The sequence below is a fragment of the Paenibacillus sp. 7523-1 genome (genome assembly GCF_002276415.1).
In the GTDB taxonomy this organism is placed as follows: domain Bacteria; phylum Bacillota; class Bacilli; order Paenibacillales; family Paenibacillaceae; genus Paenibacillus; species Paenibacillus illinoisensis_A.
Window position 1 is genome coordinate 1 of record NZ_NPBR01000022.1, and the last position, 57,671, is coordinate 57,671.

Consider the following 57,671-nt stretch of genomic DNA (forward strand, 5'->3'; position numbering starts at 1 on the left):
GTATAACCCTGTGGATTGCTTAGACAATTCACAGGGTTATTTTTATTACTTTAGTTTTCGCAATTGATGAAATTAGTTCAATAATTGAGGTTGACGTTTAAATGAATTAAATATATTGTAGATAAATAAAATCTGTGATATGAGCCATTGTGATATTGGCTACACGGTATTGAGATACTTTTGTTGGTTTAAAAAGAGAAGATCCTTTCTGGTGAACTTTTGATTTTATTACATAGAACGGAGTGAAACGTAATGCTTGAGCAAAAAGTGTCTGAGGAAAACAATTCAGTTAATTATTCAGAATTATTATTTGATCTATCGATCTGGGAAGAGGCGTGGAAGCAGCGGCCGAGGAATCCAAGATATAAGAAAAAGAGTGCGCCATTCGAAACGGAAGAAGCATTTGAACGCTGGGCACGAGACTATCACCATCAATCTTTCACAGAAGAAGGTAAGCAGCGTTCCGATCGCATCATGAGCTGGATTGAGAATCAAGGTGTAGACTTTAGTGAGTTATCCATATTGGACATTGGTGCGGCTTCGGGCATTTTTACAATTCCTTTTGCAGAAAAGGGGGCAACTGTCACTGCAGTCGAACCTTCTGAACTGCTTTTATCTTTGATGAAAGATACAATCCCGAATAGATTAGCATCTAAAATCGAGATTGTTCCTGAACGGTTTGAAGAAATATCGATTCAGGAGAAAGGCTGGGAACAGAAATATGATTTTGCCTTTGCTTCCATGTGCCCCGCAATGTCTGATTGGGAAACCGTTGAACAGGCAATTCAAAGTGCCCGTAAATACGTCTATATCAGTGCCATGGCCGGTCCGAGAGTGCATACGTTAATAGACGAGTTAAAAGAGGTACTTCATGTTAATCCGCCTTACCGTTCGGGAGATATGGGATACATACAACAGCTGCTATTCTTGAAAGGTTACGCGTATACGTCGTTAATTACAAATGAAGTCAACACCATTGAGATGCCTGTTCAGCAAGTTGTAGATCATTTACACGAATGGTTAAACACCTATGGATTGCCTACGGACACAGACTCAGTATACAAGGCTGAGCACTATATCCGAAGTACCTATCCAGATGGCGTGGTTAACTTCCTACGTGGCGGCAGGTTCGGAAAAATACTAATTCAGCTGGACCAACAGAATATGAAGATTGTTCGTAAGAATGAAGCTAAGAAATAAAATAAGAGATAAAATAAGAAATTAAACCATGCGTGAATCATTAAAAGGAGCAGATCATCTGCTCCTTTTTCATTCGTCATTACAAACAATTATTTCATGGAAGAGCGAAGAGGCTTTTCTCTACGTTCCCGGTACTGACCTGGAGTAATTCCCTCCCATTTTCGAAACGAACGGATAAAGTTCTGCGGGTTATTGTAACGAAGCCGAGCAGCAATATCCTTAATGGTTAGCTCGGTTTCATCCAACCACTTTCGGGCCATCTTGAACCGATACTGTGACAAATATTCACTGAATGCGTAGCCTGTTTCTTTGCTGAACACAGTACTCAAATAGCTTGCATTATAATGGAGCCTACAAGCACACTCTTCGAGTGTCAGATCGGTATCGTATTCCTGATGGATGATGGCAATCATTTTTTCCGAGATCTGCTGATGCTGTGCATATTGCCTTTCTCTGAAAATGCCAATAACTGGCCTAATGATACGGTAAATAAACCATTGTTCGATATCGGTAGCCGTTTGCAGAGCGAGCATTTCGTTGATCATTGGGCTGTGTCCTGAAGAGATCTGTGCAAGTCGTATACCAGACTCCTGCATTATTTGTAATATATGCATTAATAATCGAGTTAAAGCAACCTGGTATTCTTCCTTGGTCCATTCCATATGGTACATACGCTGGAGCAACTGTTGTAATAGTACGGAAGCTTCTGCCTCATCTGCAGATTGAATGGATTGCATAAGACGATATTCGAGGGACTCAGGGTAAGGTATCGTCCACAAGGAAGAGCAATTTGACTCATCCTCATTTTGTTTGACGTTAGCTCCTGGTATGGTCTGCTGCTGCAACAGCTTCATGGCTTCAATATACGCCAGGTGTATTTCTGAAAAGGAAGTGTATGGTTGACTGAAGCGGATATTCAGCTGAAGATTTAAGACTTCACTCACTCGATGGTGTATTAGCCCAGTTATTTCGTAAAGTTCTTTTGAAAACACGGAGTTGTCCATTTCTACTGTACCTATTACGGTTACTACAGTCTGTTCCACAATAAGCGGAAGGAGTTGTCGATCCTTATCGATGGATTCCTCCACTATATTCTGAACGGCAAATAACAGGAGATCGAGATCGTGATGATCATATTTCATTTGACTTGCCAAATCGATCTGTAGGGTCAATACGGCCATTTGTTGCCACTGAATACAATGATCTCTGTAGCCTAGTTCGCTCAAGTTTTGGTGCAGCATGCCGGGCAAGCACTTACCTTGCAGCATACTTATCATATACTGAGTGCGTGTCTGCAAAACGTATTGATTTAATTTATACTCCATCTGGGATCGTGAAGCTGACAGCTGAGTAATATGGGTCTTGATCTGCTCGAATTCATCCTGAGGTGGTAAAAAGGATTGTTGTAGTTTCTGATTCGATAAAACTCTGTCAGTGATTCCTAGCTGTGATAGCAGATTACGTATAGGGACATGCAAACGCTTTGAACCTAACCATACGAATAATAAGGAGAGTAGAAGGAGTATTACGCCGACAGACAAGGTATACAGTCCAATCTCAACATACTCTTGGGATAGGACATTCATGGGTGTAATTAAAATATAAGTCCATCCCTTTAACGGTGTCTTAGCGAAGGTTAATGAATATTCCGTATCAGCAATTCGAACTTCACGGTATTCCTTTGAAGCAGCAGACGTATTCGGAGAGAGCAATTCGCTCATGTCCATTTTAGATTCAATATCTTCCATGTTCAATGCCGATACGGGTTGTCCAATAAACATAGGATCGGGGTGAACAAGAATGCGCTGTTCCCGGTTCACAATAATCAACTCTGAAGCAGACATATCCATGTCTACGGATTCAGATACAATAGAATGATGCAATGAGCATGCAGGAATCCCGCCAATTAAAGCCGAGTCAGCGGATGCATTCATAAGCGAGATGGATCTGCCGAGCACGATATGATAGTTACATCCGGCCGGGAAATCCTGTTCATTATGCTTAAACACAGATGATGGAATCAGCTGCCAGCCAGAGGTCAGGGTTTTGGACAACAAATCTCGCATGGGAAGAGCCAAAGGGAAGTCCGTGTTAAGATATAACCCCGCATGATCGACCAGCCAATCCTGAGCTTCGTTAACTAGCGTAATATCCATTAAGGGCTCCCAGGATCGCATATGTTGAAATTCGGATTGAAGCTGGTTTGCTGTCGTTAATGTACCGGGAAGTGTGGCTGAAAGGGACTGAAGTGTAATAGGAGAGCGAGTCGCCTGATCCAGCATATAACTGATGGTGTTAAGCTTATGCTCGACGCTCGTCTGCATGTGTAAAAGAAGTTGTTTATTCGTTTGCATGCGATGCAGCTCCGTTTGATTCATGGAATACAGAATTGCCGCTATTCCGGCCAGCAGAATAGGCAGGGTACTGAGCAGAATGCCAAACAAGATCATTTTATGAAGATAACTAATGGACCGCACAGCTCCCACTCCTAACTTAAGAATTAGGATCAATACTTCTTCTATTTTAGTAAACGCTTACATTAATAACAACATAAATTTGTTTATATGGATAAAAAAGTATTTAGATTTTGGGTTAAGAAGAGCTTTTCATTCAACCGCACATCATTTGGGGGAAACGAAATCCTTTTGCAAACGTACATAAGGCTTAAGGGCAGATCATATCAATGGCGCTTGCAAGCTCCGATGAGGTTAAGTCCCCTAGTCTGATAAGAGGATTTGGAGCAACCAATTACAGCCTCATTATATAACGCCAGAGGTCTGATGCAAGGACAGACGGAGGTCCAACACCATCCCCGACCTGAGTCTAGGATGAAAAACCGTCCACGGTCTGTTTTGAAAAGTCCCCGTTTCCCCTAGAATAAAGACATAAGGTTGAACAAGAAACAACAAACACAAACGAGCAAATAAACAAATCAAAATACAAACCGAAAGGGTGGTGAAAAAATTATGAGATGGAATAAGGGAAATGGTTGGGCGATTGTCCTGATTGCGCTGGGAGCTCTCATCCTTTTCGGAAAGTTAACTCCGCTTCTTGGACACCTGATGGGGTATCTGATTCCGATTCTAATGATTGCACTTGGTTACTACGGGGTTAAACGAGGAAATGTGATGCTGGGTTGGATCGTCTTGATCATCGGTATCCTGTCACTGATGGGTAAACTGGCTTGGTTGATCGGACCAATCATCGCCATCGGATTAATCATCTTCGGTGTCTCGATGCTCAGCAACAATCGTAGTCGTCGTGGCCGCTACTAAATTATCACGATCTTGAAAAGGAGGACAGAACATAATGAGTGTATTTCGTCGAATGCGGGATATTACCGTAGCTACATTAAATGAACATCTGGAGCAAAGTCAGGATCCAGTCAAACTGATTGATCAGTTTCTGGTCTCGACCCGCCAAGACATTGGCGAAGCCGAAAAGCTTCGTCATCAATATGCAAGCCATACAAGACAGATGAAGCAGCAAGCCGACCAGGCAGCAAGTATGGTGCACAAACGGGAAGAGCAGGCTTCAATGGCTCTGAAAGCAGGAGAAGAGCATCTTGCAAAACTGGCCCTGCAGGAGAAAATTCTCCATGAAGAAAAAATGGAACAATACAATGAACTGTATGCCCAGAGCAAAGCAGCATTACAGGAACTTGATGAACAGATTGATCAACTGAAAGTGGAGTATCAGAATGTGTACAGCAAACGTCAATACTACTACGCTCGTATGCAAACCATTCAGTTGCAGCAACGAATGAATCAAAGAGGTCACTACAAAAATCAGAATGTACCTCGAATGTTCAATCGCCTGGACGACCAAGTCTCTGATCTTGAATATGAGGCACAGAGTCTGAGAGACATTCGCCGCATGAGCCAGGATGGTTCAGGAACAGCAGGCAGCATGTCCTCCTCTACCTTGGATAAAGAGCTGGAGCGCCTGAAACAGAAGCTGAATAATGAAAGGAAGGAGTAGTCACATGAATAGATTATACCGCTCGACGCGTAACCGAAGGCTGACAGGTTTGATCGGCGGCATCTCTGAGAATCTTGGATTTAGTTCGATGCTGCTGCGTCTCATCTTCTTCATCAGTATTTTCGCTACGGGGGGTACATCATTGCTGATCTACTTCATCGCTGCATTAGTGGTGCCGAAGGAACCCTATCCTGCAGATCCATACGGATATGATTCCGTAACAGGATATAAGTAAACGAAAGGAGTAAGCACATGAGCAAATTATACCGCTCAACGCGTGACCGGATGCTAACAGGTTTGATCGGCGGGATATCCGAATCCATTGGAATGGACTCCACGCTGCTGCGGATCATCTTCGTCATCAGTATCTTTGTAACAGGCGGCACAGCGTTGTTAATCTACTTTATCGCAGCCCTGGTGGTACCGAAAGAACCGTTTCCACCCTATGACCCGTACGGTTACGGTCCAGGTCCTGGTCCCGGCCCTGGCAGAGGATACAACAGCTATGATCACGACCCGAACAGAGGCCCTTTCCGGGGCAACAATCAAGGTCAAGGTGGCTTCGGTCCCGGCCCAGGATACAATAACAGACCGCATTCGGGCCCACGTTCTTACGATAATAACAGCTATGGAGCAGGTGCACCTCAAGAGAGTGAACTGGATTCCATGATGAAAGATATTGAGAAAAAAGCATTGAAAAAAGAAGTTGAAGAGCTTCGCCAAAAATTATCTCGTTACGAGAAGGGAGAAAAGTAAAATGGGAGTATTTAAACGGATTAAGGATATGACTAAAGCGTCGGTAAATGATATGTTGGATAAAGTGGAAGACCCGATTGTAATGTTGAACCAGTACTTGCGTGACATGGAGGCCGAGATTCATGAGGCTGAAGTAACAGTAGCCAAACAAATGGCAAATGAGCGTCGCATGAAGCAGCGTCTGGACGAAGCGGAGCGTACTTCGGTCCAACGCGAGTCCCAAGCTGAAGCTGCGCTAGCTAATGGTCAGGAAGAAGTAGCTCGCAAATTGCTGGAAGAAAAAATCTACTTTGATCAAAAAATTACGGAGTACAGTGAACTGCACGCACAATCTGAAGCACAAGCCAAAGACCTGCTGCAACAGCTTCATGACATGAAAGACGAGTTCTACAAAATGCGTAACAAACGCAATGAGCTTGTATCCCGTGCCCAAATGGCGAAAGCCAAAAAGCAAATGTCTTCCATCAACAGCCTGCATTCGATCGAAAGTGGTAGTGCATCGCTTGGATTCCATCGTATGGAAGAGAAAATCATGCAGCTGGAAGCCGAAGCAGACGTATCCCGTGCTCCTTACCGGAACACACAATCTACGTATACCAATCCTGTAGATGTTGAAAAACAATTCAAGGTAGATCAACAATTGCAAGCCCTGAAGAACAAACTGGGCAACGGATCTAAAAATGAAACAGACGGCACTTCTAAAGAATAACTGTTCGCTCAGCAGACAATATGATATTCTATAAATCGTGAATAAAGAACGGTTTGTAGAACAAAGGTTAAGCCATACAGGTCATTATCGCCTGGTATGGCTTTTCCAACGAATAGGGAAAATCAACTTGCAGAGGAGGTGCGGCAGAGATGAACAAAAAAGAACAATGGCTTGCATTTGCGATTATTATTATCGGTATAATCATGCTATTGAATCAGCATATTAATCTGCTGACAGCTGCCGCACTGATCCTGTTAACGATTGGAATGGTCCAGGTTCGTAAAGGAGATGCGCACAAAGGTCACCGCTACTTGGCGATTGGTGGATGTCTTCTGCTGCTTGGGAACCTGATGATTGTATTTTTAATTGTACTGGCTTCACTAGCCTATTTTTATTCCAAAAACAAAAAGATGCATCTGCATGGCGATGTCATGCGCAAACAGAATTTTTTGGCCCGTTATTACTGGGACCAGGTGCCTTGGACGTTACGAAGCATGAGCTTATGGCACGCTATTGGTGAAGTTAATGCAGATCTGTCTCTCTCCATTCCGGAAGAAAAACAGACCATTGTATTGCTGCAAGGGGTTATGGGAAATGTTCGGTTGACACTGCCTGAGGATTACGGAGTAGAGATTGAGGCTTCGGTCATGTTTGGACGAATTAGTCTGAATGGGGAAAAAGACAGTGGCATGATGAACAAGTTAATATGGAGAACGCCTGGTTATGAAACCAGTGAACATAAAGCAAAATTTGTTATTTCTTATATTGTTGGCGACCTAAGCATTCGTAATCCGTAATAAATCAATAAGTGAAGAAAAGGAGGAGACCCGGTTGAAGACAAAACGACATACCGACATGGTAACCCGAAGTATGGGTGAAGGGATCCTCCTTGTTTTCATTGTGCTCGCTGTTATCTTATATGTGCTGTATACATATGGTTATCTTGCTCCGTTTGCTGGATGGAGGCATCTGATTCAGTCTGGCTTAGCGCTGCTTCTATTGCTGATAGGCATCGGAGCTGCTTTTGGCTTCTATCAGAGTTACCGGGTCAAACGCAGGCTTGAATTGCTGCGGGAAACCCTTCTACAATGGGAAAAGGGATCTCTATCGCGCACCGTACCCGATCTGGGGATCGACGATGTAGGCCGTTTAAGCGAACAGCTCGGGCGGATCGGCAAGAAGTGGGAAGATCAGGTTACCTCGCTGCAACGATTATCGACCAATAATGCACAGCTTGCAGAGCAAGCCAGAATAACGGCAATTGTGGAAGAGCGGCAGCGATTGGCACGAGAGCTGCATGATGCCGTTTCCCAGCAGTTGTTTGCCATTTCGATGACTGCCACAGCGGTTGGACGAAAGATGGAAAAGGACTTTGCACGTGCCCAGCGGCAGGTGGCGTTAATTGAGGAGATGGCTTCGGTAGCCCAATCCGAGATGCGGGCTTTGCTTCTGCATTTGCGGCCGGTGTATCTGGAAGGCAAACATTTGGAACAGGGCCTGAAAGATCTTGTCATGGAATTAAAAACCAAAGTACCCATGGACATTGTCCTTGAGATGGATGAAGATATCGATTTGGTCAAAGGCATTGAGAATCATCTGTTCCGTATTATTCAGGAAGCGATGTCCAATACATTGCGCCATGCTAAGGCAGAAAAAATGGAGATTCGGCTGCAGCGCCGGACCGATGCGATTCGTGTACTTATTCGTGATGATGGTCAGGGCTTCGATCTGGATGACCAGAAGCAGGCTTCTTATGGTCTGGCCAACATGCGGGAACGTGTTACGGAGATCGGGGGAGCCATTCAATTTGTAACGGCACCAGGTAAGGGAACACGAATTGAGATAACGATACCTTTGATGAGCGATGAAAGTGAGGAAGAACATGTCAATGGAACCGGAAGTAGAAACGGAGACGGAAACGTCGATCAAAGTGTTGCTCGTGGATGACCATGAAATGGTACGGATCGGCCTCGCGGCCGTGCTCGATACGGAGGACGGGATCGAGGTTGTGGGTGAAGCGGGAAGTGGCGAGGAAGGCATTCGACTCGCACAGGAATATAAGCCCGACGTTGTTCTGATGGATCTAGTCATGGAAGGCATGGACGGGATCGAGGCTACACGGCAGCTGCTCAAAATGTATCCGGAATGCAAAGTCATCGTGCTAACCAGTTACCTGGATGATGAAAAAATGTATCCTGTTATTGAGGCAGGCGCCTTCAGCTATCTGTTAAAGACATCAAGAGCCAATGAAGTGGCAGATGCGATTCGTGCTGCGGCACGTGGACAATCGGTTCTGGAATCGCAGGTGGCCTCCAAAATGATGAATCGATTCCGGCAGCCACAGGCAGCAGCCCCGGCTCATGAAGAGCTTACTGACCGGGAGATGGATGTACTCCGTTTACTCGCGAAGGGCAAGTCCAATCAGGATATAGCCGATGATCTGATTATCGGGATCAAAACAGTCAAATTCCATGTAACGAATATCCTGGCCAAACTTGGTGTGGACGACCGGACACAGGCAGCCATCTATGCCTATAAAAATGGTCTAGCAGAGTAAGAAGAACTGTACTGAAAACGACTTTATTTAGCAAACTTCATTGAGCAAGAAAACGTACTTAACGAATTTGAATAGCATAGATAGGCAAAAGAAAGGTCTGCTCTACCATGCACATGGTGGAACAGGCCTTTTTTTGTGATGTCCTAAGAAGTTTAGCAAATGGGGAAAGGGGGCATGCTGTTGATAGATTCATAGAATGAAAGAGAGAGCGGAGGTTAACCATGTTAAATCGTTGGATGTCTGCAGGTATAGTGGCTTTGGCACTTATTATTGTTATAGGTATGACGACGGCGTATGCAGAGAGAAGCGAGTCAGAAGGCGAGAAGCTGGAACAGTTGATACATACTTCGAACGCAGCGATGGATCAGGTGGAACGCATGATTATCAAATGGCAGGGACAAGGGACAGGGAGTGCAGAGGAACAAGCAGCACGTTTGTCGGAGCAATTGGGACTGCCGCGACCGGTTTTGGGAAGCCAGACAGGTCATGATGTGTATCGCAGTGAGATTCAGGCTGAAGGAAGTCGTGTAGGCATATTGGTAAATGCCGTCGTGACTGGAGAGAACGGATACTATGTTATTGTACAGTTGGCGGGGAATCGTTCCACTGAATTAAGCGAACTTGTTTTTTTGCATGAACAGGTAGATCAACTGCTTGCAAATTCTGAGGTGGAAGCGACATGGAACCTTGCAGTTCAGGGGACAGGAACAACCGATGCATCGGTTAGCAATCAACTAGAAGTTACAGAGGCTAAGCTGTCTGGCCAGTTGGGTATGCATGCAGCTGAGCGTTATACGGATGACAATACAGCAAGCGTGTCCTACCGTGTCCCTGAGCTGCCGACTGCGATCCAGAGTGGCTCGGATGTTCTGAACATGCAGATTGCTGTGCATCAGGACCACGATAAGGGAAGCAATCGTATTACGTTAGGATTTCCGGTAATTACTATAGAATATTGAAATGATATTAGGTGAATTTATAGGCTTGATCATGAATATTTATAGATGAATTTTCAGAGAATGTTTGGAGGAATAAGGGGCTCCTTTATCAGGAAAATTAGTGCAACCCTTCAGGCAATATGCTAAAATGGCATCACATCCAAGAGGAAGCTACTGGTAATTGTCGGTTGTATGTTGTGCATATATAACACCATTACATAGCTCGGGAAGAGCAGAGAAAGAGTCTTCCCGGAAGGAAGAGGAGCCCATGGTCGAAAAACAAATGCGAGATGAAGTGCAGACGCCAGGCGCAGTATTTTTCATTTTTGGAGCAACGGGTGATTTGGCCCGCCGGAAGCTGTTTCCGGCAATCTATAGTCTTTACCGCGAAGGCAAGCTAGCCGAAGACTTTGCGGTTATTGGTGTAGCCAGACGTCCGAGGACACCAGAACAATTCCGGGAAGACATTCATGAATCCATTAAGGAGTTCTGCCGTTATCCGGCAGGTGAACCTGATGAGTGGAATGCGTTTGTCGAACATTTTGAGTATAAATCTCTTGATATTAATAACGTGGATGGCTTCAGAGAGTTACGGGATCAAACAGAAGGCCTGGAAGCGAAGTTTAACACGCCAGGCAACCGGCTGTTTTATCTGGCACTGGCTCCAGAGCTGTTCGGCAGTGTCTCTTATAGTTTACGTGATGGCGGAATGCTGGAGAGCCGAGGCTGGAACCGGCTTGTCATTGAGAAACCGTTCGGGTATGATCTGCAGTCTGCTGAGCAGTTGAATGAGCAGATCCGTGAGGTGTTCCGTGAAGAGGAAATCTATCGGATTGACCATTATCTGGGCAAGGAAATGGTGCAGAATATTGAAGTGATTCGCTTTGGTAATGCATTTTTTGAGCCACTCTGGAATAACAAACATATTGCGAATGTTCAAATCACGCTTGGTGAGACCGTTGGTGTGGAGGAACGTGGTGGTTACTACGATCATTCCGGTGCCCTGCGGGATATGGGGCAGAATCATATGCTTCAGATGCTGACGATGATTGCCATGGAGCCGCCAAGCCGTCTATATCCCGAGGATATCCGGGATGAGAAGGTCAAGGTGCTGCGTTCCTTGCGACCATTTACGTCCGATGAAGAAGTGAACAATAACGTTGTCCGTGGACAGTATACGGAAGGGGAGTACCGGGGCAAACAGCTTCCGGGATATCGTCAGGAGGACAAGGTTGATCCCGAGTCGAATACCGAGACTTATTTTGCTGCACGTGTATTCGTGGATAACTTCCGCTGGGCGGGTGTACCTTTTTACATTCGGACAGGCAAGCGTCTACCGGTGAAAACGACCGAGATCGTGGTTGAATTCAAGTCCATGCCGAACAATGTATATTTGGGCAAAAAATATAAACTGGAACCGAATCTGCTCGTCATTCGGGTGAATCCGATGGAAGGCATCTATATTAAAATCAATGCCAAGAAACCGGGCTCGGACTCCGAAATTCAGCCGCTCGCAATGGACTTCTGTCAGAGCTGCATGATCGGAATCAACTCGCCAGAAGCATACGAGCGTCTGCTGCATGATGCAGCAGAAGGGGATTCCACGTACTTCACCCGCTGGGATGAAGTGGCGACCGCATGGTCTTTTGTCGACCGTATTGCTTCCGCATGGGCGGGGAATCATGGAGAACTGCATACGTATCCTGCAGGTACATGGGGACCGGAAGCGACAGGGAAGCTGCTGGAGCAGGATGGTTTCCACTGGTGGCCGGTGAATGGGCAGGACGAAGACAGTGTTATTTGGCAAGTGAACAACTAATCCAGTAAATCATGTGTAAAGAAGCCTTGGATAGGACGTGAGTGCGCGTTCTTCCGGGCTTTTTTTTGCGTAGAGGGAGAACAGAATAATAAGGAAATTAATAAATAAAAATAAGTTGTTGACAAAAAGTAAGTGAATAACTTATACTCAACTCAAGAGTTAAAGAAATTACGCAAAAAGAAAAACGGACGAAGGAGTTCTAAGGAGTTCTTCGAACCTATAGATTATTCATGAGATGAAATTTAAACCAGGTGAAGGGGTTACGAGGACATTCATGAAGGAACATTTTAGCATAATATCTTTAATCTAAGAATACTATTTTGCAACTATTTGAATGGAGGAAAAGGACATGTTGGATGTAGGACTTTTGTTGATTCGTTTGGTGATCGGTTTGTCGTTTATGGCTCATGGTGCACAGAAATTGTTTGGTTGGTTCGGGGGTTATGGGATCAAGGGTACAGGCGGATGGTTTGAGTCCATGGGGATGAAGCCTGGCGCACTCGTTGCACTGCTGGCAGGTTTGGCGGAATTCGGTGGCGGCTTGCTGCTGGCTCTGGGTCTGCTGACTCCAGTAGGTGGCATTCTGATTGCACTGACCATGGTGATAGCGATTGTGAAAGTTCATGGTGCGAATGGATACTGGTCTACACAAAACGGTTTTGAGTATAATCTCGCGATCCTGGTGATCGGTGTGGCATTGGCTCTGACTGGTGGAGGACAATACGCGCTGGATGCATTGATTTTCTAAGTAAGCTAGGAACGTGAATTAGGAGTACCTGGATGCCAATCTATTGGCTGAAAGGTGCTCTTTTTTTGCGATTGGAAAAGTGAAGAATCCGTTGCAGGTAATCGGTTATTTTCGGTAAAGATTATGGTACAATAGGAGAGTTGGGTAAGAAGCAGGTTAACGGTCTGTTAAAGCAGCACAGGAATAGGGAGGATGAACTCCGTTGTAAATGTGTAAAATTAAACCTAATGAGCAAAAATCGAAGGAAACAATCAACCGGTATCGCCGGATTGCATAAAAGATTGAGATTAGACCGGCCAGGCCGGTAATTAACGTTGAATGAACGGACGAAAGGGATAGAACCTATGAGCAAAGCAGATAACATTCTTCAACAGGAAGTGGACAAACGCCGGACGTTTGCCATTATCTCTCACCCGGATGCGGGTAAAACCACATTGACCGAGAAGCTGTTGCTGTTCGGGGGCGCGATTCGTCTCGCCGGTACGGTAAAAGCGCGGAAAGCAAGCAAGCACGCTACAAGTGACTGGATGGAAATTGAGAAACAGCGGGGGATTTCGGTTACATCTTCCGTCATGCAGTTCGATTATCTGGGTCATCGTGTAAACATTCTGGATACTCCGGGTCACCAGGACTTCAGTGAAGATACCTATCGTACACTGACTGCTGCAGATAGTGCAGTCATGTTGATTGACGTGGCCAAAGGTGTCGAGGCACAAACCATCAAGCTGTTCCAGGTTTGTGCGAAGCGCGGCATTCCGATTTTCACATTCATCAACAAGCTGGACCGTGAAGGACAAAGCCCGTTTGATCTGATGGAAGAGCTCGAAAACGTACTGGGTATTCGCTCCGTACCGATGAACTGGCCGATTGGTACAGGACGCGATCTATGCGGCGTGTATGACCGGATGAAAAACCAGGTGGAATTGTTCCAAGGGGACGACCACTCCACAATTAAAGTGCAAAAAGTAGACGGCTACGAAGATCCGATTATCCGCGAGATGGCGGGAGAATATCTTCATGACCAGCTGTGTCAGGATTTGGAGCTTCTGGATGTAGCAGGAGATCAGTTCGATATGGAGAAGGTACAACGTGGAGAGCTGACACCGGTATTCTTCGGCAGTGCCATCAACAACTTCGGTGTGCAGACATTCCTGGAGAACTTCCTGCAGCTGGCTCCTAAGCCTGAGCCGCGTCACAGTACCGCGGGTGAGATCGAGCCGACGAATGAGAAGTTCAGCGGATATGTATTCAAAATCCAGGCAAACATGAACCCGGCACACCGTGACCGTATCGCGTTCCTGCGGATCGTGTCTGGTAAATTCCAACGGGGGATGAGCGTTAAGCATAACCGTGTGGGGAAAGAGATTAAGCTGTCCCAACCACAGCAATTCCTGGCTCAGGACCGGGATATCGTAGAAGAGGCATATGCTGGCGATATCATCGGATTATTTGACCCGGGTATTTTCCGGATTGGCGATTCGCTTAGTCAGGGAAGTGAGGTTATATTTGATGAAATGCCAACCTTCTCGCCAGAGATTTTTGCCAAAGTAACCGTCAAAAATGCATTGAAACATAAACAGTACCAAAAGGGTATCGACCAGTTGACGGAAGAAGGAACGATTCAGGTCTTTAACACCGTGAGTTTCGATGAAACACTGCTTGGTGTTGTAGGTCAGCTCCAGTTCGAGGTATTCGAATACCGGATGAAAGGCGAGTATGGGGTAGATGTACAGTTGCAGCGCATGCCTTATCAGTTTGCTCGCTGGATCGTGGATGAGAATCTGGATCCGAGCAAATTCCGGATTAACTCTGCCCTGGTGAAGGATAAAAAGGGGAATTACGTTGTCCTGTTCGAGAATGAGTATGCGATGAGAACAGCAATAGACAAAAACCCGACTGCTCAATTCCTTGAGACTGCTCCATAAGTTTAGCTTAATATGAAGCCTTTATAATAATGGCAGTAATGCAGCAATGTTAAAGATCCCTCCGCCTTCTGGCGGGGGGATCTGTTGCTTTGCACCCTACTTAGATGGCAGGTATGATCCAGCCGGATAAGGGAAAGCTTTCTTTTGCAGGCAGAACAAACGTGATGATGGTTACCGATCCCTTTCAATACCTCGATTAGCGAAGCGGTTGAACGGGGATGGTGTGCAGATGCTCCTGCGCGACTTGAATCAACTCATCCTGCTTCGCAGAATCAGTGTTCTTCCAGATCATTTCGAAAATGGCGCCAAGTCCGGGCAATGCGGCTTCCGGTCCATCGACAGAACCTTCAATCATCTCCCGGAGCTGATCATCACTCTTGTCATGAACTTTATGAACAATCGCTTCACGCAGACTTAATGTAATTGGCATCGCAATTCCCTCCTCGTATATTCGGCTGCTCCTATACTGTTCCCTGGGAAGCGTGAGCGCATTCAAGTTTATCCGGCTTTGTGGTATACTACGAAGGATATTTAAGTAAGCATTGACATCTGAAAGGATGCGCAAGAGCTGAAGTGCAGCGGGAGGTTAAGACCCTAATGGCTAAGAAACAATATGCCGTAATTGGCATGGGGCGGTTCGGATCAAGTGTGGCCAATGCGCTGAGCGGTATGGGATTCGACGTACTGGCAATTGATACGGACGAGCAGCGGACCCAGGAAATGTCCAATGTGGTGACTCATGCTGTATCGGCAGATTCAACAGATGAAGAAGCGCTGCGAGCGCTGGGCATACGAAATTTCGACGTTGTCGTTGTGGCAATCGGTGAAGATATTCAGGCGAGCATTTTGACGACCCTGATTTTGAAAGATATGGGTGTACCGGTTCTGATCGTCAAGGCACAGAATGAGCTGCATGGTAAAGTGCTGCAAAAGATTGGAGCAGACAAGGTCATTTACCCTGAACGGGATATGGGGCTGCGTGTAGCCCATCATTTGACCTCTCCGAACATACTGGATTACATTGAGCTGTCTGAAGATTACAGCATATTAGAGATGAGAGCCTCCGAGCAGATGATCGGCAAAAACCTGTTGGAGCTCAACATTCGTGCACGCTTCGGTTGTAACGTCATGGCGATTCGCAGCGGGAATTCCATGAATATCTCTCCGTATGCCGAGGATCGGATAGAAGCTGGGGATGTGTTGATCATTGTGGGCCACAAAGACCATTTGACGAAAATGGAGCTCGCCTATCCGAAGTGATCTCTCGGAGTCACCCGGAGTAAATTGAACGGCAGACGGGAAGGATGGAAAGATGGATATCGTATCACCGCAAAATTCACGTGTGAAGGAATGGGCACAGCTGCTGGAGAAAAAGCACCGTACCCGTCAGCATAAATACATCATTGAAGGCATTCACCTGGTACAGGAAGCGCTACGTGCACAGGCTGATCTGGAATGCATCGTTTACGATGGTGAGCAGGGAGTACCTACTGAACTGGCTGGCCTCGAAGGACCACTGCAACGTATAGAATGGATCAGCGTATCGCCGGCTGTGATTGCCAAATGTACGGATACGATGACACCGCAGCCTGTTTTTGCCATTGTTCGTAAAGGTCGTGAGCCGCTGGAAAGCCTGCTCTCTGAAGAGCGTGGGCTTGTTGTGGTGCTGGATGGGGTGCAGGACCCAGGTAATGTGGGGACAATCATTCGCAGTGCTGACGCAGCTGGAGCCGTCGGTGTGGTGCTTGGTGCAGGCTCTGCTGACGTGTATAATCCGAAGACGATTCGTTCAACGATGGGATCATTGTTTCATTTGCCCATTGTGGAAGGGCAGCTGGAATCTATGCTTCCGGAAGCGAAAGCAGCGGGTGTGAAGCTCGTAAGTACCTCTTTGCAGGCAGAGTACTCATGTTATAGCTATGATTTTACTCAATCCGTTTGGCTTGTAATCGGCAATGAAGGCAAGGGGATATCCGAGTCTACGGCAAGGCTTGTGGATGATGCAATTACGATACCGATGCAGGGACAAGCAGAATCGTTGAATGCCGCAATGGCGGCGACGATTTTGATGTTCGAAGCGATGAGACAGCGGATGGTTTAGTTTATAGATCGGTAAATAGTAAGTATGATATAGGACAAGGATTTTAGAAAAACAAATTAAGCTTATTCCTACTTTTGTGAGAGATAGGGATGAGCTTTTTTCTTTTGAAATAGAAAGGTTATCGACCAATCAGAAAAATGAACTGGATCAGAGAGAAACTCTACAGCTATCTGGAGAAGCTCGGACTTGAAATCAGGGAATCCAGCAAAAGTGAATAGTGGGAAGAATCTGAACACTGCTTGTAACCTTCATCTGACATTCAAATATGATGTGGATACAATAGTTCCGAAAATGAATGAGTGAAGGCGAAGGGCATGTCCCTTCGCTTCTTTGTTATGTGGATTCTGAATTCATGCTCTCCTTTGCGCGTTCAGCCGATATTGATGTGGAGTTGTACCCGTAACGGAACGGAATACTTTGCAGAAGTAGGAAGGCGTGGACAAGCCTACACGGTGACCGATTTCCGGGACGCTGTATGAATAGCGGGCAAGTAGTACGCAAGCATGACGAATACGTGTAGCTTGAGTATAGGCGACAATGGTCGTTCCAGTGGCCTTTTTGAATACATGAGACAGATGATAAAGAGACATGTGCAGTTCTGCAGCGAGATCCTTGAGTTGAAAGGGTTCATGGTAATGTTCCTCAATCCACTTCATGATAGCTTCAGCGTGAGGATGAAGAAGACTGTTGAAGGTTGGACGCACGGATTGGGAGAGGGCATGCTTGTCTTCTTCCCAGATGTATTGAATCTGTACGAGCAGGTTCAGTAAAAAGAGCTGGGCAGCCTCCTCTTCTCCTTCTCCATGAAGTCCGTTGAGATGAATCTGCGCGAACTGTTCCATGAATTGCACCAGCATGGAAGAAGAAGGAAGAATGAAAGGTGCAATAGGTGAAGGTTGTCCCAGAAGCTCCTGTACAAAATGATGAGTAGCCGTAAAATGCCGCCAGGTTTCCTTCAGCACATCCAAATCATACATAAGTACACTACGGACAAAAGGATGCTCATCCGTAACCTGAATCTGTACCTGATGCAGCTGAAAAGGACGGAAAATCATCAGTGTACCTGGTTTAAGCGGAAAAGCTTGGCCTTCCGTAATTAACTGACCATATCCATCATGAATGTAGGTAACTTCCATTTGGGAATGGGCATGAAATATTTCACGAAAAGTCGTGGTGGATGTACGTCGGCAAGCCAGATCGAATTGCTCCTTGTCTAACATGGACAATGCCTATTCCTCCCTCAACATGAGCACAAGATCCTTTTATTTTAACACAAGATACACGCATAAAAGCGCTTAATAATTGTGTATTGTGAAAGGAACAAGGGAGGTATGTTTAGATGTTAAAAGTAGCGATTATTGGTGCTGGTGCAATCAGTGGAGCGCATATCTCAGCATATTTGGCCTTTCCCGATCGATGTCAGATTGTAGCTGTGGTCGATATGTACCCTGAAAAAGCACAGAAACGAATGAATGAACATGGACTGAAAAATGCACAGGCAGTAGCGGATTATAAAGAATTGCTGAGCCAGAATATTGATGTGGTCTCTATCTGTACTCCGCCGTATACACATGCTCCCATTGCATGTGACTTTTTGCATGCAGGTACTAACGTGCTGGTTGAAAAACCGATGGCTTCCTCTCTGGAAGAAGCGGATCAGATGCTAAAAGCAGCCGAACAGAGCGGAAAATTTCTGTCGGTCGTGGCACAGAATCGGTTCACTACACCGATGATGAAGCTTAAGGGCGTACTGGATAGTAAGCTGATGGGCCCGATTGTGCATGTTCAGGTGGATTCATTCTGGTGGCGGGGTCATAACTATTATGATCTTTGGTGGCGTGGGACTTGGGAAAAAGAAGGCGGTGGTTGTACGCTTAACCATGCCGTGCATCATATTGATGCCATGCTCTGGATGATGGGTCCACCCGTGGAACTGCAGGCCATGATGGCCAACACGTCGCATGATAATGCGGAAGTGGAAGATGTATCGATGGCCATGCTCCGATTCCCTGGAGGGGCACTTGGCATGATCACGAGTTCCGTCGTGCATCACGGAGAGGAACAGCAGTTAATTTTTCAGGGAAAAGAGGCCCGGGTATCTGCACCGTGGAAAGTGGTTGCCTCAACTTCACGTAGTAACGGATTTCCGGAGCCAAATCCGGAACTGGAGCAACAGATACAGCAGAAAGCAGACACATTGCCGGATGTCATTCACGTTGGTCACGCGGGTCAGGTTGAGAATGTGTTAAACGCCATTGAGACCGGATCACCACTTCTGGTGGATGGACGGAGTGGGCGGAATACACTTGAACTGATTGTAGGCATATATAAGTCCGCGAGTACGGGGGAGAAAGTTACCTTTCCTCTGGAAGCAGGCGATGCGTTCTACACACGTGAGGGTATAATGCAGCATGCGGTGCACTTTTACGAAAAGAAGACAGCAGTGGAGAACTTCGAGGATCTGAGCATAACGCTGGGGACCCAGTTGGAGTCAAAATGAATAAAGGATTAAATAGCAAAAAGATGCCAATGTCTCATGATAAAAGTGAGGCGGCATCTTTTTTTGCTGGATCAGAATCTCACTCATATATGTCATCAAATTTATCATATAAATGGACGATAGTTAGACTATCAAGACTCCCTGGGACTATTCGATCCTACTTATTGGAACAACCTAAATGACACGTGATGTAACTTTGTTACAACATCTACTGTGCTTTTGTAGAGAATTAATCCAAAATACCCCGGTTACCTGCCACTGTCCACTTAAACAAAGGAAACGCTATTTGTGGAATCAAAGGGAACGTTATTGAGTGGTTGAAACTAATTGTGTAATTGCATTACAGCCACTTATCCGCCCATCGCTCCACGGCACTTAATGCTCTTCCCAGCTCCGTCCCTTTGCGGGACAACATATATTCTGTCCGAACTGGTCGCTCTGTAACCACATGGCGCACGACTAGACCTTCTTCCTCCAGTTCTTTCATTCGTTCATTCAGTACGCGTTTGCTCAAGTCAGGGATATAAGCGTGAATTTCACTGAATCGTTTGGGCTCTTCCATCAATGCATGAATAATGAGGGCAACCCACTTCCGGCCAATGATCTGATAAGACTGTTCCACCTTTTCGCATATTTGCTTGGCATTCTCATCATCGCTCATAATAGTACTCCTTTGAATTAGTTATGCTTATTATAGCACTAGTATACTTATTGTAACCTGGATGTCTACAATCATTATGTATAAAATATCACATACCAATTGTTTATAATCTTACCACATAAAGCGTTAACAATAAATAAAAACCCTGTAAACACTGGTGTTCACACGTTAGACATGATTGTTGACGAATTGTGACGACAGGTGTAATATGGGTAACGTTAATTCAAATGGTTACAATTTATAACCTTGGTTTAAGGTTGTGGAGAGAAGGAATGTTCCATGGTTAAATTCGGGTATGTTATATAAACGGAGGCAAGGCGGGTCACGCACCCACTTATTCCGTCTTTTGTCATGCTTGGATTTGAACATTTTGCACCATCATATACTATACTGCACAGATCACAGGAGGCACTCCAATGGACGCAATGACATTTGTCCTGTTCGGGGCAACAGGCGATTTAGCCAAACGCAAGATTTACCCTGCATTATATAACTTGTACATTGATCAAAAAATGCCAAAATCCTTCTCCGTTATCGGTCTTGGACGGCGTGAATTGTCGGATGCTGACTTCCAGGCGAATGTCGAAAAGTCACTGCATGAATTCTCACGGCAAACGCCTGAAGAAGAATCCCAGGTACGTGATTTCATTGGAGCTTTCCGTTATTGTTCCCTGAACAATACGAAGCTTGAGGATTACACGAAATTGCTGAAAATTGTCGAGCAGCGTGAACAGGAACTGAGCATTCCGGAAAATCGCATGTTCTACATGTCGGTTGCGCCAGAATTCTTTGAGCCAATCGCACTGAATATTCAGGAAAGCGGTCTGGGTAACACCAAAGGCTGGAAGAAACTGATTATTGAAAAACCATTCGGACACGATCTGCAATCTGCACGTGAACTGAATGAGAAACTCAGCAATACCTTTGCAGAGGAAGAAATTTATCGCATTGACCATTTCCTGGGCAAACCGATGGTTCAAAATATTGAAACCCTGACGTATGCGAATCCGGTCATTCAGGCATTGTGGTCCAACCGTTACATTGCCAATGTACAAATCACGGCTAGTGAAACTGTTGGTGTTGAAGAACGCGCTGCGTATTACGACCAAAGTGGTGCCGTTCGCGACATGTTCCAGAATCATATGCTTCAATTGCTGATGATGATTGCCCTGCATTTGCCAAAACGCTGCACTCCGCAAGAAATTCAGTTTAAAAAGCAAAAGATTGCTGAAGCCCTTCGACCACTGACCAAAGAAAACATCGCTTCTGAAGTGGTACGTGCTCAATATGGCGCAGGCGAACTGCAAGGGAAATCCGTTGTAGGTTATCTGGACGAGCCTGGTATCCCGGCTGGTTCCCAAAACGATACGTATGTAGCGGCGAGATTGTGGATCGATGATCCATTCTGGAGTGAGGTTCCTTTCTACATTCGTACAGGTAAACGCCTGGCAGAGAAATCCACACGCATCGTAGTTGAGTTCAAGGCGCCGCTCAAAACAGGTCATGAATCTGAAAATACGACCGAGCCTAACCTGCTGACGATTGAAATTGGTCCAGGGGAAAGCATCTCGCTTCAATTGAATGCGAAGAACCCATTGAACCATGGTGAAGTGGAGCCAATTAATATGACATTTGCTTCAGGCAAACGCAATATTCCGGAAGCTTACGAAAACCTGATCTTTGACGCTATGCGTGGAGATTCCACCTTCTTCGCTCACTGGAACGAAGTGGAGCTGGCATGGCAGTGGGTACAACCGATTCTGGAAGCCTTCCAAGATGGCAGTGTACCGCTGGATACCTACAGCGCAGGATCGCAAGGACCTGATTCCGCAGATCGTCTGATTGCAGAGAATGGCTACCGTTGGTGGTAAGCACATCTAAGGCTAACTGAATTTACCGTTCCAATTTTGCATAAGTCCTTCCGGCAAATGGCCGGAAGGCCGTAAAAATTTTTGATATAGATAAACTTATAATTGTTCATAACAGGAGGATTTATCATGAAACTTGGACTTATTGGATTGGGCAAAATGGGATTGAACCTGGGCAGAAACCTGATTGACCACAAACATGAAGTGGTTGCTTTTGACTTGAACACTGAAGCTGTTAACGAAATGAAAGAATACGGAGCACAAGGCGTTTCTTCTTATAAAGAAATGGTTGAGTCTTTGGAATCTCCACGTGTACTGTGGATCATGGTTCCTCACAATGTGGTTGATGCTGTACTGGCTGAAGTAAGCCCGCTGCTCTCTAAAGGCGATATCATTATTGAAGCAGGTAACTCCCACTACAAAGAGTCAATCCGTCGTTATGAGGAATTGAAACCATCCGGTATCCACTACATGGATGCAGGTACTTCCGGTGGTATGGAAGGCGCACGTAACGGTGCTTGTTACATGATCGGTGGAGACCCTGAAGCTTGGGCAATCGTTGAGCCGGCATTCAAAGACACTGCAGTAGAGAACGGTTATCTGTATGCAGGTAAAGCAGGCAGCGGTCACTTCCTCAAAATGGTGCACAACGGTATTGAGTACGGTATGATGGCATCCATCGGTGAAGGTTTTGACGTACTCGAGAAAAGCGACTTCGACTTCGACTTCGAAAAAGTGGCTCGCGTATGGAACAACGGTTCCGTTATTCGTTCTTGGCTGATGGAGCTGACTGAGCGTGCGTTCTCCAAAGATGCGAACCTCGATGAAATCAAAGGTGTAATGCACTCTTCCGGTGAAGGACGCTGGACTGTGGAAACAGCATTTGACCTGCAAACTGCTACACCAGTTATCGCATTGTCCTTGCTGATGCGTTATCGTTCCCTGGAGACAGATACATTCACAGGAAAAGTGGTAGCAGCGCTGCGTAACGAATTTGGCGGCCACGCTGTAGAAAAAAAATAAGTTAATATATAACTGTTAACATATAAGGTTATTCGGGTAATGAATATCATCGTGTTTATAAATTCATCAAGTGGAGGGAACATATCATGAAATTTTTCTTGGATACAGGGAATGTTGAGGAAATCAAACGGATTGAACGTCTTGGTCTGGTGGATGGAGTCACGACCAACCCGTCTTTGATTGCCAAAGAAGGCCGAGTATTTAAAGAAGTGATTCAGGAGATCTGTGGCGTTGTCAAAGGCCCGGTCAGTGCTGAAGTCATCGGTCTCAAAGCCGAAGATATGTTGAAGGAAGCTTATGAAATTGCTGAATGGGCACCGAATGTAGTCATTAAACTACCGATGACCGAAGATGGGCTGTATGCTTGTCATGAGCTCACGCAAAAAGGAATTAAGACCAATGTAACGCTGATCTTCTCGGCAGCACAAGGCCTGATGGCGGCGAAAGCCGGAGCGACTTACATCAGCCCGTTCGTTGGCCGTCTGGATGATATTGCGGTGGATGGCATGAAGCTGATTCGTGACCTGCGTCTTATCCTGGATACGTACGATATGCCGTCCGAGATCATTGCTGCAAGCATCCGCAATATCAAACATGTTGAAGATGCTGCCCTTTCCGGTGCGCACATTGCGACGATTCCTGGATCGCTCCTGCCGACTTTGTGGAAACATCCACTGACAGACAGTGGCATCGAGCGCTTCCTGAAGGACTGGGAAACTGTTCCTAAATAATGTTGCGAAAGATTTATACCTTGTTATAAAGCATATGGCATAAATGAATCAAAGCCTTCACCTTGCAGAGCAATCTGCAGGTGAGGGCTTTTTTTTATTATGAAGAAAAAAGGCTAGGCTATCTGAGTGCACCTCCAATGGTTCAAATAAATGGGGCGATGTTTTGCTACACGGGGTGCTGTCCTTCTTTTTCGGGACAACGGTGCATAAGGATAACATATAACCCTAGAGCTCATCCCGCAGGGAGAGGGGGACACCCGATGATGAGAAAAAGATGGCGGAGCCGAAGACGACGGAAGCCGCCAAGCGGCAAACGCAAGATGTGGCTGATTATTTTACTGGTAGCGGTATTTTGCCTGATGCAGGGCTTTGCGTATGTGGATAAAAAAATGAAGCCTCCAATTATGCATTTGGCCAAAATACGGGTGAAGCAGATTGCTACAGAAGCGATCAACAAGGCCATAACGGCCCAGGTGGCGGAAGGCAAATCGACCGAAGGGCTGATTGACTGGAAAACCGATACTGCCGGTAAAGTGTCCGGTTTCATGCTGAACTATGATGAGCATATGCGTATTACCGCAAGCACGATGAATATTGTGCAGTCCACGTTACAGAACGTGCATATGTTAAAAGAGAAAATCCCCCTTGGTCAGGCACTGGGTAGCCCGGTCCTGGCATCCTTTGGCCCGAATATTCCCGTTCGTATCGAGCCACAGGGGGCTGTGAAGGTCGATCTGAACACCAGGCAGCAGAATGCCGGGATCAACATGATCCTGGTCGAGGTGTACATTCATATCATTGCCGAAGTGGCCGTGGTGGTTCCCTTTGATATGGAGCCAGAGACGGTAGATACCGAAATACCAATATCCTACCTGCTCGTGGTCGGGGATGTGCCCATGTATTACTACGATAATCAGGGCAAGCCGGTGGGCAGTAACGGCAGCAGTGCGCCATCCATTGCATTACCATCAGGCCAGGCCGGGGTATCCGGTGGTACTGGCGTGACACCGAACCCTTCCGGTCAGAACCAGCAGCAGACACCAGGCGGTAATATGCAGGGAGATGAGCTGGAGCTTGAACCTGATCTTACAGGAGAAAATGGTGGTCTACCGCTCGATACAGACGTAAATCATTGAAGTGATTTGAATTGAATCGAACTAAAGAAGTTCAATCAATAAAAAAACGGGATCCTCTTCTAAGAGGTCCCGTTTCTTTATTTGCTTTTCGCCTTAGCCTTCTTCTGCTCACGTTCTTCCCGTTCCCAATGCTTCAAAAGCGGATAAGGGTCAAACGACCATTCCGTCAGTCCGGTATCCCGGTAGATTCCGTAATGCAAATGGGGGGGGAATTTCCCCTGGGTACCTGGTTTACCATAACCAGAGCTGCCGACCCAGCCCACAACTTGACCGGGGGTAACGACCTCGCCAATATGGGCATTCTTATCAAAACCGGATAGATGAGCGTAGTAGTGATAGTGGTTATTCAAATCACGGATACCAATCCGCCAGCCGCCGAAGGGATTCCAGCCCTTGATCTCCACGACACCGTAACAGGTGCTGCGCACGGGAAGTCCGTGGGGAGCGAAAATATCTGTTCCCTCATGGATACGATAACCACCCCAACTGCGTTTGGTCCCCCATGTGCTACGATAGGAATAATTCGTGCCGAGCGGAACGGGAAATGCATGGCTAAACAAATCGATGCTGTCAAAATGCTCATATAATTTCGCAAACTGCTGAATGCGCTGCACAGCTCGAGTATTATGATAATACTCCCACAGAGCAATGCTGAAGTCCTCCTGACGGGCTCCGAATCTCTGAATGGCGTTCGCCATACTGTACAGCACATCCAGATCGTTGTTGGCATCCGCCAGTCCATCTCCCGATCCATCCCGGCCGTATCCATTAAAAAAAACGATGGAGCCCGGCTGTTGATCCGTCTCATCCGGGTTAAGCCAGCCTCTCCAGGCGGGAGATGTCATGAAAATCCCGGTTAGTCGCTCCGCGTGCTTGCGGTCTTTGGGATGAGCACGCGTCAGAGTTCGTTCATACTGGTCGATGGCTGCGAGTCTGAACCAGGGAATGCCGGTTATTTGTTCAATGCTCTCATATAAACTTCGGCGTGCTTTTAAAATCTCCGCTGGTTTCATTTCGGAAAGTTCGGTTTTGGACGACACAGCGGAGGATTCACCATGAACATCAACAGGCAAGAATGGGAGAAGCAATGTGCCTGCAAGTAGGGTTTTAATCCAAAAAGAGTGAGTGAAGCGCATTTTGATGCGATTTTGCACAGGGAAGCAGCCCCCTTTCCATTGAGATGATGCACAGGCGTGCCCGGTAAACCAAGCTATAACCTAGCGTTCTTCAAAAGTCCTTATTTTATCCGTGTAAGGGTGGATTGCACAAGATGTGACAAATGGGGGTTTTTCCAACGCTTTCATGGTATAATATGTTCCGAGCAACAGCCTAACTTCATTAGAAAGAGGGTTTACGCATTGGCTAAACGTGTTAAGGAACCGAAACCGGACTGGATTCGGATTAAATTGACAACCGGCGATAACTATCAGGAAATGAAAACGATGATGCGTTCGAAAACGCTGCATACAGTATGTGAGGAAGCACGATGCCCGAATATTTATGAATGCTGGGCCAATCGAACAGCTACTTTTATGATTTTGGGCGACATTTGCACACGGGCATGCCGCTTTTGCGCGGTGAATACCGGCTTGCCGACGGAACTTGATTTGCAGGAGCCAGAACGCGTCGCAGAAGCTGCGGAGCAAATGAACCTGCAGCACTGTGTTATTACAAGCGTCGCTCGTGATGATTTGAAGGATGGCGGAGCGACTATTTTTGCCGAGACGGTAAAGGCAGTTCGACGCCGCTTGCCTTTATGTAGTGTAGAAGTATTGATTCCAGACTTCCTGGGTGATCGGGATTCCCTGAAAATTGTCATGGATGCCAAACCTGACATTCTTAATCACAACATTGAGACGGTAGAACGGCTATCAGACAAAGTCAGAGCTAAGGCCAAATACAAGCGTTCACTTGAATTGCTTGCTCGTGCCAAAGAAATGCAGCCCAACATTCCAACCAAATCCAGCATCATGCTGGGTTTAGGTGAGGAATACCAGGAAATTTTGCAAACCATGGATGATCTGCGTGCTGTGGATTGTGATATCATGACGATTGGTCAGTACCTGCAGCCATCCGAGAAACATCTGTTTGTTGAGAAGTATTATCCGCCAGAAGAGTTCGCAGCATTGAAGCAGGAAGGACTGAAACGTGGATTCAGCCACGTTGAATCCGGACCGATGGTACGCAGTTCCTACCATGCACATGAACAGGTTAAATCTGCTGCAAAACATGCGGAACAGGCGGCAACACACGCATAATGGAGGACACTGGATTGGAAGAAGAAAAAAGCACTGAGCAGGTTCAGGACACGGCCCAGGATCAGCCTCAGGATAAACCACAAGAAAAAGTACAGGAAAAGATCATCGTTCAGGTGAACGGTAAAAATTATGAGATTGTGCAGAACTATAAAGAAGGCTGGAACCCGGAAGTTTTCCGCGACCGGTACAGTGAAGTTCTGGAGCGCTACGATTACATTATCGGAGACTGGGGCTACAGTCAGCTGCGGCTCAAAGGCTTTTATCGTGATAATCATCCCAAAGCCACGAAAGATTCCACCATCTCAAGCATGGTGGATTATATTAATGAATATTGTAACTTTGGCTGTGCTTACTTTGTTCTTCAGAAGAGCAAAGAACAGCCTCAAGCCAAAGCAAAAAGCGGCTCCTGAGAAGGGCCGCTTTTTTTGTGCATGTTATTATATCCGGGAGTGTTCTTTGTGAACACCAATCAGCATGATTCGGAACCAGGCTAGTCCAAAAAGGCAGTGCGAACCCGGTTCCAAAACGGATAGGGGCGATAACGGGCAAAGCTTACCTTGTGACTTGCAACCTGACAACGTACGGAGATCAGATCCTCCACCATGACATTGACATGATCGATTGTCAGCAGCAGCCTTTGGTCCTTACGCGAGAAGATGTCACAGTGATGGTGCTTGGGCAAAATAACCGGTGAACCCAGCGTCCGATAGACACGGTTATTGATCGAAGCAATTTCGGCAATCTGAATTGCCTCAATAGTCGGATGTACCATGGCACCACCCAGGGCCTTATTATAGGCTGTACTGCCTGAAGGCGTGGATACGCAGATCCCGTCCCCCCGGAACATCTCGAAGGTCACGTCATTAATGTCGACTTGGGCTACGACCGTACCATCCACACCTTTTAACGTAAATTCATTTAAGGCAATATAGGAGGTGTTACCCGATTTTTTACGAATCTCAAGCTCAAGCAGCGGGTATTCTACAATTCGGGGTTTGAGTCGTTCGGGATCCCCTTTTCCGCTCATCAATCGTACCAGTTCCTGTAATTCGTCTTTCTTCCAGTCGGCATAAAAACCGAGATGGCCTGTATGAACCCCAACAAAAGCAATGTCCGGGATCCGGTCGATGAAATTGTGAAATGCTTGCAGCATTGTTCCATCGCCTCCGATGGAGATAACAATCTCCGGCGACTCTGCATCCAGCTTGAACCCTTCTTCTTTTGCCAGCGCATGAAACTGCTGACTCAGATCAATCGATAACTGGTCTCCGCGGTCTTGAACATAGTATCTCAAGATGAAAGCTCCTTTGTGGTCATTATATTACCGATGATAATCAATTCCAGAGCAGAACACAACGTTGGATTGATATTCATTCGAAATATAGGTGCGCAAGCAGGGCTTATTTTTGGAACCTTCTCGGGAAGAGCAGGGCACGAAGCAGAGAAAAGAACAGCAGCAAAAGCAGCACGCCGCCAAGGATCACGAATCCGAACAATATAATTTGTCCCGCGTCTGGTGAGTATATAACTGTAGCTACAGGTGAAGAGCTGGTCTCACTTATGGCGGGCCATGCGGTTGGACCCATTATGGGTACCCACAGTAGTAAAACAAGTATAGGTGCAATCACAGCATGTATGGCTCTGGCAAACAGAAACGGCCCATATCGCATCGGCGTGTTGCTGAGTATGCTCATGATCTGGGCATGTACCGACAATCCTCCCCAGGACAACACAAATGCAGCAGCGGCAGCCTTATAAACAAGGGGGACGGCTGAACCTGCTCCTCCGGCTTCCTTGGCTCCAAGAGTCACTTCAAACAAACCACCTACAAGACTCTGTGATAAGGCAGGCGGCAAGTTCATGAAGGTGAGCAGCTGCTCTGTCATTTGATACAGCACGCCAAGTGATCCGGTCTGTACAAGTAACTCCATCATGACAGAGAAGAATACAACAAGCCCACCTACGATAATAATAAGGCGAAGGGATGAGGAGACAGCCTGGCGCAGTAGTTCTCCAAATGCGCGCCCATCTGCCAATCGTGCCTCATGCATGGCATGGATAGCCTGTATGAATCTGCTGCCCTTTTGCTTCACGGTTGAGGTTGAAGGCGTAGGGGATGGAGAAGATGAGCTAGCTGCTCTTCCATGGAATCGCATGAGCAGACCAACGATGAAGGCAGCGGCATAGTGAGAAGCGACCAGAATCGGAGCAACGGCTACATTGTGAAAAAAACCGACGGATACCGCACCGATCATGAAGATGGGATCGGATGAAGTAGTGAAGGCCACGAGCCGCTCACCCTCTTCCCGCGTGACCAGCTTTTGATCCCATAATTGCGCAGTTAATTTTGCTCCTGTCGGATAGCCGGAAGCGCAGCTAACCGCAAATACAAAACCTCCGCTTCCTGGAACACGAAACAGGGGGCGCATGAGTGGATTTAACAGGGTCCCGAGAAAATGGACAATGCCGAAACCGAGCAGCAGCTCAGAAAGAACCAGAAAGGGAAAAAGCGACGGGAATAACACATCCCACCATATGGAGAGCCCTCTCACACTTGCATGCCAGGTCTCTGCAGGGAACAAGACCATAAGAAAACAGAGAACGAGGAGAGCGAGTGTAATCAGAACATGGGTAAGTTTGTGTGAAGCTGCCATGAATACCTCTCCTTTATATGATAATGGTCGATAAGCCTGCTGCAGTGAGTGTCGCTTGTGCCATCAATATATGAACCAAAGCGGACAAACAGTACAAATTAATATCCGGAAAGCGCTTGCAAAAATGGCTGTATTTTTAAACGATGTATGCTAAAATGATAAAAAACGCCTGAACGTCACCTATTTGTCCAATAAAGGTGAAATTCAATTCGGATGGAGTGATGATTATGAGTCTTGTCACCGGAATCCTGGTCTGTGCTTTTGTCTATGTAATACGTGCCTCGCTTGTACGCTCTGAAGAAGAGGATTGGCGAAGTTATTAATGGAATATATGGTGCGCCAATCTTGCGATTGGTGCTTTTTTTGTGTCTTCTGAAGTGAACAGGCTCTAGAGAAAAAGGATCGAAGACATCTTGACTTGCTGATGTTAGATAGGACTTTTGGGATTTTTTTGATAGAATGATGATAAAGGTGATGGCAACCTGATCTCAATTTTGTTTTCACATTTAAGCATTGATGTGTAAGATATGCCAAAATTCGACACGACTAGTGAGGGTTAGATGAATGAATCCCAATCTGAGTATTTATGAAAATCTGGGCGGAGAACAGGGTGTTCGGGCATTAGTTGAAGCCTTTTACCCTATAGTCCAGCAAAACGAACAACTAGCTCCTCTATTTCCGGAAGATATACAGCCGGTTATGGACAAGCAATACATGTTTTTGTCTCAGTTTTTCGGTGGACCTGCGTTGTTCTCTGAAGCGTATGGTCACCCAATGATGCGTGCCCGCCATATGCATTTTGAAGTGACCGTTGAACGGGCACACGCCTGGCTGGCATGCATGGATCAAGCGTTGACACAGATCGGTGTGGAAGAGCCGTTGCATTCTTTTGTCCTGCAGCGTTTGTCGGGGCCGGCACATCATTTTGTGAATACGCCGTAACTCCGAATACAGGTAAAACGGGAGAGGGATGGAAACAAGTGGAATTAGAGCCTCTATATAAGGTGAAGGTCACATGTCATTATTGTGAAACCGAGTTTGAAACCTCCAGAGTCAGACCGAGCTTGAAGCGGCCCTATCGGACTGATTCCGATTTTTGTGCCTACTATAAGCTGGAGAACCCGGATTTCTATGTTGTGCGTATCTGCCCTGAATGCGGGTTTGCATCGACAGAGAACTCGACAGATAAATTGACTGACAAGCAGCGACTTGCGTTCAAGGAACAGATCGGTAATCGTTGGGAGAAACGGGATTACAGCGGATCACGGACACTAGATCAGGCACTGGCCACATACAAGCTCGGTCTATTTTGTGCTCAGGTAATCCAGGAGAAGGATCGCATTGTAGCAGGACTGCTGCACCATATCGCCTGGCTGTATCGTTACCGGGAAGATCATGAGCAGGAACGGCGCTTTCTGGAGTTTAGTCTGGAAGCTTATGTTAGAGTGTTCGAGCGGGAAGGTGCGGGCAGTAATGAAGCAAGGCTGCTGTACCTGCTTGGTGAGCTGAATCGCAGAGCAGGCCACTTCCACGAGGCCGTCAAATGGTTTGGGCGTGTCATTCACGATAAACGGATCACGGATGCGGCCATGATTCGGGCTTCCAGAGAGCAGTGGGCCCTGCTGAGGGAACAGATGATATCTGGCAGGATGGAACTGCCTGAAGAAATGATTGAAGCAGATAAAGAGGCTGCTAAGCGCAGCCCCATCTAATTAAACTTTGATTATTTGCGGACCGGTTTACTGGAGAGCAGATAATCACTATCGTTATCAATAACGGTCATGCTTCCATTGCAACAAGGAAAGACCAGCAATTTCTTTTTGCCTTCACGAATGCGTACAAGCTCTCTCGGTTTGAGGGGCAGCAGCACATTGCTCGCTTGGCAGAACGGGCATTGCTGTACATAGATGTCCCCCATGACAATATCATAGGGCCAGCTGTTTTCAAAAGGGATCATTCCTGCTCGCCTTCCGAAGGGGCTGGTTTGGATGCTTCTTCTTTGGCCAATTCGGCAATCTTCTGCAACAGGATGTGCTGGGGCATGTGCATCAGATGCTCAAGCGGTACGCCAAGGGATTCTGCTAATTTGACGGCTGTGTCAGCCGATATTTGTAAAGGTTTCATCACATTTACCTCCTGAAAAAGTGGCTTAAACTATTTCTCTAGTATAGAGATAGAGCACTCATAAAACCAGTTTTTAATTGAAGTATTTTAGTTCAAATCCTTGAATTCCAAAAAGAGAGGTGCCTTATTAAATGAAAACACCACTAAAACCTGTATGGGATCTGGAGTCCATTTTTAGTGGAGGTTCTTCCTCCGAATCGTTCGCTGCGTACTTGGCCCGGCTGGAACAGGATGTACGCAAACTTCAAACCCTGTTGATTGAAACCGCTGCACCAAAGACGCTTGAAGAAACTCATGCATTCGACGACATTCTTGAATTACTGCAGAGCTGTTACATTCGTATTTCGGAAGGTTCTGCATTTGTGTCCTGCTTATCATCGCAAAATCAGCAGGATAAGAAGGCTACTCAGCTGCAAGGCACCGTTAGTACTCTTGGAGCCATGCTGAACAGCAGCAAGTCCCGTTTTGACAACCTCCTTAGTCAGACAGCAGATGACGTATGGGAGAAGTGGATTGCTCGCGAAGATATCGAGCCCTTGGCTTTTGTACTGAATGAGAGCCGGACACAGGCTCGTGAGAAGCTGTCCCCTGAACTTGAAGGACTTGCGCTGGATCTGGGCGTGGATGGTTATCATGGTTGGGGCAAGTTCTATAATACGATCGTAAGTAAAGTGAACATTCCGTTTGAACAAAACGGTGAGACGATCATGCTCTCCGCCGGACAGGCTGCCAACAAGCTGAGTGACAGTGATCGCAACGTGCGTGAAACGGTATTTGCGAGCTGGGAGAAGGCTTGGACGGATGTAGAAGACTTCTGCGCCGATACATTAAACCATCTAGCCGGATTCCGTCTTAAGTTATATGAGAACCGCGGCTGGGACGATATTCTCAAAGAACCACTAGCCATCAACCGGATGTCTCGCCAAACGCTCGATACGATGTGGGACGTTATCAACGGAGCCAAACCGGCACTCGTGAAGTATCTGGAACGTAAGGCGGAGCTGCTTGGTGTGGATAAACTCAGCTGGAGCGATATTGATGCACCTGTAGGCAAGTCGGGTGGCAAAGTGACTTATGATGAGGCGGCAATCAATATCGTTGAACAATTTGCCAAATTCAGCCCTAAGCTCTCGAAGTTTGCAGAGATGGCGTTTGAGAAACGCTGGATTGAAGCGGAAGATCGCCCAGGCAAACGTCCTGGCGGATTCTGTACTTCTTTGCCGCTGAGCAAAGCTACCCGCATATTCATGACGTTCTCCGGAACGCCATCCAACGTTTCTACACTTGCGCATGAACTAGGACATGGATACCATCAGCATATTATGGAAGAACTTCCTGCATTGAATCAACGATATGCCATGAATGTGGCAGAGACTGCATCCACTTTTGCCGAACTGATTGTTGCTGATGCACTGGTACAGTCAGCGACGGATGAACAGGAGAAGCTGGCTCTGCTGGAAGATAAGATTCAGCGCAGCGTTGCCTTCTTCATGAATATTCATGCCCGTTTCCTGTTTGAGAATCGCTTCTATGAACAGCGCAAAAAAGGCTTGGTTAATGCAGATGAGTTATCCAAGTTGATGGTGGAGGCTCAGCACGAAGCCTTCTGTGGTGTTCTTGCATCGGATCATCCTCACTTCTGGGCATCCAAGCTGCATTTCTATCTGACAGGTGTACCGTTCTATAACTTCCCTTATACCTTTGGCTACATGTTCAGTGCGGGAATCTACGCCAGAGCACAGCAGGAAGGTACAGCCTTTGCAGACAAATATGATGATTTGCTGCGGGATACCGGGCGAATGACGGTGGAAGAACTTGCACAGAAACATCTGGGTACAGATCTGACACAGCCTGACTTCTGGCAAAATGCTGCGAATCTGGTGATTGCCGATATTGAGCAATTTCTTGAAATGACGGCAACCGCGAAGTGACAAATACAGGGAGTGGTACCCAAGCATTTTGAATGAAATGCTTCGTATACTCGTATGTGAAAAAGAGAGCTGCACCACATGTTAACCAGCATGTGGTTGCAGCTCTCTTTGGTTATTTTAGTCGTGGGCCTGATTCGTATAATTTGTCGGATTATCAAGAATTAACTCGTTTTAAAGCATTGGATTGGCAATTAATTGTGCAACTTATAGTTATAATTACCCAAGTTTGTTTCATTTTGTTGAATGAGTATATTTGTTGTCATATAATGAGTCGTAAGTCCTTGTTTTGAAGGATGAAGTGCATAAAGGAGGAGCAATAATGGTAAATATTGACCAGCTTTCATTAGCAAGACAGTTGGATTTGGTGTTTAAAGAACTTGATAAGGAACTGTCAGGGTTAGACTCGGGTGTAGTTTTTGTGCAAATACGCAATAATGTAATTGGAAAGTTCGGTATTCGACATAATCCGATTTCTGGACGGAATGGACAAATGGAAACAGAGGATCAGGGGTTAACTGGAAGTCAGCGCTCCTCATTCCGCGCTATGGCACTTGAGACTTTAAAGTTTAAGCAGAACTGGACGCATGGAGAAATTTCGTATGACTTTACCGTAAGACAAGGCGTGATTTTGGTGGACGCCACGATGGAATCCAATTACAACATGGCTAACCTTATGATTCGCTACCCTAGAACAAATACATACAAGGATTCAGGAATGGAGTCGACATCTTAATGGTGTAGACATGCACAAAAGCGGCGCTTCCGGAGAAGGCCGCTTTTTGGCTCTAAATCATCCAAGCATTAGTCCGAACTTAAGAACGACCAGACAATTGTTGCTCAGCGATTTGTACCAGACGTTTAGTAATGTATCCACCCAGAGAACCTGTCTCACGGGAAGTGTAGTTACCGTAGTAACCGTCTTGTGGAATTGTTACACCCAGCTCTTGCGCAGCTTCCATTTTCAATTGTTGCAATGCTGCGTTTGCTTGAGGAACAACCAGATTGTTGGAACGGCTTCCGCTACCTCTGTTTTGACCTCCGTACATGTGTGTCACCTCCTTATGGCTTGGTGATGTTAGTATGGTTAGAGAATGAGGAAATATACGTGATATGGCGTAAGGAAATAATTGGGATTTAATTGTGGAGAAACACATGAAAAAAGCCGATCCAGACAGGATCGGCCTCTTTGTTAATAAGGTAAATATTATAGGTGTGTTGTACTACCTGTACAAGATTGAAAGGGACTACTCCTTGGTAGGAGCAACAACCTCAATCCGGGTGAGAAGTTCAACGGGTTGTTCAGGTTCCAAACGAATTAACCCGGTTTGTTCATCCGTCAGAGGGAGGTTCGGGGCATCGGAGAGCCAGGTGTAGGGCTCAATGCACAGAAACTGATCGGATTCACCCTTGGTAAAGAGCACCCAGTGTTTAAAATACTGTTCATCTGCTGAGTACTTCAGCAGATATCCATCCTGACGACGGAGCTGTGCAGTCGCTGCCTGACCTTCCGTAGCTTTGAGAATGGTATCCCAGTTGCGTCCCTGCATATTTACACCTTGATTTAAGGCGTCCCAATCTCCAAGAGGCTCAAGCTCACCCGTAGGCAGCTGTTCCTCGTTCTGAGCATAAACGCCAGAGACAGGTAGTTGAAGTGTCCAATCGGCAGGCTTGCCGTCTAGCAGGAACCATGTATGATATCCCATTCCAAACGGAGCGGGAGTCGAACCCAGGTTGGTAACACGAAGACGCTGGCTCAGCACGGAGTTTTGCAGCCTGAACGTCATTTCGAGCTTCAGAGGCACCGGAAATTGTTCCATCCAATGCTCTTCATTTGCAGTCAGCAATTCGGTTGTAATGGCACAGCCTTCTTCATCTTCTTCAATGTCGCTGACACACCAGGATTGGGTGCGATGGAGACCGTGAATATGGTTGTCATTTGCCGTATTCTGATCGAACTGGTATTTAACCCCTTCGTATTCGAAACGCCCACGATGTATGCGTCCTGGCGGAACCAAAAGAGGTACACCGAAGTGATAAGGTTTCTGCAAATAAAATGCTAAATCATCTTCTTCTGGACTGCGGACGACATCACGATCCTGCACCAGATCACGAATCGAGATGATATTGTTTCCTAGACGCGGCAGCAGGGTGATCTCCAATTCACGGCTATGTAGGATATACGTGTCGTAACCATTCCATTGGCCTTTGGTCACTTGTTTCATATCGATGCTCCTTTTCCCACTTGAAATCTGTCTGCAAGCGGCTTATCATGCTCCGCTGCAGGCGTGTCATTGAGTACATGCCAGCAATCCCATACAGCCTTCCGAGGTAGGGCTAATACAGGATAAGCAATTCCATCATAACAGATTTCGGCTTGGCGGGTAAAAAAAGCTGATTCCATTTTTGACAATCTGCGTGAAGCGGATTAAGATGGAATGCAGAAGGAAATAACATATGAATTGAATCAAAGCGATGACAGGGACAAGTAAGTTAGGAGAAAACTCTTCAGAAAGCCGGTGGGTGATGCGAACCGGTGTGAACTCTTTACCGAATGGACCCTTGAGTGCCGATTGGAACAGGTGCCTTGCAGAAATGCAAAACTTACCTCAGTAGAATTGGACGTCTATTCCACGTTACGGGAAAATGAAGGTGTTTTTCGCATGATTGAAAAACACGAATAAGGGTGGCACCACGGTCTCACGTCCCTTGCGGATGTGAGGCTTTTTTGCGTCCGCGGAGAAGAAACAGGCGAACAAAACATGAGGAGGCGCGAGTGACTTATGAAAACTGTATTATCTGGAATCCAGCCGAGCGGTAAACTTACCCTGGGCAACTATATTGGTGCAATCAAGAATTTTGTGAAGCTGCAGCATGATTACCAATGCCATTTTATGGTGGTAGATCTCCACGCAGTAACCGTGGCTCAGGAGCCAGCTGCACTGCGTGAACAGTCCGAAGCCGTGGCTGCACTGTTTCTAGCAGCGGGGATCGATCCAACAAAATCAAATGTGTTCCTGCAATCCCATGTTCCTCAGCACGCTGAGCTTGGATGGTTGATGACGACACTGACATCGATGGGTGAACTGGAGCGGATGACCCAGTTCAAAGATAAATCTTCAGGCAAGGACTCGGTTGGGGCGGGCTTGTTTGTATATCCTTCATTGATGGCAGCAGACATTTTGCTGTACAATGCGGACCTCGTTCCTGTAGGGGAGGATCAAAAACAGCATTTGGAACTCACCCGTGATCTGGCAGGCCGTTTCAATCATCGTTATGGAGAATACTTTACGATTCCGGATCCATATATTCCGCAGGTGGGCGCACGCGTGATGTCCCTGGACGATGCTTCCTCTAAAATGAGTAAAAGTAATCCAAATGCGGGCAGCTACATTGCCCTGCTGGACCCGCCGGATGTAATCCGCAAAAAAATTAGCCGTGCCACGACGGACTCCGGACGTGAAGTGGTTTACGACCCAGCCAACAAGCCAGAGGTCAGCAATCTGATGAGCATCTATGCAGAGTGTGCAGGCATTACGCTGAATGAAGTAGCAGAACGTTACGAGGGTAAAATGTATGGTCCGTTCAAAAAAGAGTTGGCCGAAGTGGTTGTCTCTGTTATTGAACCGTTACAGGAACGATATCGGGAAATTCGTGAATCTGGCGAATTGGCCGAGATTTTGGAGACTTCAGCACGTCGTGCTGAAACAGTCGCTGCCAAAACGCTTCATGATGTGAAAGAACGCATGGGGTTTGTTCCTAGACGTACAGTATAGGCCATCACGGACATCGTTCAACAATGTTAAAACTTCACGATATAAAGTGATGAAAAAAGAGAGGAGCCAACTGCTCCTCTCTTTTTTTGTTCAAATAGAAATTTGAAACCTTCTAGGTCAGGATGTCGATTCGGTTGTAGAACGCAATTCCTGGCGCTCTTTCTTGGCACGAATGACGAAACCCCAGCCGATATTGGCAATGGATAGGATGAACAGCAGCGAGGCTAACCAGCCGTTATAAGAAATCGATATGGCTGAAACCGTTAACAAAACAATCGATGAGAATGCGAACCATAAGGACAAACCTTTACTCATTGGGAAAAACCTCCATCACAAAATTAATGAATCTCCGTATAACTTGAAGCGTGCGAGCCATAATAATCTTGCAAGCTTGCAATACATTACAGACACAGATTGAAAGGAGATTTTAAATATGGCTCAAGGATCTCGTTCTAACAACTTGGTGGTACCTCAAGCAACTGCAGCACTGCAACAATTGAAAATGGAAGCTGCACAGGAACTGGGTGTAACAATCCCGCAAGACGGTTACTACGGTAACTACACTTCCCGTGAGACAGGATCTCTTGGTGGTTACATCACCAAACGTCTGGTACAAATCGCTGAGCAACAATTGTCTGGGTCTGGCAAATAATTTATCATAAAAGCAAGCAACAAAACAAAGGCCCGGAGCGGAAACGCTCCGGGCTTTTCATCGCGCAACAGTTCCTTACTTGATTGTGCCTTTCCCGGTCCTTCTCGTCAAGACCGGGCGGATAAAAGTTTTTTATCCATTTTCTCATCGCTTAACCAGCCGACATACGTATCAATCGTTTCAAAATTACGGTCCATCACGACCACGGCGACAAACGGATACTGCTTGCGGTGTCGATACCGCACATCCGCCCAGCGGACCTTGTATCCTGCAGGCAGCTCCTCTACCTCGGCAACCGCATAGGAGGTGAAGTAGAGAAAAGCATTTACCTCTGGTGATTTCCGTGAGGCGGCGACAGCCGCATGAGTGGAAGACGAGGCATGCAGATGCCAGGTCAGCTCTGCTCCATCCATTTTTCCGATTTCGTAACTGTTATCCGCAAAATGCTTCACCACATGCCAGCGGTTCCAGGATATCGTTGGAATGACGATATAGCGAAGCGCCGGTTTGTTGTTATCCAGCCCTTTCACTTTGGCTACAGCTTGGGCATGGGCAATGATTCGCCATACATAATAGAGGGCTATAACGATATACAGTGTGACAAACAACGGGGCAGGGGCGATCAGATCAAAGGCCCACAGCAGGATTGCCACCACGTGCGAAGCGAACAGAAACGGATCGAAAATATGAATGATATTCCAGGCAATCCATCGTTCCGAGAACGGCCTTGCTGCCTGGGTTCCATAGGTGTTGAACAGATCGGTAAAAACGTGAAAGCCCACGGCGACAGCTGTCCAGGCAGCGACGTGTCCAATGGGAACATCAGGGAAAATCAGTGCAATGACGCCCGTGATGAGCAGAACCCATAATAGAAGAAAGGGCGGCGAGTGGGACATACCCCGATGATTTCGAATGTACAATGAGTTGCTTTTGAGACGCAGCGCCGTATCAATGTCAGGGGCCTGGGAGCCAGCAATGGTACCCACCATCACCGCAGCCGCGAGCATGGGACTGGAAGCCACGACAGGATCGACATAAGCCAGACCTGCCAAACCAATACCCATGACAAAATGTGTAGAAGTATCCATAAACGTCTCCTTTGTGGTGTAGCTCAATTTCATCATATTAATGATTCTATATCTAGGTGATACCCATATATAGTGTATATTATCCGCCTGTCTTGACGCAAAACAGCCAAAACCCGAAAAAGTTGTCATAAGAAGTTCATTTCACCCAACATTTGTACGAGCATTGTCATACTCTTGGCCATTTACCTATGATAAACTTTATATCGGAGACAAAGAGAAAAACCTCCAAACCGAGAATTAAGGGGGATTAACCAAGCGTGGACAATCAGTTGGGATACCAGGCTTCTTCCGATTCTGCAACATTGACCTCGCCTCCGACCAAGTCGGGATCGTGGAAAGACTTTATTCATATCACCAAACCGGGAATACTTCGAACCAATCTTATTGCCGTTTTTGGAGGGTTTTGGCTGGCATCCCAGTGGGATATCAACTTGGTAAAGATGCTGCTGACCTTACTTGGGACTGCGCTAGTTATGGCTTCTTCCTGCGTATTTAACAATTATTTTGATCGTGAACTTGATTTGAAAATGGAACGTACCCGCAACCGCTCCTTACCGACGGGAAGGTTAACACCGAAGGTGGTTTTGTCGTATGCGATTATTTTAGGCGTGCTAGGCTTAACTGTTCTTTTTGCTTTTTCGGGTATACTTGCCGGATTATGCGGCATTTTTGGCATGTTTGTCTATGTTGTTATTTACACGCTTTGGTTAAAACGATCCTCAACATGGAGCACATCCATCGGAGGTTTGTCAGGTGCCATGCCGCCAGTTATCGGCTATGTCGCTGTAACGGGACGTTTGGACCTGGGTGCATGGCTGCTTCTTGCCATGTTGTTCCTGTGGCAGCCTCCGCATTTCTGGGCGCTCGCCATCCGTCGGGTAGAGGATTATCGGGCCGGTGGATTTCCGCTGCTGCCCGTAGTGAAGGGCATTGAACGGACCAAGATTCAAATGATTCCTTATCTGGTGCTGCAGATTTTTGTTCCCATTCTAATGTATGCATACGGGTATGCCGGTATTTTTTATCTGACGGTGTCACTGGTGCTGTCGGTACTGTGGCTATATTATGCCCTCAAAGGATTTCGTGCACAGGATACGGACGCCTGGGCCAAAAAGGTGTTTATTTATTCCATTAATTATCTGTCTCTAAGCTTCATACTGATGATTCTGGATACGGTTCATAAATAATGGATTGGAGTACTGTGAAGGTGCAAAATAAATGCTTGGGCATCTGCATCAAGAACGGTTACAATAAGGAAGGGTCCCATCCAGAGTGGGGTTCTTCGTATACATATGCAATTTTTAGCAAAAGAAGTTACTTATTTCTTCATAACGTGACATCCCGGGCAAGAAACGATAGCCGTGTAATTCAAAGTAAGATATGTATGCGCATTCATATCGAGAGTACAAGAAAGGACGAGGATGATGCTGAAAAAGTACAAATGGACCTGGATGCTGCTGGGTCTCGCACTGATTATGGCAGTATACCTTATGTGGGGCACCGTCTTTGCCAGCAAGGAGAAATTACCCGAGATTCGGGAGATCCAATCTTTCTCCATGGAAAATGTGGATGGGACAACCGTTTCGCTCGATGATACCAAAGGCAAGGTGCGGCTGTTCTATTTTTATTTCACCAGTTGTCCTGATGTATGCCCAATTACGACGTTTACGTTGTCCCAGGTGCAGGATTTGTTGAAGGAAGATGGCACATTCGGCAAGGATGCTTCCTTTGTTTCGATTTCATTTGATCCGGAAGTCGATACCAAGGAGAAAATTAAGGAATTCGCGGACCGTTTCCATGCGGATTATGACGGGTGGTATTTCCTGCGAGGGGATATGGATAAAACAAAGCAGCTCGCCAAGGATTCATTTCAGATTCTGATTGAAGGCGAGAGCAAGGATGATTTTGCACATATGAACATGATTGGTCTCGTAGATCAGAACAATCAGCTGCGCAAGGTGTATAACGCATTTAATACAGAAGATGTCGAGCCTGCAGTAATCGCAGAGGATATCCGCAATCTGATCAATGAATAATCTGTTCTAATTATATTAGAATCATATTAGTATCCATAAAAAAAGGCTGCTAGCGGGTTGGTAAATAACCGCTAAGCAGCCTTTTGCAATTGTTTTACGTTTAGAATGATGGGTACTCGGGGTATTGAATATACTCTTCCAATCCGGCCTTCTCCAACTGGGCAATGATGTATTCATCAGGGGTTCCTTCCACACCCGCATAACCACGTCTGGTATACATCTGCACTGCATCGGGGAAGGCGTCCCGCAGCACACTTCTGATTTTTTTGCCTGAACTGTCATTATCCATAAACAGATATACTTCATCGTAACCAACCTGTTTGCGCAGGGACTCCAGCTTGAGCGAATTCAGAGTGCCGAATGTACATAAAATGTTGATTTCCGGTCCAACGAGACGTTTCAGCTTGCTGCGATCATTCTTACCTTCCACAATGACATGAATAGGCATGATATTCACCTCTTGTTCGAGAGCTAGTGTCGACATTCCCCGGGAAATGTTGCAGCGAAAATCGACTGGATTATATATAGTTTAGCTGTAAATGGGGGAATGATGCAAAGCAAAGGTAAATACAAGCCATTTTAATAAAAAATGGACTTACATCATGGATCACGTCTATCCCAGTACGCTATTTGGATCTGTTGAAGACAGGGATGCCTCACGTCTGCTGGTGAAGTAAGGAAGGAGCAGAATGCCGACCATTAATAGAATAAACGCGATAAAATACGGCGAGACACCTACACGCAGCTGACCTGCGGCGATGGGACCAATGAAGGACCCGATGGAGGTAGCAATGGATTGCAGTGAAAAAATACGTCCCAGCTTGCTTCCGCCGCTTAAACGGATAAACAGGGTCGCCATGGCTGGAAAAGTAATCCCTTTGGACATGCCCAGTACAAAGAGCACAGCAGCGAGAGGGATGTCCGGGAAGGCTGCTAACGTGAAGAAACAGAGAGACATCAGCAGGACCCCTGCAGTTAAACGCAGCTTGGGCGAATAGCGATTAAGAAAAAGCATGCTGAGCGTAAGCAGTGCCCCGATACTAATGACCGAAAACAATAGCCCCGTAGACATCATGGACGAGTGTCCTCCGCCCCGGAGAGGTAATTCAAAAAACAGGATCCCCTGTGCACACGCAATGACCAGCGGCAATGCAAAATAACGCCAGGAGACAGGTATGAAGGTATTCGTACTTCCTCCGAGGTTAGCAGGCTTGGGAGGTACGGTTTCTTTCTCTCGCTGAACATCGACAAGCCCCTTCGGCATGGACAACCAGGCAATCATGCCTGACAGAATGAGCAGGTATCCAAGACTCGCAAAGGTAGCAGAGAATCCCAAAGCGCCAACAATCAGTGCTCCGGCAGCCGGGGATACAACAGACGCCAGCGTATGCACAACACCATGTCCGGACATATACTTGCCCTGAGTGACCGGGTTGGTCGACAGCTGTGCAAGCAGGGCAAGACAGGCCGGAGACAGAAAAGCGAGCACAAAGCCGCTGATGGAACGAAGTGCAAGCAGCTGCCATGGCGTGTGAATGTGGGCTTGCAGCAGCAGAATAATGCCTGCTCCAAGCAGACTAAACACGATATAACGCCGACTGCCATGTTTATCGATTTGTGTGCCGGCAATTAAATTGCCGGGAAGATGAGTCAAGGAGTAGATACCCATCATCCACCCGATGAAGGTGGGTGCAGCCCCGAGCGAGATGGCAAAGGGGGTCAGGATGGGATATTGGGCGTGCAGGTCAAAAACAGCAAGAAACAAAAATAGATAGAGCCAGATGGCCGTTTTCACAAAAGCCCCTCCTTGTTAAACGATGCATGTTCATGCCAGGTCGTCAAAATGCGTTCCCGATTTTTCATGCAAAACCTCATGGTACTACTTGTACGTTCAACTGGACGAACTTAGACCTTTATTTTTACGGGAGAGTGCTTAGCTGACAGCGGGTTCGGAAATCATGTATAATATTCGGGAAGTGTGATTTCTTAACTCTAATACGGAAGGTGTAATCATGAACATAGAAGTGATCAAAGAGTTTGTGATACAGAACTGGCTGGTGATCGTCGTTGCACTGATCATTTTGTTCTTTGTTCTGAATGTGGTCAAAACCGTATTGAAATGGGCGATTGCCATCATCATTATTGCGGCTCTGTTGATATACAGCGGCATCTCCATCGATCAGATTAAACAGACGGTTTCGGATGTGCAGTCCAGTACGATGGACACATTGAAAAAGGAAGCCACCAATATGATGGTGAAAGAAGCTTCCAAGGCCACCTACGCCAAAGGACAGGATGGACAATTTACCATTACTAGTCCCAATGTGGAAATTAAGGGGACAGCTGGATCGAACAAGGTCAATGTGACCTTGCGCGGAATTTCACTTGGCGAATGGAATCTCGACAATGAAACGATACGTACGTTTGTCGAACAGGCCAGAGGAAATGGAACTGTACCAGCTTCTTAGCAAAGGGGGAATGAATACGTGTTGCAGAGTTGGCTGGACAGCCTGAAGGAATTCAATGGCATCACGATTATGCTGTTATTGATTGTGGCAGCTTCATTGCTTCAGGGATGGTCCAGAGGGGCTTCGCGTTCTGCAGGAAGACTATTTGGATTCCTGATGGATGGCATTATGGCGGTCATTGGCATTCTGTTGTCCATTGGTTTGACCCTTTGGCTGGCGCCGTATGTGCAGCAGTGGTTGTCTGCACATGCTTCAGCCATGCCGAATCGGGATCTGAACCGATGGGAGCAGATGTATTATACGTTGGTTACGGCGATTGCTGATTTTCCATTGATGCGTTTTGCCGTGTTGTTTGTGCTTAGCTATGGATTTATTCGTTTAATTCTTGGCTTGTTCTCTTCCCTTTTCTTCAGAAGGAGATACCATTCGGCAGAACAAGAGAGTAGTCCTAAGGGGATTATTAGCCGCTTCATGGGTGCGATCATAGGAGCAGTCATTGGGTCTGCCCGCGGGATGATTGTCATTGCCGTTCTTTTCATGATTGTCAGCCTGTATCCCGGAAGCATGTTTAGCCGATATGTAGAGGCTTCGCCGATCTACATGCAGGGAGCAAAGTCCGTTATTGAACCGTTATCCGGTAACCTGATCAAGGACAAGCTTCCGGTATTTACCCAAGCAGTTCAAAAGGAACTGGGCGGGATTTTGCAGCGGAAGTATGAGGTCATTGACCACAATATTCCGGCAGATATTGAATCTGCAGCTAGTGAGATTGTGAAAGGTCAAAACACGGAAGAAGCAAAAGCACGCGCCCTGTATGATTGGGTAGGTTCCCGCATTCAATATGATTACGGGAAAGTGGATGATTATGAGCAAAAAGGCATATGGCATGAACAGACACCGCAGAACACGTTTGATACGCGTAAAGGGGTATGCATTGATTACGCGCGTCTGTATGCGGTCATGGCCCGTTCACAAGGACTGGATGTTAAGGTCGTTACAGGACTTGGATACAACGGCCAGGGCGGATATGGCCCACATGCATGGAATGAAATTTATTTGAGTGATTCCCAGAGCTGGATTCCGCTTGATCCGACATGGGCGGTGAGTGGTGACTGGTTCAATCCTCCGAATTTTGCCGATACCCATCTGAAAGATCAGACAGCATAACATTACACCGGACAGGGTTCCGGATTATGACGACGTTGCCAGGTTATCATGCCGCGGCTGGACTTCTAAGAGCGGTATGCATCAAGTCATGAAAGAGGTAGGATGAATGAACAATCATTCAAAAGAGAAGGATGAACTTACTGACAAACGGCGCTTCAGTTACCGGATGAACGTATTTTTCTTCGCTTCCTTTGTTATTTTTAGCGTTATTATCGTACGGCTGGCGTTTCTGCAATTCGTTGAAGGGCCTGAGCTCAGTCAGGAAGAGGCCAGCAACATTACCAAGGATGTGCCGCTCGCTCCGGTGAGAGGAACCATCTATGATTCAACCGGTGAGGTGAAGCTGGCGTATTCCAAGCCGATTCAGTCTCTATACCTGACGCTCTATAAAAACTATGGTGATGTAAACGGACAACCAAGTCCAAACTTCCCGGAAGCTCAGGATATTGCAACAAGGCTGCATGATGTGTTTGAACAGTACAAAACCAAGGAGTCGGAGTCCCTTACCGTTGAGCAGATCATTGAAGCGATGGACCTCAACTCCCGCAAGGCGAATGGCTTCATGCCACGACTTATCAAGAGCGATCTGTCTGAGGAAGAAGTGGCTTATTTCCTTCAGCACAAGGATGAATTCACGGGAATTCAGATTGTTGAAGAAAGTGTGCGTTACTATGATCCGGACACGGTGGCTGTTCAGACGATCGGATATTTGAAAAAGTTTAAAAGTTCCAAAACGTTGAACAAATACAAAGAGGTTGATGAGGCCAACAAAACGCAAACTGATCCTGGGCTGGTATATACGGAAAATGAGTTTGTTGGATTTGATGGACTTGAATTGCAATATCAGGATGTGCTGCGCGGTAAAAGCGGTTATAACTCTGTGGATGTGGATTTGCGGAATTTGCCTGAGGGCGTTGCAGGGTCTACTCCACCTGAGAAGGGCTATGACCTGATTACGAGCATCAACAAAAACGTGCAGGTGAAGACAGAGCAGGCGATCCTGGATCAACTGAGCTGGCTGCATACACACCCGGTTTCTGGTAGACTTCACCCGAATGCTAAGACAGGTTTTGCGGTAGCGATGGAAGTGGACACTGGGAAAATTGTGTCGATCGCCAGTATGCCGGACTACGATACGAACATCTGGAGAACAGGAAGCATCACGAACGAACAATATGATGACATCAAATATGTTTATCAAAATGGTACCATTCGTTCCTTCCCTCCGGATGATTCCAAAAAGCGGGCTGAATCGGTTGTATTGCTTGGTTCCACGATCAAACCTCTGAGTGTATTGATTGGTCTAAAGGAAGGTTTCTTCACTACGAATACCGTATATCCAGACAGGGGGTCTACAACTTTCGGAGGGGATAACCGCAGAGTACAGAACTCTTCCGGTCACGTATACGGTCCGTTGACTCCACATGATGCGATTCGTCACTCTTCCAACGTTTTTATGATCGATGAAATCGGTAAGAAGTTGTACACCCAATATGGTGCCGGAGGGATCGATATATGGGATAAGTACATGAAGCAATTCGGTCTCGGTGTTTCAACTGGAATCGATCTGCCAAACGAATGGCTGGGATACAGAGAATACACGAATGAACAGGAAAGTTCTCTGACTCGTCTTGTGTATGCTTCTTTTGGTCAACAGGGGAAATACACGGCCATGCAGCTTGCCCAATATACAACGATGCTGGCCAACAAGGGTAAACGAATGGAGCCGCAATTGGTGAGCGAGATCCGAGATTCCGAAGGGAATGTCGTAGAGAAAATGAAACCAAAAGTGCTGAGTACAGTCGATTTCAATGACGCTTATTGGAATGAGGTACAACGAGGCATGGCTACAGAGGTTACTGCATTTAGCGGATTCCCTTATGACTTTGCCAGAAAAACAGGTACCTCTACCCAGGTAGTCGGCGGGAAATTGGTCGACAACGGGGTATTTATCGCTTATGCACCGCGAGAAAATCCAAAACTGGCTGTAGCCGTGGTCATTCCTGAAGGGGGCTTCGGTTCCAACAGTGCGGCTCCAGTTGCACGTGCGATCTTCGATGCGTATGACGAGGAGTTCGGCCTCGATGGTGTTCCGAAGAAAGATAAAACGGAAGAAACAGATACACCATAATACCAGTCAATTCAAACATAAGATAGGCAATATGTTTGTCATGATTTTATGAAATTGCATTGAAAGTAGATATAATCGGCGTCCATCCAGGAGATGGCGTCGATTTTTTTTGAAAAGATTTACGATATAAAATAAAAATATGCGACAAGAGGATAAAAATGGTAGAATGGTCCTTGTTTAAAATTATTTTAGGAAAAGTCGGCTAATAACGGCTGAGATGCTGATACAGTGTTTGATATAATACAGCTTAGTCTTGCCTGATAAAATCTAATAGCTTCAGTAGTCTCATTGGGATTTTTATACATACTTAGTTCCGGAGGAAAATAAATGAGAACGTTTTTTGGAGTGCTTTTTATAATTATTGCGTTACCTATTTTACTTCTATTTTTAGCTTTGTTGACCCGAGTACAGAAAGGATATGATCTGTTTATCGTGATAACAGTCTTCCTTTTACCGGGGATTATATTGATGTGGGCTGGCATTAAAAACCTCAATAGTAGGCCCAAGATATCGTATTCCGTTTCTCCCTATCCTCGAAACAATTATGTAGGGAATGATGGGGATAACGACCATCTACACCGGCTGGATTCAGATATCAAACCTAACGTTTTTCAACAGAACATCAACGTTTTTAACGGTCATAGAGATCAGCAGTTTGGGGTTGATCTAAACCATGATTTTTCACCGTTTAATACATACAATAACAGTTCATCTCAGAATGAGCACAGACAGGAAGCGCAACGGCCCAAGGTCGTCATTTCAGCGGAGTGTTCCGGGTGCGGAGCAAAGGTCAAGGTTCAAGGCACGATGTCTGCAGAGTGCGAATATTGTGGCACGACTGTTGAACTTTCGTAACTCAGAAGGGGAATTTTAATGAAAAAAATATTGGCTATCATCCTGTTTCTATTATCATGTCTGCCCGTTTATTCTCTCTCTGTTCATACAGCCCTAAAGGGAGGGTGGGAAATACCTGTTGCTATTTTCTTTCACTTCATTCCAGCAACCTCTCTGTTGTATGTTGTATTTCGATTGTTCAATGGCTATCCGTTATTTGATCGAGGACACCGTTCCGGTTCTACAAACCACAAGTCTAGTGAAGAGCATGACTCATGGGTAGACGAGAGAGAGTGGCATCAGGGAAAAGAACAAGGGGAACCTGAGCAAAAGGAAGAGAAGAAGCTGCAGATTTCTTGTCCTGGTTGTGGTGCAAAGATACACATTTCCATTCATTCCACATCTCCATGTGAATATTGTGGAACTATGGTACATGCTTAATAATTGGGGCAGAGAACAAAGTAGACAACAATAGAATATGTAATCGGTAATTTTTTCCTTGAATTCATTTGAGGAAGGGTTGCCGATATTTTTTTGTGATTTTGTTGATAAATGAAGTCTGGTCCCGAAACCAGTTTGCTAAATTGTCACTTGCATATGTTCAAGATGACTCATGTTTACGAAAATGTAACCAAATTTTGGGGGACATGGAAGTTGACCTTTGATAAACTTATAGAGGGAAAATATCTGAGATATACCTTAATGATTTAGACTGTTAACCATTATTTATATAGAACGGAGAGGCTTATACATGTTTAACCGATGGAGGAGCAAGAAAGCATCCGATGAAGACACAGCTGTCAATAAGCCGTCTGCAGCAAGAATAAACCTGTTCTTTTTCGCTGCATTTGTCATCTTCAGTATCCTTATTTTTCGATTAGCCTTTGTGCAGTTTGTCGAGGGACCTGAATTGACGTATATGGAAACGACACGTAATACTAAAGACATTCCGCTGGCACCTGTGCGTGGACCGATCTATGATGCCACGGGAAAAGTGGCGTTAGCATACTCCGAGCCTGTACAGTCTCTGTATGTATTGTTGTATGAAGATTATAGTAACGGTTCCCGGCAGGAAGAAGCTCAAAAACTCGCAGATGATCTTGCTGCAGTGTTCAAGGAGTTCAACCCTGGTGACAAGGAACAGCCGGATGCTGAGGAGATCATGAAACGCCTCGATCTGGATTACCAGAAGACACACGGTTATACGCCAAGGTTGGTTAAATCCGATCTAAATACGAAAGAAATCGCTTATTTCATGGAAAAAAAGGCTGAATATCCAGGGGCTATGGTTCTGGAGGAAAATGTGAGAAAATATGACCCTGATCGGGTTGCTGTCCAGGTCATTGGCTACACTAGAGAGTTCAAGGGGCAACAAAATAACTTAGATAAGTATAAAGAAATTAGTAAGTCGCTGGCAACGGAAAGGGACCCAGGTCTTCGCTATACTCAGCAAGAAATGGTTGGAGTAGGTGGGCTGGAGTTTCAATATCAGGAGGAACTTCGTGGAAGAAGTGGCTATCAATCTATTGATATTAATGCACGTAATCTTCCTGAAGGAACAATCATGCAGACTCCGCCGGAGAAAGGCTACAGCCTAGTCTCCACAATTAACAAGGAAATTCAGCTGGCAGCTCAGGAAGCGATTACAGATGAACTGCGCAAGCTGCCTAAAGCCATTACGGGGTATGCAGTGGCGATGGAGGTAGATACCGGAAATGTTGTGGCCATGGCGAGCATGCCGGACTACGATCCGAATGATTGGGATTATGAGAAGATCAAATATGTGTACCGGAATGGGACGATTGCCTCCTTCCCACCGAACGATTCCAAGCCTAGGCATGCTGAGTCAGTTGTTCTACTAGGTTCCGTCATTAAACCCCTTAGTGTACTTATCGGCCTGAAAGAAGGCTTGTTCACAGCAGGACAGACCTATCACGATCAGGGATATGCTATTCTGGGGAAAGACGGACGGCAGGTGAGAAACTCTCACTCTGCCTATAATGGTCATATCACGGCAAGACGCGCCATAGAGAAGTCTTCCAATGCGTTTATGATTGATATGGTAGGCAAACGTTTGCTGAATAAATATGGCTCAGAGAAAGGAATCAGAGTTTGGGACGAATACATGAAAGACTTCGGCTTGGGTGTTTCTACAGGCGTGGATCTTCCAGGTGAGTACTTGGGTACACTTGAATACAACGAGGATCATGAATCCGCCTTGACACGGCTAGCGTTTGCCTCGTTTGGTCAACAAGCGAAGTACACGACGCTTCAGCTCGCACAATATACCACGATGCTTGCCAATAAGGGCAAACGGATGGAGCCTCATTTGGTGAAAGAAATCCGTGACGCAGAAGGCAATGTCGTTAAAAAAATTAAACCTAAAGTTTTAAACGAAGTGGATTTTGCGGATGCATACTGGAATGAAGTACACCGCGGCATGGTCACCAAAGTAAGCTCGTTTGACGGATTCCCTTACGACTATGCCCGTAAAACAGGTACGTCCGAGCAGGGAACCGGACCGAATAAAAAGGAGAACGGTGTGTTTATCGCATTTGCACCGCGTGAGAATCCAAAACTGGCCATCGCGGTTGTTGTACCGGAAGGCGGATTCGGGTCTGTCAGTGCGTCGCCGATTGCACGCAAAATCTTCGATGCATACGATGAGGTGTACGGTCTGGACGGAACGCCAAAAGGGAAAAAGGGTCAGGAGAAGGACAAAGAGTAAAGCAAGACTTTTGAGAAGAAGTATCAAAGTAACGGAGATTATCACATGTGCCGTTGGTTTACTCCATATCATTATTCTGCAAAAATAGCCAGTGAAACGGCTAATAAACGGAACTGGACAGGCAAGGGAAATTATCCCTTGCCTTTTTATTTTGCATCGGCTAAAATTTGCACAAGGGAAACATTATTAGTCTCGTATAAATTTTAATACCTTGTACAACAAAATTAGATGTGGACAATTATGTTAGGAGAGGGAAAGGAGAGGTTGGAATTGTTAATGGTGAAGATGAGGAGTATTCAAAGAGGGTTCATGACGCTGACAGCCCTGGTGTTGATTGTGGTTTTGACCGCTTGTTCCAGCTCAGCCGAATCGGGAAGCACGGAAGGGAAACTGCAGGTTACAGCAACCACAGGCATGATTGCAGATGTAGCACGTGAGATCGGAGGGGCATACGTTGACGTTACCGGGCTAATGGGTCCAGGCGTAGATCCCCATCTGTACAAGGCTTCGCAAGGGGATATCCGCAAGCTGGAGCAAGCTGAGGTCATTTTTTATAACGGGCTGCATCTGGAAGGTAAAATGACTGATATTTTGGAGAAGATGTCCAAGAGTAAAACAGTAACTGCCGTAACAGACGGCATCCCAGTAGATGAATTGCATTCGGGTCAGGAAACCGGAGGTACGGAATATGATCCACATGTCTGGTTTGATGTGAGCCATTGGATGCATGCGGCAGAAACCGTGCGCGATACACTTGTGGAGGCAGATCCGGATCATGCTGAGGCATATCAGGCTCAAGCCGAAGCGTATTTGGCAAAGCTCGAGGAACTGGATAACGAAGTGCGCACAAAAATTCAGGAGATCCCTGCAGCGAGCCGGGTACTTGTTACCGCGCACGATGCTTTTGGGTATTTTGGTGAAGCCTACGGCATGAAAGTGATGGGACTTCAGGGTATCAGCACAGCAGCCGAATATGGTGCGAAGGATGTCAGTGAACTGCGGGATTACCTCGTGGAAAACAATATTAAGGCGGTATTTGTGGAATCGAGTGTGCCGGCAAAAGCGATGGAAGCCATTATTGCCGGAGCCGCCGAAAAAGGACATACGGTCAGCATTGGCGGCGAACTATTCTCGGATGCCATGGGTGCTGAAGGAACAGAAGAAGGTACCTACATTGGCATGATCCGTCACAATACCGAGACGATTGTAGAGGCGTTGAAATAATGATTTTATCCAGAGAGGAGTGGAAGCAGCATGAGCAAGACAACGTTATCTGAGAACATGCTTACGTCCGAGCATCCGAATGATTCGCAGGGAACGCAGCCTACAATGGCTCCGCTTAGTGTTCGGGATCTGGCTGTAGCCTATCATAAAAAGCCAGTCCTCAGCGGGGTTTCCTTTGATATACCCGAAGGACAGCTCATCGGCATTCTCGGTCCGAACGGGGCAGGGAAGTCTACCCTGATCAAGGCAGTACTCGGACTGGTACCGAAAATGCATGGTGAGGTGCGGATTTTTGGCCAGTCTTACCGTGAGCAGCGGCGCCGGATCGGCTACGTTCCCCAGCGGGAATCAGTCGATTGGGATTTTCCAACCCATGCGCTGGATGTGGTGATGATGGGCAGGTACGGTCACCTGGGCTGGTTTCGTCGTCCAGGCAAGAAGGAACGGGATCTGGCTGCACACTGCCTCGAGCAAGTGGGTATGGGAGACTATATGCATCGCCAGATTAGCCAGCTGTCGGGCGGACAGCAGCAGCGAGTCTTTTTGGCTCGTGCACTGGTTCAGGATGCGGATCTGTATTTCATGGATGAACCGTTTGCAGGCGTGGATGCCACAACGGAAAAGGCCATCATTTCCCTTTTGGAACAGCTGAAAAAGCAAGGGAAGACGGTACTCGTAGTTCATCACGATCTGGCGACGGTGGAGGAATATTTCGACCATGTGCTGCTGCTCAATGGGCGACTGGTTGCCGGCGGACCGACAAGCGAAGTGTTTGTACCGGATACGCTGCAGGAAACTTACGGAGGCCGGATTGCGATGATCGGAAGCCGGACGGAGAAGGGCCAGGTGTAGTCATGGGGAACTGGATCTTTTCCATTCTGTCTGACCCCAACACACGCTGGATTTTGCTTGGCTGTTTGTTGCTCGGGTTCAGTAGTGGCATTATTGGCTCATTTACTTTTTTGCGCCGCCAAAGTTTGATGGGCGATACACTGGCACATGCGGCATTGCCAGGGATCTGTATTGCTTTTATGTTGACGGAAACCAAGTCCGTAGGTCTCTTTCTGTTTGGTGCACTCGCTGCAGGAATCATTGCGACCTTCGGGATATCCTGGATCACCCGGTATTCACGGATTAAGCAGGATGCAGCGATGGGGATTGTGCTGACGGTATTCTTCGGCATCGGTGTAGTCATGCTGACCCGCATTCAGCATGGGGCCAGCGGAAGCCAAAGTGGGCTCGATAAATATTTGTTTGGTCAGGCGGCCTCCATGGTGATGACCGATGTATACGTCATGGGCGGTGTCTGTCTCGTTTTACTCATTGCCTGTCTGGTCTGGTTCAAGGAATTCAAGCTTGTGAGCTTTGATCCTGGATTTGCCCGGGGCATGGGATTGCCTGTAGCGATGCTGGAACAGCTGATCTTGCTGCTGACAGTCATCGCGGTTGTAGCGGGAATTCAGGCAGTCGGAGTTGTTCTTGTCGCTGCCTTGCTTGTGACTCCTGCGGCAGCAGCGCGCTGCTGGACCGATTCACTTGCACTTATGGTGCTGCTCGCAGGCATATTTGGTGCTCTGAGTGGTGCCACAGGCACCATCTTCAGCACGCTCGTTCCTAATCTGCCGACAGGACCTGTGACGGTCCTTGCGGCTACGGTATTGTTTGCCGGCTCAGCTCTGCTTGCTCCGCGTCGGGGGTTACTGGCTCGCCGTTTGCGAAGCATGCAGGCCAAATCGGCTTATCTTCGAGAAGAGCGTGCTACGCTTCAGACACTGTCCGCCCAAGGAACACAGCAGGAACGGGGGGAGCTGTAATGGCTACATTTTGGATCATATTAACGGCTGTATTGGTTTCGTCCGCATGTGCCATTCTCGGATGTTTCCTTATCTTGCGGCGAATGGCACTGGTTGGGGATGCCATCAGCCATGCCGTGCTTCCCGGGATTGCCATTGCTTTTCTATGGAGCGGTTCCAGGGATTCCTTATGGATGCTGCTTGGGGCCACTATTTTCGGTCTATTAACGGTATTCTTCATTCAAAGCCTACAGGCCGGAGGGCTGTCTTCCGATGCGTCCATTGGCATTGTATTTACGGCACTGTTTGCCGTCGGTGTTATTCTGATCAGTCTGAACGCCCAGCATATTGATCTGGATCTGGACTGTGTGCTCTTTGGTGAGATAGCCTACGTACAGTGGGATACATTAACACTTGGAGGTACGGATGTCGGACCAAGGGCCGTTTGGATGCTGGGTATTACGCTCCTGATCATCCTGATTGTTATCGGACTGTTTTATAAACAGTTCAAACTGTGCGCCTTCGATCCGGCGCTGGCAGCTGCCTGCGGTATTCCGGTTGTATTGTTCCATTACCTGCTCATGGGGCTTGTATCCATGACATCCGTGGCTTCCTTTGAAAGTGTGGGGTCCATCCTCGTGGTAGGCATGTTGATTGTTCCTGCGGCGACAGCTTATTTGCTTACGGACCGTCTGGGTAAAATGGTTCTGTACAGCGTACTGGTGGGTGCTGCTTCCTCTGTTGGGGGCTATATGATGGCTTATGCATTGGATGCTTCCATTGCAGGCTGCATGGTGGCGGTAGCTGGAATTCTGTTTGTTTTGGCACTCTTGCTGTCTCCGAAACATGGCATTATCCTCCGTTACGCTCGTCGTAAATTTGCGACACGATAAGATTAGATAACAACCGTCTGCATACGCAGGCGGTTTTTGCTGTTTGGGATGTGTGATATCGGGTATGACATCCATATAGATGAGGATTTCCCTTGATCTGCTCCAGCAGATAAGTGCATATGATCTTGTCTGCCTTCATATCGTTATTTGGATTGACCGTTATTTTGTTGCATCTGGATGATCTGTGGTAAAATGTCGTTAGCTGTGACGTCCGGAGCGTCCGCCTCCTGCGGATACCGGGCGGTCTTTTTGTGAGAGAATAGTTGGATAGAGAGAAGTAGAGAGACAACCGAGGAGGAATACTGCATGAGTGAACTTAAATACAAATTGCTGGCGCTGGATATGGACGGGACATTGCTCAACGATAACCATGAAATTACCCAGGAGACCGCCAAGTGGATACAGATCGCCATCCGGCGCGGGGTGCATGTGTGCCTGTCCACAGGAAGAGCCGTATTCCATGCAATGCCGTACGCTGTACAGCTTGGACTGGAAACGCCAATGGTCACGGTGAATGGAAGTGAAGTCTGGAAAGCTCCACATGACCTGCACATTCGTCATCTGATGGACCCGGCTTTAATCCGTACCATGCAGGAGATTGGCGAGAAATATAACAGCTGGTACTGGGCATATTCCGTAGAGGAGCTGTTCAACCGTGAGCGTTGGACAGAAAATATTGAAGATCTGGAATGGCTGAAGTTTGGTTTCAATACGGAGGATGATGAAGTTCGTCATCAGATCATGATGGAACTGCAGCAGCTGGGAGGCCTTCAAATGACGAATTCCTCACCTGTTAATATCGAGATTAACCCGGCTGGCATTTCTAAAGCGAGTGGCGTGGCTGAAGTCTGCAAACTGCTGGGCATAGAAATGTCCGAAGTCGTGGCCGTGGGAGACAGCCTGAACGATCTGGCCGTAATTGAGGCGGTAGGTCTTGGTGTTGCCATGGGGAACGCACAGGAACAAGTGAAGGAAGCCGCTGATCTGATTGTGGCGAGCAACAATGAAGATGGAATTGTGGAAGTTATTCGTGAACACATTTTGAAGGGGGAATAACCTTTGCTTGCAACCGTTGGCTGGACTTTAATTGTGCTTTTGTTTGCAGTGGGAATGGCCGGAACGGTATACCCGATACTGCCTGGAGCTATAGCGATCTTTTTCGCGTTTCTGGTCTATGGCTGGTTCTTCAGCTTCGATCCGTTTGGCGTATGGTTCTGGATTTTCCAGATTCTAATCGTGGTGGTCCTGTTCGTAGCGGATTATGTGGTTAGTGCTTGGGGGGTCAAGAAATTCGGAGGCTCCAAGCTATCCACAACCCTGAGTACGATTGGTGTCATTATTGGTCCATTTGTCATCCCCGCATTCGGGTTGGTACTGGGGCCATTTATCGGTGCATTTATCGGGGAATTAATCGGCGGATCATCACCTTCCAAGGCTACAAAGGTTGGATTCGGTTCCGTCGTTGGTCTGTTCACCAGTACGGTAATGAAAATTATTTTGCAAATTGTCATGATTGTTCTGTTTATTATCTGGGTGGCAAGATTCGCATAGACGTTCGGGATAGGCTTCAACCAGATGCACGTCCGTGTGGGGGAAAGAAGGGGAATTAGTTTGTCTAAGAAGGAAACATTCATTAAGGGTACGCTCATCCTGGCGGCCGCAGCACTCATTGCCAGAGTACTTGGTCTTGTGCAGCGGGTACCGCTGGAGCATATCCTTGGCGATATCGGTAACGCATCGTTTACCATCTCCAATACGGTATACTTAATGCTGTTAACCGTCGCAACGGCTGGAATTCCCAGCACGCTCAGCAAGATGGTTTCAGAACGCTACGCGTTGGGGCGCGCGGGAGAAGCACAGCAAATTTATAAGGCTGCCTTGATCTTTGCTGCGGTAGCCGGGGTTGTCATGTCAGCCTTACTGTGGTTTGCAGCGCCTTATTATGCAACGTATGTATCCAAGGTGCCGGAGGCTGTTAGTGCGATTCGGGCCCTTGCTCCGGCGCTGCTGCTCTTCCCGGCCATTGCCATGATGCGTGGTTACTTCCAGGGACGCGGCAATATGACGGCAGGCGGTATATCTCAGATCGTAGAGCAGTTCGCCCGGGTAGGTACAGCCATTATCGTGGCATATGTCATGCTGCAATGGAATTATGATGACAGAACGATTGCTGCAGGAGCTTCTTTCGGTGGGGTGCTCGGCAGTATCGGTGCCTTTGCCGTAATGCTCTACTTCACCTTGAAGCTGCGCCGTAGTGATCGTGCAGCCGAGCTGGAGGTTGTTCGTGCAGAGCAGCTGCCGATGCGCGGTATATACAGTGATATCTTCAAACTGTCGATTCCCATTGTGTTATCGTCCCTTGCGGTTCCGGCGATTAACTTTATCGATTCATCGCTTGTGGTCCCGCTGCTCAGCGGTCGCATTGGTCTGGAAGAGGCAACAGGGGTGCTGGCGATCCTCGGTGCGAAGGCGCAAAGTATTGCGGGAATCCCGCCGATTCTGGCCATTGCGCTTAGCCAATCGCTTGTACCTGTCATTTCGGCAGCTTTTGCACGCAAAGATGAAGCCCATCTCCAGAATCAAATTACGCTGGCCATGCGCATTTCGATTTTGACAGGGATGCCAATCGTCATTGCCCTTTGTGCGGCAGCCTATTCAGTGAATGGATTACTGTTCAGTACGCCAGATGGGACTCCAATCATTACCCTGCTAACTTTCGGTACCATTTTCCAAATTACGATGATGACGACAAACTCCATTCTGCTTGGAGTAGGTAAACCGCGGATTACAATGATCAGTGTAGCTGCAGGGATTATCGTTAAATTGGTAGCAAGTTTGATCCTGGCTCCGATATTCGGCATCTATGGGATCATTATTGCAACAGCATTATGTTTCCTGGTGATTACGTATCTGAACCTGCGAGTATTGAGAAAAATCGTAACCTTCTCAATCATGGGTGATCGCTGGGTTGGTTTTGTGGTAACTGTCCTACTTGCTGCAGGTATAGGTTTCGGGGCAAACTGGGCTGGCAATTGGATCTTTGGTTTATTCCTGCCAGCACGTGTATCCTTCCTCATGACCTGCCTGGTTGTCGGTGCTCTCGTTGTGGTCGTATACCTGGTCTTGCTTGTCATTCTGCGCGTATTGCGCAGAGATGAACTTGGCAGCTACCCACGTATTTTGCAAAAGGTACTGCGGCCGCTCATGCGTCTTCAGCGTGGTACGGGTCAGCGGGCATAGGTTGATGCCAATCTTTTTTTAAAA

At 46.8% G+C, this 57,671-nt stretch carries 58 protein-coding genes and 1 other annotated feature; of the genes, 43 read left to right on the top strand and 15 right to left on the bottom strand.

The genetic code is table 11. The features are described 5' to 3' along the window. Positions 1-252 precede the first annotated feature (252 nt). Positions 253-1,200, top strand: a complete 948-nt coding sequence (locus CHH60_RS22190) for a class I SAM-dependent methyltransferase (protein ID WP_095361210.1) — start codon at positions 253-255, stop codon at positions 1,198-1,200. An 89-nt stretch (positions 1,201-1,289) separates the two neighbouring features. Here the strand turns inward: CHH60_RS22190 and CHH60_RS22195 are convergent, their stop codons facing one another. After that, positions 1,290-3,677 carry a helix-turn-helix domain-containing protein gene (locus tag CHH60_RS22195; RefSeq protein WP_095361211.1) on the bottom strand — a complete coding sequence of 796 codons (2,388 nt, stop codon included), beginning with the start codon at positions 3,675-3,677 and terminating at the stop codon, positions 1,290-1,292. 489 nt (positions 3,678-4,166) lie between these two features. On the opposite strand from CHH60_RS22195, the gene CHH60_RS22200 reads away from it, so the two are divergent. From CHH60_RS22200 to CHH60_RS22255, 12 genes are all read left to right on the top strand, one after another. After that, complete coding sequence (locus CHH60_RS22200; RefSeq protein ID WP_095292221.1) at positions 4,167-4,475, top strand: LiaF transmembrane domain-containing protein; 309 nt, start codon at positions 4,167-4,169, stop codon at positions 4,473-4,475. 34 nt (positions 4,476-4,509) lie between these two features. Further along, positions 4,510-5,181, top strand: a complete 672-nt coding sequence (locus CHH60_RS22205) for a PspA/IM30 family protein (protein WP_095361212.1) — start codon at positions 4,510-4,512, stop codon at positions 5,179-5,181. A 4-nt stretch (positions 5,182-5,185) separates the two neighbouring features. Next, positions 5,186-5,416: a PspC domain-containing protein gene (locus CHH60_RS22210; RefSeq protein ID WP_095292218.1), complete on the top strand. Its 231-nt coding sequence runs from the start codon at positions 5,186-5,188 to the stop codon at positions 5,414-5,416. 17 nt (positions 5,417-5,433) lie between these two features. Further along, positions 5,434-5,937: a PspC domain-containing protein gene (locus CHH60_RS22215; protein WP_095361213.1), complete on the top strand. Its 504-nt coding sequence runs from the start codon at positions 5,434-5,436 to the stop codon at positions 5,935-5,937. Position 5,938: 1 nt separating this feature from the next. Further along, the gene (locus CHH60_RS22220) at positions 5,939-6,646 is read left to right on the top strand and encodes a PspA/IM30 family protein (RefSeq protein WP_095361214.1); all 708 of its coding nucleotides are present in this window, start codon (positions 5,939-5,941) and stop codon (positions 6,644-6,646) included. A 149-nt stretch (positions 6,647-6,795) separates the two neighbouring features. Further along, positions 6,796-7,443 carry a cell wall-active antibiotics response protein LiaF gene (gene liaF / locus CHH60_RS22225; protein ID WP_095292214.1) on the top strand — a complete coding sequence of 216 codons (648 nt, stop codon included), beginning with the start codon at positions 6,796-6,798 and terminating at the stop codon, positions 7,441-7,443. A gap of 34 nt (positions 7,444-7,477) precedes the next feature. Continuing rightward, positions 7,478-8,593 (top strand): sensor histidine kinase, encoded by a 1,116-nt coding sequence (locus CHH60_RS22230; RefSeq protein WP_095361215.1) that lies wholly within the window; start codon positions 7,478-7,480, stop codon positions 8,591-8,593. Beyond that, positions 8,535-9,203: a response regulator transcription factor gene (locus tag CHH60_RS22235; RefSeq protein WP_095292211.1), complete on the top strand. Its 669-nt coding sequence runs from the start codon at positions 8,535-8,537 to the stop codon at positions 9,201-9,203. The genes CHH60_RS22230 and CHH60_RS22235 overlap by 59 nt, the downstream gene beginning before the upstream one ends. Positions 9,204-9,424: 221 nt before the next feature. Further along, entirely contained in the window at positions 9,425-10,162 is a 738-nt protein-coding gene (locus CHH60_RS22240) for a YwmB family TATA-box binding protein (protein ID WP_095361216.1), read from the top strand. 247 nt (positions 10,163-10,409) lie between these two features. Beyond that, complete coding sequence (zwf, locus tag CHH60_RS22245; RefSeq protein ID WP_095361217.1) at positions 10,410-11,960, top strand: glucose-6-phosphate dehydrogenase; 1,551 nt, start codon at positions 10,410-10,412, stop codon at positions 11,958-11,960. Between the two features lie 349 nt (positions 11,961-12,309). Next, positions 12,310-12,708, top strand: coding sequence for a DoxX family protein (locus CHH60_RS22250; protein WP_024634146.1), 399 nt, complete (start codon positions 12,310-12,312; stop codon positions 12,706-12,708). Between the two features lie 344 nt (positions 12,709-13,052). Beyond that, positions 13,053-14,633, top strand: coding sequence for a peptide chain release factor 3 (locus CHH60_RS22255; RefSeq protein ID WP_095361218.1), 1,581 nt, complete (start codon positions 13,053-13,055; stop codon positions 14,631-14,633). A gap of 196 nt (positions 14,634-14,829) precedes the next feature. Here the strand turns inward: CHH60_RS22255 and sspI are convergent, their stop codons facing one another. Continuing rightward, positions 14,830-15,063, bottom strand: a complete 234-nt coding sequence (gene sspI / locus CHH60_RS22260; protein ID WP_095292206.1) for a small acid-soluble spore protein SspI — start codon at positions 15,061-15,063, stop codon at positions 14,830-14,832. 167 nt (positions 15,064-15,230) lie between these two features. Between sspI and CHH60_RS22265 the strand changes: the two genes are divergently transcribed. Together CHH60_RS22265 and CHH60_RS22270 are read left to right on the top strand one after the other, a co-directional pair. Then, on the top strand, positions 15,231-15,893 hold the full coding sequence (locus tag CHH60_RS22265) for a potassium channel family protein (protein WP_095361219.1): 663 nt from the start codon (positions 15,231-15,233) through the stop codon (positions 15,891-15,893). Positions 15,894-15,945: 52 nt separating this feature from the next. After that, a complete protein-coding gene (locus CHH60_RS22270; RefSeq protein WP_095361220.1) occupies positions 15,946-16,734 on the top strand; it encodes a TrmH family RNA methyltransferase in 789 nt (262 codons plus the stop codon). A 350-nt stretch (positions 16,735-17,084) separates the two neighbouring features. Here the strand turns inward: CHH60_RS22270 and CHH60_RS22275 are convergent, their stop codons facing one another. Next, a complete protein-coding gene (locus tag CHH60_RS22275) occupies positions 17,085-17,954 on the bottom strand; it encodes a helix-turn-helix domain-containing protein (protein ID WP_095361386.1) in 870 nt (289 codons plus the stop codon). Between the two features lie 119 nt (positions 17,955-18,073). Between CHH60_RS22275 and CHH60_RS22280 the strand changes: the two genes are divergently transcribed. Continuing rightward, complete coding sequence (locus tag CHH60_RS22280; protein WP_095361221.1) at positions 18,074-19,234, top strand: Gfo/Idh/MocA family protein; 1,161 nt, start codon at positions 18,074-18,076, stop codon at positions 19,232-19,234. A 340-nt stretch (positions 19,235-19,574) separates the two neighbouring features. Here CHH60_RS22280 and CHH60_RS22285 read toward each other — a convergent pair whose 3' ends face one another. After that, positions 19,575-19,895 carry a winged helix-turn-helix transcriptional regulator gene (locus CHH60_RS22285; protein ID WP_095292196.1) on the bottom strand — a complete coding sequence of 107 codons (321 nt, stop codon included), beginning with the start codon at positions 19,893-19,895 and terminating at the stop codon, positions 19,575-19,577. 416 nt (positions 19,896-20,311) lie between these two features. On the opposite strand from CHH60_RS22285, the gene zwf (CHH60_RS22290) reads away from it, so the two are divergent. From zwf (CHH60_RS22290) to yunB, 4 genes are all read left to right on the top strand, one after another. Continuing rightward, positions 20,312-21,766: a glucose-6-phosphate dehydrogenase gene (gene zwf / locus CHH60_RS22290; RefSeq protein WP_095292195.1), complete on the top strand. Its 1,455-nt coding sequence runs from the start codon at positions 20,312-20,314 to the stop codon at positions 21,764-21,766. Positions 21,767-21,892: 126 nt separating this feature from the next. Beyond that, a complete protein-coding gene (gene gnd, locus CHH60_RS22295) occupies positions 21,893-22,786 on the top strand; it encodes a phosphogluconate dehydrogenase (NAD(+)-dependent, decarboxylating) (protein WP_095361222.1) in 894 nt (297 codons plus the stop codon). An 86-nt stretch (positions 22,787-22,872) separates the two neighbouring features. Further along, a complete protein-coding gene (gene fsa / locus CHH60_RS22300; RefSeq protein ID WP_095361223.1) occupies positions 22,873-23,517 on the top strand; it encodes a fructose-6-phosphate aldolase in 645 nt (214 codons plus the stop codon). A 260-nt stretch (positions 23,518-23,777) separates the two neighbouring features. Continuing rightward, on the top strand, positions 23,778-24,653 hold the full coding sequence (gene yunB / locus CHH60_RS22305; protein WP_255248048.1) for a sporulation protein YunB: 876 nt from the start codon (positions 23,778-23,780) through the stop codon (positions 24,651-24,653). Between the two features lie 77 nt (positions 24,654-24,730). Here the strand turns inward: yunB and CHH60_RS22310 are convergent, their stop codons facing one another. Continuing rightward, positions 24,731-25,789: a M23 family metallopeptidase gene (locus CHH60_RS22310; RefSeq protein ID WP_095361388.1), complete on the bottom strand. Its 1,059-nt coding sequence runs from the start codon at positions 25,787-25,789 to the stop codon at positions 24,731-24,733. 222 nt (positions 25,790-26,011) lie between these two features. On the opposite strand from CHH60_RS22310, the gene lipA reads away from it, so the two are divergent. Both lipA and CHH60_RS22320 read left to right on the top strand, forming a co-directional pair. Next, positions 26,012-26,911 carry a lipoyl synthase gene (gene lipA, locus CHH60_RS22315; protein ID WP_095361224.1) on the top strand — a complete coding sequence of 300 codons (900 nt, stop codon included), beginning with the start codon at positions 26,012-26,014 and terminating at the stop codon, positions 26,909-26,911. 14 nt (positions 26,912-26,925) lie between these two features. Further along, positions 26,926-27,321, top strand: a complete 396-nt coding sequence (locus tag CHH60_RS22320; RefSeq protein WP_255248050.1) for a YutD family protein — start codon at positions 26,926-26,928, stop codon at positions 27,319-27,321. Between the two features lie 80 nt (positions 27,322-27,401). On the opposite strand, the gene CHH60_RS22325 is transcribed toward CHH60_RS22320, so the two are convergent. Further along, positions 27,402-28,205: an NAD kinase gene (locus tag CHH60_RS22325; protein WP_095292189.1), complete on the bottom strand. Its 804-nt coding sequence runs from the start codon at positions 28,203-28,205 to the stop codon at positions 27,402-27,404. Between the two features lie 106 nt (positions 28,206-28,311). Next, positions 28,312-29,565: a sporulation integral membrane protein YlbJ gene (gene ylbJ / locus CHH60_RS22330; protein WP_095361225.1), complete on the bottom strand. Its 1,254-nt coding sequence runs from the start codon at positions 29,563-29,565 to the stop codon at positions 28,312-28,314. Positions 29,566-30,129: 564 nt separating this feature from the next. On the opposite strand from ylbJ, the gene CHH60_RS22335 reads away from it, so the two are divergent. Both CHH60_RS22335 and CHH60_RS22340 read left to right on the top strand, forming a co-directional pair. Then, complete coding sequence (locus CHH60_RS22335; RefSeq protein ID WP_095361226.1) at positions 30,130-30,507, top strand: globin domain-containing protein; 378 nt, start codon at positions 30,130-30,132, stop codon at positions 30,505-30,507. 38 nt (positions 30,508-30,545) lie between these two features. Next, on the top strand, positions 30,546-31,277 hold the full coding sequence (locus tag CHH60_RS22340) for a DUF2225 domain-containing protein (protein ID WP_095361227.1): 732 nt from the start codon (positions 30,546-30,548) through the stop codon (positions 31,275-31,277). Positions 31,278-31,288: 11 nt separating this feature from the next. Here CHH60_RS22340 and CHH60_RS22345 read toward each other — a convergent pair whose 3' ends face one another. After that, positions 31,289-31,522, bottom strand: coding sequence for a hypothetical protein (locus CHH60_RS22345; RefSeq protein ID WP_095292183.1), 234 nt, complete (start codon positions 31,520-31,522; stop codon positions 31,289-31,291). Beyond that, a complete protein-coding gene (locus tag CHH60_RS22350; protein ID WP_095361228.1) occupies positions 31,519-31,689 on the bottom strand; it encodes a YycC family protein in 171 nt (56 codons plus the stop codon). Before CHH60_RS22350 ends, CHH60_RS22345 begins: the two co-directional genes overlap by 4 nt. A gap of 131 nt (positions 31,690-31,820) precedes the next feature. On the opposite strand from CHH60_RS22350, the gene CHH60_RS22355 reads away from it, so the two are divergent. Beyond that, complete coding sequence (locus tag CHH60_RS22355; protein ID WP_095361229.1) at positions 31,821-33,620, top strand: M3 family oligoendopeptidase; 1,800 nt, start codon at positions 31,821-31,823, stop codon at positions 33,618-33,620. Between the two features lie 319 nt (positions 33,621-33,939). Next, the gene (locus tag CHH60_RS22360) at positions 33,940-34,353 is read left to right on the top strand and encodes an O-methyltransferase (protein WP_095361230.1); all 414 of its coding nucleotides are present in this window, start codon (positions 33,940-33,942) and stop codon (positions 34,351-34,353) included. 79 nt (positions 34,354-34,432) lie between these two features. On the opposite strand, the gene CHH60_RS22365 is transcribed toward CHH60_RS22360, so the two are convergent. Further along, positions 34,433-34,666: an alpha/beta-type small acid-soluble spore protein gene (locus tag CHH60_RS22365; protein WP_095292177.1), complete on the bottom strand. Its 234-nt coding sequence runs from the start codon at positions 34,664-34,666 to the stop codon at positions 34,433-34,435. Positions 34,667-34,864: 198 nt separating this feature from the next. After that, positions 34,865-35,842, bottom strand: coding sequence for an aldose 1-epimerase (locus tag CHH60_RS22370; protein ID WP_095361231.1), 978 nt, complete (start codon positions 35,840-35,842; stop codon positions 34,865-34,867). A 241-nt stretch (positions 35,843-36,083) separates the two neighbouring features. Beyond that, positions 36,084-36,330: a binding site (T-box leader), on the top strand. 70 nt (positions 36,331-36,400) lie between these two features. On the opposite strand from CHH60_RS22370, the gene trpS reads away from it, so the two are divergent. Further along, positions 36,401-37,393, top strand: a complete 993-nt coding sequence (gene trpS / locus CHH60_RS22380) for a tryptophan--tRNA ligase (RefSeq protein WP_095361233.1) — start codon at positions 36,401-36,403, stop codon at positions 37,391-37,393. Between the two features lie 117 nt (positions 37,394-37,510). On the opposite strand, the gene CHH60_RS22385 is transcribed toward trpS, so the two are convergent. Then, entirely contained in the window at positions 37,511-37,708 is a 198-nt protein-coding gene (locus tag CHH60_RS22385; RefSeq protein ID WP_095361234.1) for a hypothetical protein, read from the bottom strand. A 118-nt stretch (positions 37,709-37,826) separates the two neighbouring features. Between CHH60_RS22385 and CHH60_RS22390 the strand changes: the two genes are divergently transcribed. Then, positions 37,827-38,045, top strand: coding sequence for an alpha/beta-type small acid-soluble spore protein (locus CHH60_RS22390; RefSeq protein WP_095292170.1), 219 nt, complete (start codon positions 37,827-37,829; stop codon positions 38,043-38,045). Positions 38,046-38,152: 107 nt separating this feature from the next. Here the strand turns inward: CHH60_RS22390 and CHH60_RS22395 are convergent, their stop codons facing one another. Continuing rightward, positions 38,153-39,133, bottom strand: a complete 981-nt coding sequence (locus tag CHH60_RS22395) for a metal-dependent hydrolase (protein ID WP_095361235.1) — start codon at positions 39,131-39,133, stop codon at positions 38,153-38,155. Positions 39,134-39,390: 257 nt separating this feature from the next. Between CHH60_RS22395 and cyoE the strand changes: the two genes are divergently transcribed. Together cyoE and CHH60_RS22405 are read left to right on the top strand one after the other, a co-directional pair. Next, entirely contained in the window at positions 39,391-40,320 is a 930-nt protein-coding gene (gene cyoE, locus CHH60_RS22400; RefSeq protein ID WP_095361236.1) for a heme o synthase, read from the top strand. A 237-nt stretch (positions 40,321-40,557) separates the two neighbouring features. Beyond that, the gene (locus tag CHH60_RS22405; RefSeq protein WP_095361390.1) at positions 40,558-41,169 is read left to right on the top strand and encodes an SCO family protein; all 612 of its coding nucleotides are present in this window, start codon (positions 40,558-40,560) and stop codon (positions 41,167-41,169) included. A gap of 100 nt (positions 41,170-41,269) precedes the next feature. On the opposite strand, the gene CHH60_RS22410 is transcribed toward CHH60_RS22405, so the two are convergent. Continuing rightward, positions 41,270-41,617: a toprim domain-containing protein gene (locus tag CHH60_RS22410; RefSeq protein WP_095361237.1), complete on the bottom strand. Its 348-nt coding sequence runs from the start codon at positions 41,615-41,617 to the stop codon at positions 41,270-41,272. A gap of 165 nt (positions 41,618-41,782) precedes the next feature. Continuing rightward, positions 41,783-42,964 carry an MFS transporter gene (locus CHH60_RS22415; RefSeq protein ID WP_095361238.1) on the bottom strand — a complete coding sequence of 394 codons (1,182 nt, stop codon included), beginning with the start codon at positions 42,962-42,964 and terminating at the stop codon, positions 41,783-41,785. Positions 42,965-43,181: 217 nt separating this feature from the next. Here CHH60_RS22415 and CHH60_RS22420 point away from each other — a divergent pair, with 217 nt between their 5' ends. The 13 genes from CHH60_RS22420 to CHH60_RS22480 all read left to right on the top strand — a co-directional run bounded on the left by CHH60_RS22420 (position 43,182) and on the right by CHH60_RS22480 (position 57,647). Further along, entirely contained in the window at positions 43,182-43,637 is a 456-nt protein-coding gene (locus tag CHH60_RS22420; RefSeq protein ID WP_095361239.1) for an ATPase, read from the top strand. An 18-nt stretch (positions 43,638-43,655) separates the two neighbouring features. Continuing rightward, positions 43,656-44,804: a transglutaminase domain-containing protein gene (locus CHH60_RS22425; RefSeq protein WP_095361240.1), complete on the top strand. Its 1,149-nt coding sequence runs from the start codon at positions 43,656-43,658 to the stop codon at positions 44,802-44,804. A 106-nt stretch (positions 44,805-44,910) separates the two neighbouring features. Continuing rightward, complete coding sequence (locus CHH60_RS22430) at positions 44,911-46,935, top strand: peptidoglycan D,D-transpeptidase FtsI family protein (RefSeq protein ID WP_095361241.1); 2,025 nt, start codon at positions 44,911-44,913, stop codon at positions 46,933-46,935. Positions 46,936-47,262: 327 nt separating this feature from the next. Continuing rightward, positions 47,263-47,790: a hypothetical protein gene (locus tag CHH60_RS22435; RefSeq protein WP_095361242.1), complete on the top strand. Its 528-nt coding sequence runs from the start codon at positions 47,263-47,265 to the stop codon at positions 47,788-47,790. An 18-nt stretch (positions 47,791-47,808) separates the two neighbouring features. Further along, positions 47,809-48,210, top strand: a complete 402-nt coding sequence (locus CHH60_RS22440) for a hypothetical protein (RefSeq protein ID WP_095361243.1) — start codon at positions 47,809-47,811, stop codon at positions 48,208-48,210. A gap of 310 nt (positions 48,211-48,520) precedes the next feature. Then, entirely contained in the window at positions 48,521-50,497 is a 1,977-nt protein-coding gene (locus tag CHH60_RS22445; protein ID WP_095361244.1) for a peptidoglycan D,D-transpeptidase FtsI family protein, read from the top strand. A gap of 309 nt (positions 50,498-50,806) precedes the next feature. Beyond that, positions 50,807-51,721, top strand: coding sequence for a metal ABC transporter solute-binding protein, Zn/Mn family (locus CHH60_RS22450; protein ID WP_255248051.1), 915 nt, complete (start codon positions 50,807-50,809; stop codon positions 51,719-51,721). Positions 51,722-51,778: 57 nt separating this feature from the next. Next, positions 51,779-52,573 (top strand): metal ABC transporter ATP-binding protein, encoded by a 795-nt coding sequence (locus CHH60_RS22455; RefSeq protein WP_095361391.1) that lies wholly within the window; start codon positions 51,779-51,781, stop codon positions 52,571-52,573. 2 nt (positions 52,574-52,575) lie between these two features. Next, positions 52,576-53,535 (top strand): metal ABC transporter permease, encoded by a 960-nt coding sequence (locus tag CHH60_RS22460; protein ID WP_095361246.1) that lies wholly within the window; start codon positions 52,576-52,578, stop codon positions 53,533-53,535. After that, complete coding sequence (locus CHH60_RS22465; protein ID WP_095361247.1) at positions 53,535-54,407, top strand: metal ABC transporter permease; 873 nt, start codon at positions 53,535-53,537, stop codon at positions 54,405-54,407. The genes CHH60_RS22460 and CHH60_RS22465 overlap by 1 nt, the downstream gene beginning before the upstream one ends. Positions 54,408-54,713: 306 nt before the next feature. Further along, the gene (locus CHH60_RS22470) at positions 54,714-55,463 is read left to right on the top strand and encodes a Cof-type HAD-IIB family hydrolase (RefSeq protein ID WP_095361248.1); all 750 of its coding nucleotides are present in this window, start codon (positions 54,714-54,716) and stop codon (positions 55,461-55,463) included. Positions 55,464-55,517: 54 nt separating this feature from the next. Further along, entirely contained in the window at positions 55,518-55,958 is a 441-nt protein-coding gene (locus tag CHH60_RS22475; protein WP_095292156.1) for a DUF456 domain-containing protein, read from the top strand. A 60-nt stretch (positions 55,959-56,018) separates the two neighbouring features. Continuing rightward, positions 56,019-57,647 (top strand): putative polysaccharide biosynthesis protein, encoded by a 1,629-nt coding sequence (locus CHH60_RS22480; protein WP_095361249.1) that lies wholly within the window; start codon positions 56,019-56,021, stop codon positions 57,645-57,647. Positions 57,648-57,671 lie beyond the last annotated feature (24 nt).

Bases quoted from the DNA above. Each gene is read 5' to 3' on its own strand.
- CHH60_RS22210 (WP_095292218.1), top strand. From the start codon at position 5,186: ATGAATAGATTATACCGCTCGACGCGTAACCGAAGGCTGACAGGTTTG.
- zwf (WP_095292195.1), top strand. From the start codon at position 20,312: ATGGACGCAATGACATTTGTCCTGTTCGGGGCAACAGGCGATTTAGCC.
- CHH60_RS22335 (WP_095361226.1), top strand. From the start codon at position 30,130: ATGAATCCCAATCTGAGTATTTATGAAAATCTGGGCGGAGAACAGGGT.
- liaF (WP_095292214.1), top strand. From the start codon at position 6,796: ATGAACAAAAAAGAACAATGGCTTGCATTTGCGATTATTATTATCGGT.
- CHH60_RS22355 (WP_095361229.1), top strand. From the start codon at position 31,821: ATGAAAACACCACTAAAACCTGTATGGGATCTGGAGTCCATTTTTAGT.
- zwf (WP_095361217.1), top strand. From the start codon at position 10,410: ATGGTCGAAAAACAAATGCGAGATGAAGTGCAGACGCCAGGCGCAGTA.
- CHH60_RS22265 (WP_095361219.1), top strand. From the start codon at position 15,231: ATGGCTAAGAAACAATATGCCGTAATTGGCATGGGGCGGTTCGGATCA.
- CHH60_RS22390 (WP_095292170.1), top strand. From the start codon at position 37,827: ATGGCTCAAGGATCTCGTTCTAACAACTTGGTGGTACCTCAAGCAACT.
- CHH60_RS22215 (WP_095361213.1), top strand. From the start codon at position 5,434: ATGAGCAAATTATACCGCTCAACGCGTGACCGGATGCTAACAGGTTTG.
- CHH60_RS22345 (WP_095292183.1), bottom strand. From the start codon at position 31,522: ATGATCCCTTTTGAAAACAGCTGGCCCTATGATATTGTCATGGGGGAC.
- CHH60_RS22310 (WP_095361388.1), bottom strand. From the start codon at position 25,789: ATGCGCTTCACTCACTCTTTTTGGATTAAAACCCTACTTGCAGGCACA.
- CHH60_RS22395 (WP_095361235.1), bottom strand. From the start codon at position 39,133: ATGGATACTTCTACACATTTTGTCATGGGTATTGGTTTGGCAGGTCTG.
- CHH60_RS22235 (WP_095292211.1), top strand. From the start codon at position 8,535: ATGGAACCGGAAGTAGAAACGGAGACGGAAACGTCGATCAAAGTGTTG.
- CHH60_RS22360 (WP_095361230.1), top strand. From the start codon at position 33,940: ATGGTAAATATTGACCAGCTTTCATTAGCAAGACAGTTGGATTTGGTG.
- CHH60_RS22370 (WP_095361231.1), bottom strand. From the start codon at position 35,842: ATGAAACAAGTGACCAAAGGCCAATGGAATGGTTACGACACGTATATC.
- CHH60_RS22190 (WP_095361210.1), top strand. From the start codon at position 253: ATGCTTGAGCAAAAAGTGTCTGAGGAAAACAATTCAGTTAATTATTCA.
- CHH60_RS22440 (WP_095361243.1), top strand. From the start codon at position 47,809: ATGAAAAAAATATTGGCTATCATCCTGTTTCTATTATCATGTCTGCCC.
- CHH60_RS22410 (WP_095361237.1), bottom strand. From the start codon at position 41,617: ATGCCTATTCATGTCATTGTGGAAGGTAAGAATGATCGCAGCAAGCTG.
- fsa (WP_095361223.1), top strand. From the start codon at position 22,873: ATGAAATTTTTCTTGGATACAGGGAATGTTGAGGAAATCAAACGGATT.
- CHH60_RS22445 (WP_095361244.1), top strand. From the start codon at position 48,521: ATGTTTAACCGATGGAGGAGCAAGAAAGCATCCGATGAAGACACAGCT.
- CHH60_RS22405 (WP_095361390.1), top strand. From the start codon at position 40,558: ATGCTGAAAAAGTACAAATGGACCTGGATGCTGCTGGGTCTCGCACTG.
- CHH60_RS22420 (WP_095361239.1), top strand. From the start codon at position 43,182: ATGAACATAGAAGTGATCAAAGAGTTTGTGATACAGAACTGGCTGGTG.
- CHH60_RS22465 (WP_095361247.1), top strand. From the start codon at position 53,535: ATGGCTACATTTTGGATCATATTAACGGCTGTATTGGTTTCGTCCGCA.
- CHH60_RS22435 (WP_095361242.1), top strand. From the start codon at position 47,263: ATGAGAACGTTTTTTGGAGTGCTTTTTATAATTATTGCGTTACCTATT.
- CHH60_RS22430 (WP_095361241.1), top strand. From the start codon at position 44,911: ATGAACAATCATTCAAAAGAGAAGGATGAACTTACTGACAAACGGCGC.
- sspI (WP_095292206.1), bottom strand. From the start codon at position 15,063: ATGCCAATTACATTAAGTCTGCGTGAAGCGATTGTTCATAAAGTTCAT.
- CHH60_RS22270 (WP_095361220.1), top strand. From the start codon at position 15,946: ATGGATATCGTATCACCGCAAAATTCACGTGTGAAGGAATGGGCACAG.
- CHH60_RS22280 (WP_095361221.1), top strand. From the start codon at position 18,074: ATGTTAAAAGTAGCGATTATTGGTGCTGGTGCAATCAGTGGAGCGCAT.
- trpS (WP_095361233.1), top strand. From the start codon at position 36,401: ATGAAAACTGTATTATCTGGAATCCAGCCGAGCGGTAAACTTACCCTG.
- CHH60_RS22285 (WP_095292196.1), bottom strand. From the start codon at position 19,895: ATGAGCGATGATGAGAATGCCAAGCAAATATGCGAAAAGGTGGAACAG.
- yunB (WP_255248048.1), top strand. From the start codon at position 23,778: ATGATGAGAAAAAGATGGCGGAGCCGAAGACGACGGAAGCCGCCAAGC.
- CHH60_RS22275 (WP_095361386.1), bottom strand. From the start codon at position 17,954: ATGTTAGACAAGGAGCAATTCGATCTGGCTTGCCGACGTACATCCACC.
- CHH60_RS22350 (WP_095361228.1), bottom strand. From the start codon at position 31,689: ATGAAACCTTTACAAATATCGGCTGACACAGCCGTCAAATTAGCAGAA.
- CHH60_RS22200 (WP_095292221.1), top strand. From the start codon at position 4,167: ATGAGATGGAATAAGGGAAATGGTTGGGCGATTGTCCTGATTGCGCTG.
- CHH60_RS22455 (WP_095361391.1), top strand. From the start codon at position 51,779: ATGCTTACGTCCGAGCATCCGAATGATTCGCAGGGAACGCAGCCTACA.
- CHH60_RS22365 (WP_095292177.1), bottom strand. From the start codon at position 34,666: ATGTACGGAGGTCAAAACAGAGGTAGCGGAAGCCGTTCCAACAATCTG.
- CHH60_RS22250 (WP_024634146.1), top strand. From the start codon at position 12,310: ATGTTGGATGTAGGACTTTTGTTGATTCGTTTGGTGATCGGTTTGTCG.
- CHH60_RS22220 (WP_095361214.1), top strand. From the start codon at position 5,939: ATGGGAGTATTTAAACGGATTAAGGATATGACTAAAGCGTCGGTAAAT.
- CHH60_RS22240 (WP_095361216.1), top strand. From the start codon at position 9,425: ATGTTAAATCGTTGGATGTCTGCAGGTATAGTGGCTTTGGCACTTATT.
- CHH60_RS22460 (WP_095361246.1), top strand. From the start codon at position 52,576: ATGGGGAACTGGATCTTTTCCATTCTGTCTGACCCCAACACACGCTGG.
- CHH60_RS22205 (WP_095361212.1), top strand. From the start codon at position 4,510: ATGAGTGTATTTCGTCGAATGCGGGATATTACCGTAGCTACATTAAAT.
- gnd (WP_095361222.1), top strand. From the start codon at position 21,893: ATGAAACTTGGACTTATTGGATTGGGCAAAATGGGATTGAACCTGGGC.
- CHH60_RS22475 (WP_095292156.1), top strand. From the start codon at position 55,518: ATGGCCGGAACGGTATACCCGATACTGCCTGGAGCTATAGCGATCTTT.
- CHH60_RS22470 (WP_095361248.1), top strand. From the start codon at position 54,714: ATGAGTGAACTTAAATACAAATTGCTGGCGCTGGATATGGACGGGACA.
- CHH60_RS22450 (WP_255248051.1), top strand. From the start codon at position 50,807: ATGACGCTGACAGCCCTGGTGTTGATTGTGGTTTTGACCGCTTGTTCC.
- CHH60_RS22385 (WP_095361234.1), bottom strand. From the start codon at position 37,708: ATGAGTAAAGGTTTGTCCTTATGGTTCGCATTCTCATCGATTGTTTTG.
- ylbJ (WP_095361225.1), bottom strand. From the start codon at position 29,565: ATGGCAGCTTCACACAAACTTACCCATGTTCTGATTACACTCGCTCTC.
- CHH60_RS22255 (WP_095361218.1), top strand. From the start codon at position 13,053: ATGAGCAAAGCAGATAACATTCTTCAACAGGAAGTGGACAAACGCCGG.